The organism is Cryobacterium roopkundense (assembly GCF_014200405.1).
Lineage (GTDB): Bacteria > Actinomycetota > Actinomycetes > Actinomycetales > Microbacteriaceae > Cryobacterium > Cryobacterium roopkundense.
On the sequence record NZ_JACHBQ010000001.1, the window covers coordinates 568,496 to 625,988 of the forward strand.

At 66.6% G+C, this 57,493-nt stretch carries 46 protein-coding genes and 4 pseudogenes (2 of these 50 cut by a window edge); 24 read left to right on the forward strand and 26 right to left on the reverse strand.

Annotated features, from left to right (window positions below; all coding sequences use genetic code 11):
* Positions 1-273, forward strand: partial view of a P-II family nitrogen regulator gene (locus tag BJ997_RS02710; RefSeq protein WP_052542089.1) — the 3' portion only. The gene continues 60 nt to the left of window position 1, outside the view; 273 of the gene's 333 nt are visible here — the last part of the coding sequence; its start codon lies beyond the left edge, outside the window; it ends in the stop codon at positions 271-273.
* Positions 274-285: 12 nt separating this feature from the next.
* Here the strand turns inward: BJ997_RS02710 and BJ997_RS02715 are convergent, their stop codons facing one another.
* Both BJ997_RS02715 and BJ997_RS02720 read right to left on the reverse strand, forming a co-directional pair.
* On the reverse strand, positions 286-2,601 hold the full coding sequence (locus BJ997_RS02715; RefSeq protein WP_084141130.1) for a putative bifunctional diguanylate cyclase/phosphodiesterase: 2,316 nt from the start codon (positions 2,599-2,601) through the stop codon (positions 286-288).
* A gap of 104 nt (positions 2,602-2,705) precedes the next feature.
* Positions 2,706-3,155 carry a MarR family winged helix-turn-helix transcriptional regulator gene (locus tag BJ997_RS02720; RefSeq protein ID WP_035836025.1) on the reverse strand — a complete coding sequence of 150 codons (450 nt, stop codon included), beginning with the start codon at positions 3,153-3,155 and terminating at the stop codon, positions 2,706-2,708.
* 60 nt (positions 3,156-3,215) lie between these two features.
* Here BJ997_RS02720 and BJ997_RS02725 point away from each other — a divergent pair, with 60 nt between their 5' ends.
* The 3 genes from BJ997_RS02725 to BJ997_RS21315 are packed head-to-tail and all read left to right on the forward strand — an operon-like array spanning position 3,216 to position 5,646.
* Positions 3,216-4,010, forward strand: coding sequence for a tryptophan-rich sensory protein (locus BJ997_RS02725; protein ID WP_035836024.1), 795 nt, complete (start codon positions 3,216-3,218; stop codon positions 4,008-4,010).
* Positions 4,007-4,627 carry an MFS transporter gene (locus BJ997_RS21310; RefSeq protein WP_236628875.1) on the forward strand — a complete coding sequence of 207 codons (621 nt, stop codon included), beginning with the start codon at positions 4,007-4,009 and terminating at the stop codon, positions 4,625-4,627. Before BJ997_RS02725 ends, BJ997_RS21310 begins: the two co-directional genes overlap by 4 nt.
* Positions 4,606-5,646, forward strand: a complete 1,041-nt coding sequence (locus BJ997_RS21315) for an MFS transporter (protein ID WP_236628873.1) — start codon at positions 4,606-4,608, stop codon at positions 5,644-5,646. Before BJ997_RS21310 ends, BJ997_RS21315 begins: the two co-directional genes overlap by 22 nt.
* Here BJ997_RS21315 and BJ997_RS02735 read toward each other — a convergent pair.
* Positions 5,643-6,536 (reverse strand): FHA domain-containing protein, encoded by an 894-nt coding sequence (locus BJ997_RS02735; protein ID WP_035836023.1) that lies wholly within the window; start codon positions 6,534-6,536, stop codon positions 5,643-5,645. The two genes, BJ997_RS21315 and BJ997_RS02735, sit on opposite strands and share 4 nt — an antisense overlap.
* Before the next feature lie 2 nt (positions 6,537-6,538).
* Positions 6,539-6,823, reverse strand: a complete 285-nt coding sequence (locus BJ997_RS02740; protein ID WP_236628871.1) for a hypothetical protein — start codon at positions 6,821-6,823, stop codon at positions 6,539-6,541.
* A gap of 181 nt (positions 6,824-7,004) precedes the next feature.
* Here BJ997_RS02740 and BJ997_RS02745 point away from each other — a divergent pair, with 181 nt between their 5' ends.
* Entirely contained in the window at positions 7,005-10,484 is a 3,480-nt protein-coding gene (locus tag BJ997_RS02745) for a TM0106 family RecB-like putative nuclease (RefSeq protein WP_035836022.1), read from the forward strand.
* Here BJ997_RS02745 and BJ997_RS02750 read toward each other — a convergent pair.
* The 6 genes from BJ997_RS02750 to BJ997_RS02775 form a co-directional block, all read right to left on the reverse strand.
* The gene (locus BJ997_RS02750) at positions 10,471-11,097 is read right to left on the reverse strand and encodes a potassium channel family protein (protein ID WP_152602124.1); all 627 of its coding nucleotides are present in this window, start codon (positions 11,095-11,097) and stop codon (positions 10,471-10,473) included. The genes BJ997_RS02745 and BJ997_RS02750 overlap by 14 nt on opposite strands.
* 106 nt (positions 11,098-11,203) lie before the next feature.
* On the reverse strand, positions 11,204-11,482 hold the full coding sequence (locus BJ997_RS02755) for an HPr family phosphocarrier protein (protein ID WP_035836021.1): 279 nt from the start codon (positions 11,480-11,482) through the stop codon (positions 11,204-11,206).
* 46 nt (positions 11,483-11,528) lie between these two features.
* Positions 11,529-13,229 (reverse strand): phosphoenolpyruvate--protein phosphotransferase, encoded by a 1,701-nt coding sequence (ptsP, locus tag BJ997_RS02760; protein WP_268871357.1) that lies wholly within the window; start codon positions 13,227-13,229, stop codon positions 11,529-11,531.
* Positions 13,230-13,280: 51 nt separating this feature from the next.
* On the reverse strand, positions 13,281-15,305 hold the full coding sequence (locus tag BJ997_RS02765; RefSeq protein WP_035836020.1) for a PTS fructose transporter subunit IIABC: 2,025 nt from the start codon (positions 15,303-15,305) through the stop codon (positions 13,281-13,283).
* The gene (locus tag BJ997_RS02770; protein WP_035836019.1) at positions 15,302-16,288 is read right to left on the reverse strand and encodes a 1-phosphofructokinase family hexose kinase; all 987 of its coding nucleotides are present in this window, start codon (positions 16,286-16,288) and stop codon (positions 15,302-15,304) included. The genes BJ997_RS02765 and BJ997_RS02770 overlap by 4 nt, the downstream gene beginning before the upstream one ends.
* Positions 16,285-17,073, reverse strand: a complete 789-nt coding sequence (locus BJ997_RS02775; RefSeq protein WP_035836039.1) for a DeoR/GlpR family DNA-binding transcription regulator — start codon at positions 17,071-17,073, stop codon at positions 16,285-16,287. The genes BJ997_RS02770 and BJ997_RS02775 overlap by 4 nt, the downstream gene beginning before the upstream one ends.
* Before the next feature lie 168 nt (positions 17,074-17,241).
* Here BJ997_RS02775 and BJ997_RS02780 point away from each other — a divergent pair, with 168 nt between their 5' ends.
* The gene (locus BJ997_RS02780) at positions 17,242-18,408 is read left to right on the forward strand and encodes an exonuclease SbcCD subunit D (RefSeq protein ID WP_035836018.1); all 1,167 of its coding nucleotides are present in this window, start codon (positions 17,242-17,244) and stop codon (positions 18,406-18,408) included.
* Entirely contained in the window at positions 18,405-21,341 is a 2,937-nt protein-coding gene (locus BJ997_RS02785) for an AAA family ATPase (protein WP_035836017.1), read from the forward strand. Before BJ997_RS02780 ends, BJ997_RS02785 begins: the two co-directional genes overlap by 4 nt.
* A gap of 178 nt (positions 21,342-21,519) precedes the next feature.
* Here the strand turns inward: BJ997_RS02785 and BJ997_RS02790 are convergent, their stop codons facing one another.
* The 5 genes and pseudogenes from BJ997_RS02790 to BJ997_RS02810 form a co-directional block, all read right to left on the reverse strand.
* Positions 21,520-22,227: a Pr6Pr family membrane protein gene (locus tag BJ997_RS02790; protein WP_152602123.1), complete on the reverse strand. Its 708-nt coding sequence runs from the start codon at positions 22,225-22,227 to the stop codon at positions 21,520-21,522.
* Between the two features lie 49 nt (positions 22,228-22,276).
* Entirely contained in the window at positions 22,277-23,077 is an 801-nt protein-coding gene (locus tag BJ997_RS02795; protein ID WP_035836016.1) for an amino acid ABC transporter ATP-binding protein, read from the reverse strand.
* Complete coding sequence (locus BJ997_RS02800) at positions 23,064-23,732, reverse strand: amino acid ABC transporter permease (RefSeq protein ID WP_035836015.1); 669 nt, start codon at positions 23,730-23,732, stop codon at positions 23,064-23,066. The genes BJ997_RS02795 and BJ997_RS02800 overlap by 14 nt, the downstream gene beginning before the upstream one ends.
* A gap of 9 nt (positions 23,733-23,741) precedes the next feature.
* A complete protein-coding gene (locus BJ997_RS02805) occupies positions 23,742-24,554 on the reverse strand; it encodes an amino acid ABC transporter substrate-binding protein (RefSeq protein ID WP_035836014.1) in 813 nt (270 codons plus the stop codon).
* A gap of 108 nt (positions 24,555-24,662) precedes the next feature.
* Positions 24,663-26,165, reverse strand: a pseudogene (locus tag BJ997_RS02810) (helicase-related protein); the annotation flags it as partial.
* Between the two features lie 249 nt (positions 26,166-26,414).
* On the opposite strand from BJ997_RS02810, the gene BJ997_RS02815 reads away from it, so the two are divergent.
* The gene (locus tag BJ997_RS02815; protein ID WP_183323240.1) at positions 26,415-27,482 is read left to right on the forward strand and encodes an IS110 family RNA-guided transposase; all 1,068 of its coding nucleotides are present in this window, start codon (positions 26,415-26,417) and stop codon (positions 27,480-27,482) included.
* Between the two features lie 24 nt (positions 27,483-27,506).
* Here BJ997_RS02815 and BJ997_RS02820 read toward each other — a convergent pair.
* Positions 27,507-28,118: pseudogene (locus tag BJ997_RS02820) on the reverse strand (DEAD/DEAH box helicase); the annotation flags it as partial.
* Positions 28,119-28,333: 215 nt separating this feature from the next.
* Here BJ997_RS02820 and BJ997_RS02825 point away from each other — a divergent pair.
* A complete protein-coding gene (locus tag BJ997_RS02825) occupies positions 28,334-29,077 on the forward strand; it encodes a hypothetical protein (RefSeq protein ID WP_052542238.1) in 744 nt (247 codons plus the stop codon).
* A 22-nt stretch (positions 29,078-29,099) separates the two neighbouring features.
* Here BJ997_RS02825 and BJ997_RS02830 read toward each other — a convergent pair whose 3' ends face one another.
* Positions 29,100-29,759 (reverse strand): DUF2510 domain-containing protein, encoded by a 660-nt coding sequence (locus BJ997_RS02830; protein ID WP_152602181.1) that lies wholly within the window; start codon positions 29,757-29,759, stop codon positions 29,100-29,102.
* Between the two features lie 61 nt (positions 29,760-29,820).
* Between BJ997_RS02830 and BJ997_RS02835 the strand changes: the two genes are divergently transcribed.
* A complete protein-coding gene (locus BJ997_RS02835; protein ID WP_035836631.1) occupies positions 29,821-31,107 on the forward strand; it encodes a M18 family aminopeptidase in 1,287 nt (428 codons plus the stop codon).
* Here BJ997_RS02835 and BJ997_RS02840 read toward each other — a convergent pair.
* Positions 31,091-32,050: an oxygenase MpaB family protein gene (locus BJ997_RS02840; protein ID WP_035836632.1), complete on the reverse strand. Its 960-nt coding sequence runs from the start codon at positions 32,048-32,050 to the stop codon at positions 31,091-31,093. The genes BJ997_RS02835 and BJ997_RS02840 overlap by 17 nt on opposite strands.
* 218 nt (positions 32,051-32,268) lie before the next feature.
* Here BJ997_RS02840 and BJ997_RS02845 point away from each other — a divergent pair, with 218 nt between their 5' ends.
* The gene (locus tag BJ997_RS02845; protein WP_152602183.1) at positions 32,269-33,744 is read left to right on the forward strand and encodes a sugar porter family MFS transporter; all 1,476 of its coding nucleotides are present in this window, start codon (positions 32,269-32,271) and stop codon (positions 33,742-33,744) included.
* Positions 33,745-33,850: 106 nt separating this feature from the next.
* A complete protein-coding gene (locus BJ997_RS02850; protein WP_035836634.1) occupies positions 33,851-35,080 on the forward strand; it encodes an exonuclease domain-containing protein in 1,230 nt (409 codons plus the stop codon).
* 17 nt (positions 35,081-35,097) lie between these two features.
* Here the strand turns inward: BJ997_RS02850 and BJ997_RS02855 are convergent, their stop codons facing one another.
* Complete coding sequence (locus BJ997_RS02855; RefSeq protein ID WP_052542240.1) at positions 35,098-35,484, reverse strand: TraR/DksA family transcriptional regulator; 387 nt, start codon at positions 35,482-35,484, stop codon at positions 35,098-35,100.
* A gap of 178 nt (positions 35,485-35,662) precedes the next feature.
* Positions 35,663-36,424 (reverse strand): RNase H family protein, encoded by a 762-nt coding sequence (locus tag BJ997_RS02860; protein WP_035836635.1) that lies wholly within the window; start codon positions 36,422-36,424, stop codon positions 35,663-35,665.
* Positions 36,425-36,611: 187 nt separating this feature from the next.
* On the opposite strand from BJ997_RS02860, the gene BJ997_RS02865 reads away from it, so the two are divergent.
* From BJ997_RS02865 to BJ997_RS02875, 3 genes are read left to right on the forward strand one after another with little or no spacing between them, the layout of a single operon-like run.
* Positions 36,612-38,048, forward strand: a complete 1,437-nt coding sequence (locus BJ997_RS02865; protein ID WP_420827171.1) for an MFS transporter — start codon at positions 36,612-36,614, stop codon at positions 38,046-38,048.
* A 43-nt stretch (positions 38,049-38,091) separates the two neighbouring features.
* Positions 38,092-40,257, forward strand: coding sequence for a molybdopterin oxidoreductase family protein (locus BJ997_RS02870; RefSeq protein WP_035836636.1), 2,166 nt, complete (start codon positions 38,092-38,094; stop codon positions 40,255-40,257).
* Positions 40,250-41,905, forward strand: coding sequence for an FAD-dependent oxidoreductase (locus BJ997_RS02875; RefSeq protein WP_052542242.1), 1,656 nt, complete (start codon positions 40,250-40,252; stop codon positions 41,903-41,905). The genes BJ997_RS02870 and BJ997_RS02875 overlap by 8 nt, the downstream gene beginning before the upstream one ends.
* A 374-nt stretch (positions 41,906-42,279) precedes the next feature.
* Here the strand turns inward: BJ997_RS02875 and BJ997_RS22030 are convergent.
* Positions 42,280-42,519: pseudogene (locus BJ997_RS22030) on the reverse strand (anthrone oxygenase family protein); the annotation flags it as partial.
* A gap of 689 nt (positions 42,520-43,208) precedes the next feature.
* Here BJ997_RS22030 and BJ997_RS02885 point away from each other — a divergent pair.
* Positions 43,209-43,478 (forward strand): helix-turn-helix transcriptional regulator, encoded by a 270-nt coding sequence (locus tag BJ997_RS02885; protein ID WP_201771713.1) that lies wholly within the window; start codon positions 43,209-43,211, stop codon positions 43,476-43,478.
* 9 nt (positions 43,479-43,487) lie between these two features.
* Entirely contained in the window at positions 43,488-43,718 is a 231-nt protein-coding gene (locus BJ997_RS02890; RefSeq protein ID WP_035836639.1) for a hypothetical protein, read from the forward strand.
* Here BJ997_RS02890 and BJ997_RS02895 read toward each other — a convergent pair.
* Positions 43,715-44,674: a hypothetical protein gene (locus BJ997_RS02895; protein ID WP_035836640.1), complete on the reverse strand. Its 960-nt coding sequence runs from the start codon at positions 44,672-44,674 to the stop codon at positions 43,715-43,717. The genes BJ997_RS02890 and BJ997_RS02895 overlap by 4 nt on opposite strands.
* A 44-nt stretch (positions 44,675-44,718) precedes the next feature.
* Here BJ997_RS02895 and BJ997_RS02900 point away from each other — a divergent pair, with 44 nt between their 5' ends.
* The gene (locus BJ997_RS02900; RefSeq protein ID WP_035836641.1) at positions 44,719-45,258 is read left to right on the forward strand and encodes a DUF5655 domain-containing protein; all 540 of its coding nucleotides are present in this window, start codon (positions 44,719-44,721) and stop codon (positions 45,256-45,258) included.
* Positions 45,259-45,320: 62 nt separating this feature from the next.
* On the opposite strand, the gene BJ997_RS02905 is transcribed toward BJ997_RS02900, so the two are convergent.
* Positions 45,321-45,707, reverse strand: a complete 387-nt coding sequence (locus BJ997_RS02905; protein WP_052542244.1) for a TraR/DksA family transcriptional regulator — start codon at positions 45,705-45,707, stop codon at positions 45,321-45,323.
* 228 nt (positions 45,708-45,935) lie between these two features.
* On the opposite strand from BJ997_RS02905, the pseudogene BJ997_RS22035 reads away from it, so the two are divergent.
* Positions 45,936-46,195, forward strand: a pseudogene (locus tag BJ997_RS22035) (nitroreductase/quinone reductase family protein); the annotation flags it as partial.
* 52 nt (positions 46,196-46,247) lie between these two features.
* On the opposite strand, the gene BJ997_RS02915 reads toward BJ997_RS22035, so the two are convergent.
* A complete protein-coding gene (locus BJ997_RS02915; protein WP_052542245.1) occupies positions 46,248-47,075 on the reverse strand; it encodes a putative protein N(5)-glutamine methyltransferase in 828 nt (275 codons plus the stop codon).
* Between the two features lie 44 nt (positions 47,076-47,119).
* Complete coding sequence (locus BJ997_RS02920; protein WP_084141209.1) at positions 47,120-48,691, reverse strand: molybdopterin-dependent oxidoreductase; 1,572 nt, start codon at positions 48,689-48,691, stop codon at positions 47,120-47,122.
* 242 nt (positions 48,692-48,933) lie between these two features.
* Here BJ997_RS02920 and BJ997_RS02925 point away from each other — a divergent pair, with 242 nt between their 5' ends.
* Positions 48,934-51,474 (forward strand): DEAD/DEAH box helicase, encoded by a 2,541-nt coding sequence (locus BJ997_RS02925; RefSeq protein ID WP_035836642.1) that lies wholly within the window; start codon positions 48,934-48,936, stop codon positions 51,472-51,474.
* A gap of 89 nt (positions 51,475-51,563) precedes the next feature.
* Here BJ997_RS02925 and BJ997_RS02930 read toward each other — a convergent pair whose 3' ends face one another.
* A complete protein-coding gene (locus BJ997_RS02930; protein ID WP_035836643.1) occupies positions 51,564-52,586 on the reverse strand; it encodes a LacI family DNA-binding transcriptional regulator in 1,023 nt (340 codons plus the stop codon).
* A gap of 127 nt (positions 52,587-52,713) precedes the next feature.
* On the opposite strand from BJ997_RS02930, the gene BJ997_RS02935 reads away from it, so the two are divergent.
* From BJ997_RS02935 to BJ997_RS02950, 4 genes are all read left to right on the forward strand, one after another.
* Entirely contained in the window at positions 52,714-54,783 is a 2,070-nt protein-coding gene (locus tag BJ997_RS02935) for a beta-galactosidase (protein ID WP_084141210.1), read from the forward strand.
* On the forward strand, positions 54,780-55,721 hold the full coding sequence (locus BJ997_RS02940) for a carbohydrate ABC transporter permease (protein ID WP_084141211.1): 942 nt from the start codon (positions 54,780-54,782) through the stop codon (positions 55,719-55,721). The genes BJ997_RS02935 and BJ997_RS02940 overlap by 4 nt, the downstream gene beginning before the upstream one ends.
* 98 nt (positions 55,722-55,819) lie before the next feature.
* The gene (locus tag BJ997_RS02945; RefSeq protein ID WP_035836644.1) at positions 55,820-56,626 is read left to right on the forward strand and encodes a carbohydrate ABC transporter permease; all 807 of its coding nucleotides are present in this window, start codon (positions 55,820-55,822) and stop codon (positions 56,624-56,626) included.
* A gap of 91 nt (positions 56,627-56,717) precedes the next feature.
* On the forward strand, positions 56,718-57,493 hold the 5' portion of the coding sequence (locus BJ997_RS02950; protein WP_035836645.1) for an ABC transporter substrate-binding protein. Its footprint extends 550 nt past the window's final position; the window shows 776 of its 1,326 coding nt (coding positions 1-776); it begins with the start codon at positions 56,718-56,720; the stop codon falls past the right edge of the window.

A 57,493-nucleotide genomic window follows, 5' to 3' on the forward strand; every position in this document is an offset into this window, starting at 1 on the left:
ATCAACGTGAAGGGCCTCACCGTGATGGGGGTGAGCGGTTACGGCGCGCAGAAGGGTCATTCGGAGATCTATCGCGGAGCCGAACACACCATCGCTTTTCGGCCCAAGGTGCGTATCGATGTCATTGTGCCGGACAAAGAGGCAGACCTGACTATTCACACGGTTGTCGACGCCGCCTGGACCGGCAAGATCGGCGATGGCAAGGTCTGGGCGACCGAAGTCAGCGACGTGGTGCGCGTGCGAACACGTGAGCGCGGAATCGCCGCAGTGTGACCGCCCGCGGGCTCACCAGCTGAAGTCGGTGAAGCCAGAGGGGTAAGCGACCGCCGCGAGGGCCCGTCTGCGACCCGTGAGCCAATTGTCGAGTTCCTCGGCGGCAACCGGGCGGGACATGAGGTAGCCCTGTGCCTGGTCGCAGCCGTACCGCGCCAGCGCTTCGTAGATCACACCGTCTTCGACGCCCTCGGCCACCATGCTGAGACCGAGGCTGTGTGCGAGGTCGATCGTGGAGCAGACCAGCGCCGCCGCCCGGGGGTCGTGGCGCATTGGTGCGATGAAGGATCGGTCAAGCTTGAGCTCGTCGATGGGAAGGTCGCGCAGATACGCGAGGGAGCTGTATCCGGTGCCGAAGTCGTCGACCGAGATGCGCACTCCGATTGTTCGCAGCCCGGTCAGCACGGCCCTGGCCCGGTCGCAGTCCTCCATGAGAAACTCCTCCGTGATTTCAACGATCAGGGCGGTGGACGGCAGGCCGCGTTCGGTGAGCATGGTGCCGATCCGCATGGGGAGCTGCGGATCGGCGAGGCAGCTGGCCGACAGGTTCACGGCAACTGATAGCGGATGCCCCTGCGCCCGCCATTCTGCGGCCTGATCCAGGGCAAGGCCGAGCACGACATCGTTCAGGGCGTGCATCAACCCGGCCTCCTCGGCAATGGCCAGGAACGCCTCCGGGTAGAGCAGGCCGCGGTCGGGATGATTCCAGCGCACGAGCGCCTCGACGCCCCGCACCTCGCCGGTCGCGAGGTTGACCTTGGGTTGATAGTGCAGAACGAACTCGCCCCCGAGCAACGCCAGTCGCAGCTCGTGCAGGGTTCTCAGCCGCCGTTCCCCATGAACGTTGTCGGCTTCGACGTACACGTGGTGACCAGAATGGGCGGACTTCGCCTTGTACATTGCTATGTCCGCCTTGCGAAGCAGGGTCTTCACGTCGGTGCCATGGTCGGGTGAGACCGATATCCCGATGCTGGCCGTGACCTGAATGGTCAGCCCCTCGAGAGTAAACGGTTTCGTGAGCGCTGCGCGAAGTCTGTTGGCTGCCGTTTTCGCCCGCTCGGCGTCGGCGCCGTGGAGCACGACCGCGAATTCGTCCCCACCGAGCCGGGCGAGCACGTCTTCGGGTCGCGTCGCGACGACGAGGCGGCTGCCGATCTGGCGGAGGAGGAGATCACCCGCATCGTGGCCGAGGCTGTCGTTGATGTCTTTGAAGCGGTCCAGGTCCAGCAGCAGCAGGGCGCAGGGCTGCGCGGCGTCCCCGGCCAGTTGCAGGGGAGCATCGGCGTAGAAGGCGCGCCGGTTGGGCAACCCGGTGAGGTCGTCGGTTCTGGCCAGTTTGCGAAGCTCTGACATCCTGACAAGTTGCCGAAAGGCCAGTTGGGTGCGCACCGCCGCGGCAGCCAGGGTCGCCCCGGCGAGCACCACGGCCGCCGCCGAGACGTTCACTCGGCTGGCCACGAGCAGCAGGCCAAGTGCGGTCGCGGTCGCGACGGTGGGCACAATCAGTGCCCAGGCTCCCTTGAGTGCACGATTAACTGAGGTGTCCGGTCTCGATCGAGCGTCGACCCAGACGGCGACCAGTGTCAGTCCCGCTGCCCAGCCGGCATCAAGTGGTGTGCCGCTCAGGTAGCTCCCGTCGAGCACGAGCAGGGCATAGGCGACATCCGTTGCGGCGAACATGAGGAGTCCGCCCGCCAGGAGTATCCAGCGTCGCCCCAGCTGCAGTTCCGGCGACGCGGCGATCCCGACCACCGCGGCCACGAGCAGAAGATCCAGAACGGGGTACGCGGCCGCCACCGCGGTCGGTGCGACGGAGCCTGTGAGCACCGCGGAATCCAGGAGAGAGGTGAGGATGACGGCGACCACGGCGGCCGCGCCGAGGGCACCCACCGTGCAGTCGAGCACGACAGACCACGGCAGGCCGCGCCTCTGACGGTGCACGAGCAGGGCCAGGCAGGCCAGGATCAGCGCGTAAAACAGCAGGAAGCCGACCATGGCCGGCGACGGGAACGGGCGCACCTCGTGCAGGGCCTGCGCCGCCGCCAGATAGGAGGCGCCGAGGGCGTAGCACGTGACCGCGGCTGCGGCGAAGGAGAGCTGGCCTCTGAATTGGCGGGTCCGAAGGGCGGCGAGCCAACATACGACGGCGGGAATCCACACCGGAAGCAGCGACAGCCACGTCTCCTTCTGCTCTCCGACGCCATAGCCGGGAAAATGCAGGTGCAGAACGTAGATGCCCAAGACCAGCCACATGGCGCCCATCAGCCAGGGCCGAGATCCCGCTCGGCTCCCTCGCAGGCCGGTTGTGATGCGCGTAGTCGACTGCATGGAGCCCCCGTTCCCTGCCTGTCAGGCTAGCGGAAAAGAGGTCTGTATACCCCCGTTCTGGCGTCCCCAGTCCGGGTGGCATGGCGCGGGTGAATCCGAGCCGGCTACCACCGGCGCGCGGACGACGTGCTGATAATCGCGAGCAGGGCCTCCCGGAGGGCCGAACCGTCGTTCAGTTGCGGAAAGACGTCGGTCTCGATGGTGCGGGCCTGTTTCCACGCCGCTGTGCCGGCATCCGTTCGAGTCACCGAATGGCGGCGCTGGTCGCGCTCGTCCCGTACGCGGGCCACGTAGCCCTCCCGTTCCAGGCGTTCGAGGGTGCGCGACATGGTCTGGGTTTGTACTCGGGCCTCCCGAGCCAGCTCGGCCTGGCTGAGCGGGCCCGACCCGAGCAGGTGCAGCACGATCAAACCGGCGTGAGTCAGTCCGAGCCTGTCGAGGGCCTCGACCCACGCGTGCTCCACGAGGCGCGCTGCCGTGGAAAGCAGGCGCCCGGTGGGCCACTCGTTCATCGCATCCGGGGTCGCCGGCGGCCCCGGAGTAGGCGTAGTCATGACTCCAATATAGTGCTAGCTTGGATATTCGTCAGCTAGCTGACGGTTAGGAGAATTGTCATGGAACATCGTGATGCTCGTCGTCAGGGCTCCGTCCTGGCCAGCGCCGTGTTGGGCATTATTGGCGCGTTTATTGGGTCGGGTGCGGCGGGTGGTACCCCCATGCCGGAGGTGTCCGGTGGCGCCCTCGCGGCCGACGCCACGCTCATCGCGCCGGGTGGCCCGGCGTTCGCCATCTGGACACCGATCTATGCCGGACTGCTCGCCTACGCCGTCTGGCAGTTGCTGCCGGCCCAGAAAACGGATGCCCGCCAGCGGCGTCTCGGCTACCCGATCGCACTGTCGCTGCTGCTGAACGCCGCCTGGATCCTGAGTGTGCAGTTCGACCTGCTCGGCCTGAGCGTGCCGATCATCGTGGTTCTACTGATGGTGCTCGTTTGGACGTTGCGCATCATGTTGGACCTGCCTCCGAAGAACCGGGTCGAGCTCGTGCTCGTGGACGGCACCATGGGCCTGTACCTCGGCTGGGTCTGCGTGGCGACCGCCGCCAACGTCGCGGCTGTACTCGTGGCGGCCGGGTTCACCGGCTTTGGCGTGTCCGCCGATCTGTGGGCTGTCGTCGTGATTGCCGTGGCCGGGCTCGTCGGAGTGCTGCTGGCCCTGTACGACCGTGGACGCTGGGCGCCCACGATTTCGCTCTGCTGGGGACTCGCCTGGGTGGCCGTCGCCCGGCTGAGCGGCGAACCCCTTTCCGTTGCCGCCGGGATCACCGCTCTCGCGTGCGTTGTGCTTGTCGTCGCCGCGACTTTCATCGCCCGACTCGGTGCACGCTCGCGCCAGGTGGTCAACGCGTGACCGAAGCGCGCCGCCGCTGGTTCGGTCTCGTCTTCATCAGCATCGCAGTGGCTCTGATCATCGTCGACTCGACCATCGTCAACGTGGCCATCCCCTCCATCGTCGACGACCTGGGCATCACCTCGACCCAGGTTCAGTGGGTTCAGGAAAGTTACACACTCGTTTTCGCGGCGCTCCTTCTCGTGTTCGGCACCCTGGCGGACCGCTACGGTCGACGTCGAATCCTGTTGCTGGGCATCGTCATTTTCGCCGGTTCGTCGGTGCTCGCCGCACTGGCGCAGACCGGTGATCTGCTGATCGCCTCGCGAATTCTGCAGGGAGTCGGTGGCGCGATGGTGCTCCCGACCACCCTCTCGATCATCAATGCCACCTTCCGCGGCCGCGAACGAGGCATCGCCTTCGCAATCTGGGGATCCACGATCGGCGGTATGGTTGCCGTCGGACCGCTCCTCGGTGGGTTCCTCACGACGTACTACTCGTGGCGCTGGGCTTTCGGAATCAACGTTCCCCTCGGCCTGATCATCATTGTCGGCCTGCTGTTCTTCGTGAGCGAGTCGCGAGAAACGGCCGACCCGACCCGCGCCGAGTCGACGTTGTGGGTGCGGTGCTCTCGGTGATCACGAGCGCCACCCTGGTCTTCGGCTTGATCGAAGGCCGAAGCTACGGCTGGTGGCTCGCCCGCCGACCGTTCTCGATCGGCGACGTCACGTGGCCCTTCGAGATTTCCGTGATTCCGGTCACGTTCCTCATTACTGTGCTCTCGGGCATCGCCTTCGTGTGGTGGGGGGTGCGACGGCAGCGGGCAGGCAAGACCACCCTGCTCGCGTTCTCGCTGTTTCGAATTTCCTCGTTCCGAAACGGCAACATCGCCGCCCTCATCGTGTCGCTCGGTGAATTCGGCATCATCCTGTCCCTGCCGCCCTGGTTGCAGAACGTGCTGGGCTACGACGCCCTGCAGACCGGTTTTGTGCTCCTGGCGCTCGCGATGGGAGCTTTCGTGGCCAGTGGGGTGGCCGGCGCGTTAGGAAATCGGGTGAGCCCCGTGACGATAGTGCGAGCGGGCCTGTTGCTCGAGATCGTGGGTGTGACGGGCCTCGGAGTCGTGATTTCGGCCCAGGCCAGCTGGCTCTCCGTGGTGCCGTTCCTGTTCGTCTACGGCCTCGGCGTCGGTCTGGCCACCGCACAGCTCACCGGTGTGGTGTTGAAAGACGTGCCCGTCGACAAGAGCGGGCAGGGCTCTGGCACGTCGAGTACGGCCCGCCAGATCGGCTCGGCTCTGGGAATCGCGGTTCTCGGCACAATCCTCTTCACCTCGGCCGGTGCCTCCCTCGACACCAGACTCGTGGACCTGCTCGACGTTCCTCCCGCGGTGCGCGCTCAAATAGTGGACGCCGTCGTCGACAGCGCCGGATCGGCGATTCCTGCGCTCGAGCAGCGCAGCCCCACCGTGGCCGACGCCGCACGCCAGGCCTTCAGCGACGGCACCCGATATTCGGCGTTCGCCGCGGCAGGATTTCTCGCCCTCGGGTTTCTCGCCACCCTTCGCCTCTCCGGCCGGGTACCGGAGGAACAGCAAACGGATGCCGCCGGCCGGGCGGCCGCTGCGGCATCCGCTTCTCCAGTGTCGGAGGCTTAGCTGGTCGTGCGTCGGCGCGGCGGCTGCGGTTTCTGCACCGCGAACTCGCCGCCCACCCGGCCGCCGAACGGGCGACCGTGGTCGGCGAACTCCTCGCGGAAGAATGCCATGCGCCACTTGCCCATCTCCACGCGCGACCCGGTTCGCAGGATGATTCCACCACCGCGGGTGGACGTGTCCGCGTCAACCGAGCGAGCGCTGCCACTCACCTCTCCGATCGGGTATAGCACGTATTCATCGTTCTCGTCATGGCGGATCTCGGCATGGAACGTCCTCAACTCCGCCAGCACCAGATCGGACTCCGGCGCGGAGCCGATGGTCGTCGTGGTGGGAAGCAGATCGAACTCCCGCGGCATCTGGCCGTTCCAGTTCTTCGAACCGACCACGAAGATCAGCCGGGGCCGACCCCCGCCCGGCGCGTAGTGCGTAGTCGTGACTCGTCGTCGGAGTTTGCGATCGAGAGTCGGCACGAGCGGAAAGAGCGTCGCCGGCGGCAACGGAACCGCCGACGGAGCCGAACTGAGCGCGTTCTTGGCGCCGCTGCGGATGAGCGGCGCCAGCGCCGCTCGGCTGCCGAGCGTGATGTTCGGTGACTTGGTCAGCAGCCGCTGTACCAGGGGCGCGTCTACAGCGCCGATGCGCGCGATCAGCCCCTCCGGCCCGTTCAGGGAAACCGTGAGACCCCGTGCGGCCAACTGCGCCGCAAGGTCACGAATTATCGTGAGGTTCATGGTTTGCCCCTGAACGAGCACAGACGGGTTGCTCGCGAACACTGAGACATCGGTGCCATCGGCCGTGACCGTTCCCTGCAGTCGCTCCGTGGATGCGCCGTTGCTCGGCTCGGAGAGGGAGAAGGTGAGATCGATGTGCAGCTGCACCGGGGAATTCATGGCTAGTTGCGGTGCGGGTCGGAGCCGGGCGTGAGCGCATCGCTCGTGGTGACGCGAAGCGTCCCGTCGATCTTCCAGGTGGCGCGTGGGGCGTCGGGCCCGATATCGCGGGGAACCTCGACCGACATATCGATGAAGGTGTAGTTGATCGCGGCGCCCTTGCCCGTGAGATACGACCACATCTCTTCGCCGAGATCGGTCCAGTCGGTGATCGTGTGCTCACGCGGTTCATCGACGTTTTCGACATTTCCGAGGTAGTTCTGGCGTTCAGTCACAATGATTCCCATTTCATTAACTGGAGGAGGTGCATGGAATTTTTCGGTGTTGATGTTGAGAATACTAGAGAGGCCACCGGAGCGGTAGCAATCCCAGAAAGGGGGTGCGGCCGGGGCCCGGCAGGCCGTTGTCGGTGGCGTTGGGTAGCCTCGAGCCATGAGGGTTTCCGCCTCCCCTCATCAAGGAGTTTGCGTGTACGTGCTCGATTCCAGCACCGTGATCTACTCGGCCAGCGACCTGAGCGCCGCCGCGCACTGCGAGTGGGCGCTGATGCGGGCGTTGGACCGCAAGTTGGGGCGAATCGGCGCGACGCCGGTCACCGAAGACGCCATGTTGCAGCGCACGGCGGAACTCGGCGACGCGCACGAACATCACATGCTGGAGCGGTTGAGAGCCACGCACTCGGTTGTCGAAATCGAGCGTCCCCGGCTGGACAGCATCGATACGGCCGTGGCAGCGACGGAGGCTGCCCTGCGCGGCGGGGCAGACGTGGTGTACCAGGCTGCATTCTTCGACGGGCGTTTTCTCGGGTACGCCGACTTCATCATCCGGTCGCCCGTCGATTCTCAGCGCATCGGTGCCGGCGAACCCAGCTATGAAATCTACGACACGAAGCTCGCCCGAACCGCGAAGGTGACGGCGCTGCTGCAGCTCGCGGCCTACAGTGACCAGCTGATGCGGGAGGGCCTCCGGGTGGGCGATCGGGTGCACGTGCTGCTCGGCGATGGCCGAACCAGCTCGCACCGACTAGACGACATCCTGCCCGTTTACCGCCGTCGCCGTGCGCGGCTCGAGGCCCTGATCGACGGACGGGTCGCCGATGCGGACCCCACCGAGTGGAACGATGCCCGCTACACGGCCTGCGGACGCTGTGACGAATGCGAGCGACAGGTGCAGGCCCACCGTGACGTGCTGCTCGTGGCCAACCTGCGGTCGGGGCAACGAGTACGGTTGCGCGCGGGCGGTGTAACGACGATCGACGAACTCGCGGTCGCCCGCGGGCCGGTCGAGGGAATGACCGATTCCACACTCGCGACGCTGCGCGAGCAGGCACGGTTGCAGGTTGAGCCGCCGAGCGCCGGGCGGCCGATCAACTGGACCGTCGTCAACCCGGCGGCCCTCGCGTCCCTTCCGGCGCCCGATGAGGGTGACGTGTTCTTCGACTTCGAGGGCGACCCGCTGTACTCCGAGAGCGGCTCCGGCGCCGAATCGGGCGGCGCGGACCGAATCGAGTGGGGCCTCGATTACCTCTTCGGGCTGGTCGAGCCCGACGACACCTTCCACGCGTTCTGGGCGCACACCTACGCCGAGGAGAGGGTGGCCCTCGTGGCCTTCCTCGACTGGGTGCAGGCCCGGCGGGCCAGGCACCCCGCCATGCACATCTACCACTACGCGCCATACGAGCGCACACACCTGCTCAGCCTGGCTGCCCGGCACGGCGTAGGAGAGCAGATTGTCGACGACCTGCTGCGTAACCGGGTGTTGATCGACCTGTACCCCGTCGTACGCCAGGGCCTGCGCATCGGCAGTCGCAGCTATTCCCTCAAGAAACTCGAACCGCTCTACATGGGCGACGATGAACGCGAGGGCGTGGCGAACGCTGCCGACTCGATCACCGAATACGTGCGGTCTCGGGAGCTGCTCGCCGCGGGAGACACGGATGCCGCGGCATCCGTTCTCGACGACATCGCACGTTACAACGCCTACGACTGCCGCTCCACCCTGCGCCTGCGAGACTGGCTGCTCGCCCGCGCCGCCGAGAACGAGGTTGCCTTCGCGAGCGCGCTCGACCTGCAACTCGACGTGCCGATGCGGGAACCGGACCCGGTCTACCTCGAGCTCGCCGCCCTGCTCACCGACGTGCCTCCAGCGGAGCGCACACCCGACCAGACGGCCCTCGCGCTCGCGTCCGCGGCGATCGACTACCACCGCCGGGAACAGAAGTCCTTCTGGTGGGACCACTTCGCGCGACTGAGCACCCCCGTCGACGACTGGGCCGACACCCGCGGAGTGCTCGTGATCGACGTGGCGTTCGTCGACACCGGTTGGCACCGGGAAGCACGCCAACGCCTCGATCGTCGGCTGATCCGGGTCTCGGGACAGCTCGCGCCCGGCAGCTCGATCAAGGTGGGCGACCAGCCTTTCCTCGTTTACGGTCCGCCGTATCCTCCGCTTCACCGCGGCACCGATCCGGGAGCGCGCACCGCCCACAACAAGGCGACGATCGTGGAGGTGACCGACGACGGCGACTACCTGATCGACGAGATCCTGCAGCGCGACGCCCCGCACCATGACGAGCTCCCGCTCGCGCTGACCCCGGGAACGCCGCCGCCCGCCGGCACACAGGTCGAGGCGATCTCGGAGTGGGGGAGGGCCGTGCTCGAGGGGTACCCGGAGCCGCTGCCCGATGCGGCCTTCGACATACTGCGTAGGGCTAAGCCGCGCAGCTCCTCGCGGCCGGAAGCGTCTGAGTTGGCGCCCGTGGTCGACGGCGACGTGCAGGCAGCCATCCTGGCGAGCCTGCTAAGCCTCGACCGTTCGTATCTCGCCGTGCAGGGGCCGCCGGGAACCGGCAAGACGTACGTGGGCTCCCGCGTGGTGACCGACCTCGTGCTCAATCACGGGTGGCGGGTGGGCGTCGTCGCCCAGTCTCACGCGACGGTCGAAAACATGCTGCGGGCCGTGCTCGCCGCCGGCCTCGACCCGGAGCGGGTCGGAAAGAAAGCGCGAAAGGGAGAGGAGAAGGTTCCCGCGCCGTGGACGGTGCTCGACGGCACCTCCTTCACCCGATTCACCGGCCAGGGCGGCGGCTTCGTCGTGGGCGGCACAGCATGGGACTTCAGTAACGCCGGGCGCATCCCGCGAGCTTCCCTCGACCTGCTGGTCATCGACGAGGCAGGCCAGTACTCGCTCGCGAGCACCATCGCCGCGGCCGTGTCGGCGAAGCGGATGCTGCTGCTCGGCGACCCGCAGCAGCTTCCTCAGGTGAGCCAGGGCACGCACCCTGAACCGGTGGATACCTCCGCCCTCGGCTGGCTGTGCGACGGGCACAACGTGCTGCCGAGCGAGTTCGGCTATTTCCTCGCTACGAGCTGGCGTATGCACCCGGCGGTGTGCTCACCCGTCTCCGTGCTGTCCTATGAGGGCAAGTTGCGTTCGCACCCGTCAGACCGCAGCCTCGAGGGGGTCGCTCCCGGCCTGCATCCGGTTGCGCTCGTGCACCGCAACAACTCGACCTGCTCCGTCGAAGAAGCGGCCCAGGTCGTCGCGCTCGTGCAGGACGTGGTGGGACGGGCCTGGACGGCCGCCGGACGAACGGCCGCCCTCGAACCGGACAACGTGATCGTGGTGGCGCCCTACAACGCCCAGGTCGAACTGCTGCGCGGTGCTTTGGCGAAGGCCGGGCTCGGAGACGTGCCAGTCGGTACCGTCGACAAGTTTCAGGGCAGGGAAGCCGCCGTGGCCATCGTGTCCCTCGCCGCGTCGTCGGCGGACGACGTGCCCCGCGGGCTCGAGTTCCTGCTGCTCGCGAACCGGCTCAATGTGGCGATCTCGCGCGCGCAGTGGGCGGCCTACCTCGTGTATTCGCCGGCACTCACGGACTCCCTGCCGAGGAATGCTGAGGCACTCGCACAGCTCAGCGCCTTCATCACGCTGGTCACCGCAGAGTGATCGCCGAGACCCTCTCCACAATCCAGGATGACAGCGTGGCCGTGATGACTCCGACGAGGGCGACTCCACCGGCCATGAGCGCCACGGCGACGAGCCGACCGGCGCCCGTCACGGGATAGTAGTCGCCGTAGCCCACGGTGCCGAGGGTCACAACAGACCACCACACGGCGTCGCCGAAGGTTCGGATATTGGCCCCGGGAGCGAACCTCTCGCTCTGCAGCACGGCGAGCGAGGCGAGGTAGAGCAGGAGCGAGATCGAACCGGCCAGGTAGATGCTCACCCGAGACCGCAGCGCGTCCCCTGTGTTGCGTCGAAAGACGGGAAACAGGGTGATCAGCCGGAGGGCGCGCAGCGGGCGCACCGCCGGTAGCACCACCGCGAGCAGGTCAAAAATATGGGTGCGAAACCAGTGCCCCCGATCGCGTGCGAGAGCGAAACGCACCACGTAGTCCACGAGGAACAAGAGCCACGCCGCGACGATGATCGTCCAGGCGACGGCCGATAGGTCACCCTGATAGTCGAGGAGCACGCGCACGCTGTAGGTGATCAGGAACAGCACTCCGGCGGCCGTGAGCGGCCACTGCATGATTCTCTGCCAACGCTCGTCATTCATGAGCACACCTTAGGTCCGCGCAAAACCGGAAAAGATCGCGACAAGCCTGGCCGGGTAGCCATCGGAGGCGACGTGTCGCCATCCTCTCCGGTTTTAGTGCGGGCGGCTACTCCGCGTCGAGGTCGGTTTCCAGAATCTTGACGAGCGAATCGAGGGCCTCATCGGCGCCCTCACCCTCGGCACGCAGCACGACGGTGTCGCCGTTGCTCGCACCGAGGCTCATGATCGAGAGGATGCTCGCGGCATCCATGGCGTCGTCGGCAGGTTCGCCCTGCATCGAGATGGTTACTTCGATGGGCAGTGCGCTCACGGCGGCGACGAAGATCCCGGCGGGACGGGCGTGCAGGCCCACGCGGCTGGCGATGACGGCGGTGCGTTCAGACATTTTTTCCTCCTGGAAAGGTCGTACGGGTTACAGCGGGCAGACCGGACTAAAGACCGAGCTCCTCGAGAATGGGCAGGTGTGCGCGCACGGAGGCGCGCGCTTCGTTCGCGTTGGGTGCGGCGAGGGCGACGGCGGCGAGTTTTTGGGCCTCGGCCAGGGTGACGCTCGCGAGCACGGTGCCCACGGCGGAGAGGGCGCGAGCGGTCATCGACAGTGTCGCGACGCCGAGGCCCACGAGTACCACCGCGAGGGCAGGGTCTGCCGCCGCTTCGCCGCAGACGCCGACCGGCTTGCCGTGTCCCTCGGCGAGGGCGCCGGCGACCGTGAGCCGCACGAGCTGCAGAACGGCGGGCTGCCACGGGGTGTTGAGGGCGGCGAGCGGGCCCAGCTGCCGGTCCGCGGCCATCGCGTACTGGGTGAGGTCGTTCGTGCCGAGACTTACGAAATCGACGCGTTTCAGGATCGCCTCGCTCGTGAGCGCGGCCGAGGGAACCTCGACCATCACGCCGGGGGTCTTCAGTCCGGCTGCGGCACAGAGGGCGGCGAAATCCCCTGCCTCGTCGGCTGTCGAAATCATCGGGGCCATCACCCAGACGTCGGCGTCCGATCCTTCGGCCGCTTGCGCCACGGCCTGCAGCTGACGTTCGAGCACGCCGGGAGACGTGAAGTCGGTGCGGTACCCGCGCACGCCGAGCGCGGGGTTGGGCTCCGAGGCATCCGTGAGGAAGGGGAGCGGCTTGTCGGCGCCGGCGTCGAGGGTGCGCAGCACCACCTTCATGCCAGGGAAGGCATCGAACACGCCCCGGTAGGCCGCGACCTGCTCGTCGATGGTCGGCTCGGTGTCGCGGTCGAGAAAACAGAACTCGGTGCGCAGCAGCCCAACGCCCTGGGCTCCGGCGGCGGCGGCCTTCACTGCATCCGCTGCGCCGCCGACGTTGGAGAGCAGGGGAACGAGATGACCGTCGCTCGTGCGGCCGTTTCCGTCGAAGACCGTGAGCGCCGCCGCAGTGGCGGCCCAGGCCTTCGCGGCTGCGACCTCGTCAGCGCCGGGACCGACGGCGATGGTTCCGGCGGCCCCGTCGACGTAGACCAGGGTGCCGTCGGTCACGGCCGTCACTCCGACGGCAGCGACGACGGCCGGAAGGCCGAGCGCACGGGCGATAATCGCCGTGTGTGACTGTGGCCCGCCGCTCGAGGTGACGAGGGCGATCACGTTGGCCGGATCGAGTGTGGCCGTGTCCGCCGGAGCCAGGTCTTCTGCGACCAGAATAAACGGGGTGTCACTGAGCGGAATGCCGGGGGCCGGCACTCCGCGCAACTCGGCCACGATGCGGGAACGCACGTCGAGAACATCCGTTGCCCGCTCGGCCATGTAGCCGCCGAGGTTGTGGAGCATCTCGGCAACGGATGCCGCGGCGTCCCAGATAGCGCGTTCCGGCGAGGAGCCGGCGGTGATGAGCTTGACTGCGGCCTTGATGAGCATCGGATCCGAGGCCATCAGGGCGGTGGCCTCCAGCACCTCCCGGCCGGCACCCTGGGCGCCGACCGAGCGGGCGGTGAGAGAGGCCTGAACGGCCTTGGACGCCGTTCGCAGGGCGGCCGACGCGTCCTCGGCAGTCACGTCCGCGGCCAGGCGTTCGCCCACGGGGGGCTCTGACACCGGGTGCGGCATCTGCCGCACGGATCCGATGATCCGTCCGGGGCTGACCCCAACTCCGGTGTACTCGATGCCTGTAAACGTCTGCACGGGACTCCCTCTTTTCTTGTGACGGCCGATCGATGCTGAGTGCTGTCTAAACTACGCGGTCTGCAGAACGGCCTCGTTGGCGTCGACCTTGGGCTTGCGAACAACGTAGCGCTTCAGACCGACCACCGTGAAGGCGGCGACCACGGTACCGATAACGATGGCCAGCGCGAAGAGCAGGAAGTTGTCGATCGCGAAGAAGACGAACATGCCGCCGTGCGGCGCTTTGCTCGTGACTCCCCAGGCCATGGAGAGTGCGCCGGTGATTCCCGCGCCGAGCATGCAGGCAGGGATCACGCGGAACACGTCTGCTGCGGCGAACGGGATGGCACCCTCGGAGATGAAGGAGGCGCCCAGCAACCAAGCCGCTTTGCCGTTCTCCCGCTCGGCGAAGCTGAACTGCTTGCGGTCGATCACGGTGGCCAGCGCCATGGCGAGCGGCGGAACCATACCGGCGGCCATCACCGCGGCCATGATCTGCCACGGCGCCTGGTTGGCGAGGCTCGCCGCACCCAGGCCGGCGACGGCGAAGGCGTAGGCGACCTTGTTGACGGGTCCGCCGAGGTCGAAGGCCATCATGAGGCCGAGGATCAGGCCGAGGATGACCGCGGACGCGCCGGTCATGCCGTTGAGCCAGGAGTTGAGGGTCTCGGTCAGCGACGCGATGGGAGCTCCGAGCACGATGAACATCAGGCCGGACGCGACGATAGAGGCCACGAGCGGGATGATGACAACAGGCATCAGGCTGCGCAGCCAGCGCGGCACGTTGAGCTTGCCGAAGCTTGCGGACACGACACCGGCGAGGAGGCCTCCGACGATACCGCCGAGGAAGCCCGCTCCCATGAAGCCCGCCACGGCGCCGGCGACGAAGCCGGGCGCGATGCCGGGTCGGTCGGCGATGGCGTAGGAGATGTAGCCGGCGAGTGCCGGAACGAGGAAGCCCATTGAGATGGCGCCGATCTTGAAGAAGACCGCGCCGAGGTAGACGCCGAACCCGCCGAGGAGGTTCGCCCCGCCGTCAGGCAGGTTGAGGAGGCTGTTGTTCAGTACGACGTCATCGGCGATGTCCGTGATCTGGTAGCCGCCGAGCAGGAACCCGAGGGCGATCAGCAGGCCTCCGCCGGCCACGAAAGGAATCATGTAGCTGACGCCGGTGAGGAGCGCGCGCTTGAGCTTCTGCCCGAAGTGCTCGGACGCCTCCGTGGACTCGCCAGTGTCGAGCATGCCCCCGACAAGTCGGGCATTGGGGTTTTTGGCGGCCGCGAGGGCCTCCTGGATGAGCTTGGCGGGTTCGTCGATCCCGCGCTTGACCGGTGCGTTGATCACGGGCTTTCCCGCGAATCGCTCGCGGCCGCGCACGTCCACGTCCACAGCGAAGATGACGGCGCCGGCAGCGGCGATCACCGCAGGGTCGAGCGGCGTGAGGCCGGCCGATCCCTGGGTCTCCACCTGCAGGTCGATTCCGGCTTCCTTGGCCGCTGCCACAAGGGCGTCCGCCGCCATGTAGGTGTGCGCGATTCCGGTGGGGCAGGCTGTGACAGCCACAAGGGTTGTGGTGCCGACGGCGGATGCCGCGGTTCCGGCGTTCGCATCGGGCGCGGCGTGCGCCGCGCCCACCGAAACCGGCACGGGGGCCACGACGGCGGTGACGAGGGCGACGATTTCCGCCGAGGACGATGCCGCGCGCAGGGCCGCGGTGAAGTCCTTCTTCATGAGAGACCGGGCCAGCTTCGCCAGGATCTTCAGGTGCTCCTGGTCGGCGCCCTCAGGGGCGGCGATGAAGAACACCAGGTCGGCGGGGCCGTCCGCGGAACCGAAGTCCACCGGCGTCGACAGCCGCGCGAGCGCGAGGGTCGGCTCGAGGACTGCCGTCGACCGGCAGTGCGGGATGGCGAGGCCGCCCGGGATGCCCGTGCTGGTCTTGGCTTCGCGGGCGAGAGCGTCGGCGTACAGGCCGTCGATCTCGGTTGCGCGGCCGGCTCCGACGATGAGGCCGGCCAGGTGCCGAATGACGGTCGCCGGCTCGGTGCCGAGGTTGGTGTCCAGAGCAACGAGCTCCGGGGTAATCAGTGCACTCACTGGTCATCCTCCTTTGGATGTGTGGATATTTTCGGTTTGTCCAGCGCCGTCACGGTAACGACGCTGGGGTCTGTCTGGCTGAGGGCGGGCACTGTGGAACCCGGAAGTGAAGCTGCGGCGGCGCCGTGGGCCGCCGCCTGGCGCAGGCAGTCGACGGGGCTTGCGCCGGCGTTGGTGCTGAGCAGATACCCGGCCAGGGCGGAGTCCCCGGCGCCGACGGTACTCACGGCGATCATCGGGGGAGTCTGGGCGAGCCAGGCTCCTTCGGCTGTTACGAGCACTGCCCCCCGGGAGCCGAGCGTCGCGAGCACGGCGACGACGCCGCCGGCCACCAGGGTGCGCGCGGCCTCCACGGTGAGTTCAGGATCTGACTCCAAGGTTTCGGCGTCGGCAAAGCCGGTGAGTTCGGCGAGCTCTTCAGCGTTGGGCTTGAGGAGGTCGGGCGCAGCGAGGGCCGCCGCGGCGAGGGGAGCGCCAGAGGAATCGACGGCCACCCGGGGCGCGGCTGAACCGTAACGGGCGCGCAGAGCGCTGATGATGTCGGAGTAGAAGTCCACGGGGACTCCTGGTGGAAGAGAGCCGGCCAGCACGAGCCAGCTGGCCCCCTGGGCCTTCTCAAGCACGAGTTCGATGAGATCGGCCTGTTGGCGGGGGGACAGTGCCGGTCCAGGCTCGTTCACCTTGGTGGTGGTGCCGTCCGGTTCGGTGATGGCGACGTTGCTGCGCAGTGCCTGTCCGATCGGAAGGCCCAGGTGCGGCACCTTCTGGCTGCGAAGCGCGACGAGAACCGGGTCGTCGCTGTCGCCGGGGAGGATGGCGAGGCACTTCACATCGGAGGCCTCGAGGGCGCGGCAGATGTTGACACCCTTGCCGCCGGGTTCGTGGTGGGCGCCGACGGCACGCTGCACCTCGCCCCTGGTGAGCGGCTCGGCGAGCTCGATCGTGCGGTCCAGGCTCGGGTTCGGAGTCAGGGTGACAATCATGCGATCACAACCTCTACGTCGGCTGCGGCCAGGGCGGCCGCGAGTTCAGCGGATGGCGCGGCATCCGTGATCAGGGTGTCGATGTCGGCGAGGGCCGCGAAACAGACCAGAGTCTCTTCATCGAGTTTGGAGGAATCGGCGAGTGCCACGACTCGGCGGGCGGCCCGCACAATGGCGGATTTGACGGCCGCCTCGACGGAATCCGGCGTGCTCAGCCCGAATTGTGCATTGATGCCGTTCGCTCCGATGAACGCGATATCAGGGCGCAGGGCGCTGAGTTGTTCGATGGTGCTGCTGCCGACGATCGCGCTCGTGAGGCCCCGCACCCGGCCGCCGAGTACGTGCAGGTGGATGGCGGTGTTGTTGGAGAGTTTCCACGCAATAGGCAGGGCGTTGGTGATCACGAGCAGCTGGTCCCCGGGAGCGGGGGGTGTCCAGGTGGCCAGCAGATCGCCGAGACGCTCCGTCGTGGTGCCGGCGTCGAGGATGATTGATCCGGTGCGGCTCGTGGGAATCATAGCCAGTGCGGCCTCGGCGATGCGGGTTTTCTGGTCGAGGCGCTGGGACTGCCGCTCCTGGATGCTCGGTTCCGACATGCTCATGCGGTCGATGGCAACGGCGCCGCCGTGCACTCGGCGCAGCTGGCGTGCGGTCTCGAGAGTGTCGAGATCGCGACGCACGGTTTCGGAGGTGATATTGAACCGGCTGGCGAGGTCACTCACGGTTACCCTGCCGCGGTCCGACACGAGTGTGGCAATCAATAGTTGGCGTTCTTCGGCGAACACGATGCCTCCTCGACGGTGAGTGACTGTTGCCACTAGAAGTTGTTTTCACTGACTTTAGCTGTGTTTGTTTTTGAATGTCAAGATAAACACAGAGAAATAAAGAAATACTTTCTCGGGTGTGAAAGCGGGATCCCGGAAGTGTCAGGGGGCGACGGTAGCGTGAGAAACATGAAGATCCTGCACACGTCCGATTGGCACATCGGTCGCACGTTTCATACCCACCCCACGCTCGACAACCTCGGCACGGTGTTGGCGGCCCTCGTGGAGACCGTGCGTGATCGCGCCATCGATGTTGTGCTGGTTGCCGGTGACGTCTTCGATCACGCGATGCCCTCCAAGGAGAGCTATGCGGTGCTCACGACAGTGCTGCGCGACCTGAAGGAGGCCGGGGCGGCCGTTGTCATGACGAGCGGAAACCATGACTCGGCCGCCCGACTCGGATTTCAGTCCGAATGGGCGAGCCTGGCCGGCATTCATGTCGTGACGGGTCATGACCAGTACCTGCACCCGATCACCCTCACCGACGAACACGGTCCGGTGCACTTCTACGGCATTCCGTACCTCGAGCCGGTGCTCGTGCGACACTTTCACCCCGGCGTTCGCCTGAAGACCCACGAGCAGGTGCTCGGGTTCGCGATGCACCAGATCCAACAGGACATCGCGGCTCGCCCGGGCCGCAGCGTGGTGCTGTCTCACTGCTTCGCGGCCGGCGGCGTTGCACTCTCCGAGGCGAGCGAGGTGGAACGGGATATCACGGTGGGCGGCCTCGACGTGGTGCCCCTCGGCGTCTTCGACGGCCCCGATTACGTGGCACTCGGTCACATCCACGGTCGCGCCCGACTCAGTGAACGGGTGCGATACTCGGGTGCCCCGCTCCACTACTCCTTCTCCGAGGCCGGCAAACCGCGCGGCGGATGGCTGGCCACCCTCGATGCTGGGGGCCTGGGATCCGTCGACTGGGTCGACCTGCCGGTGCCGCGGCGCCTGAGCGTTCTGGAGGGTGCGATCGACGACCTCTTGCACGACGAGCGCTACGAAGACCATGAAGACGACTGGGTGAAGGCAATCCTCACCGACCAGGTGCGACCCCTCGACGCAATGCGTACCCTTCACACGCGGTTTCCGCACTGCGTCGCGCTCGAACACCGGCCGGCTATCACGCTCGAAGCGGATGGCGCGACGTATGCCGAGCGAATTCGTGAAGCAACGGGCGACCCGGAGATCGTGGCGGGGTTTCTCTCGTTCGTGCGCAACGGCGTGGGGCCGAGCGAGTTTGAAACCGCCCTCGTCGCGGAGCTGCTCGCCCAGCAGGGCGTCGCGGAGGCCAACTCATGAAGATCACACGATTGCGGCTGGCCGGGTTCGGCCCGTTCAAGAATGAACAGGTCGTCGACTTCGAGCGGTTCGACGACGACGGCATCTTCCTGATCACGGGCAAGACAGGGGCGGGGAAGTCGAGCATCCTGGATGCCATCTGCTTCGCGCTGTACGGTCATGTTCCTCGGTTCATCGGTGCGGAACAGCAGCTTCGCAGTGACCATTGCGCGCCTGAGGATCCGTCCTTCGTTGAACTTGAGTTCAGAGTTCACGAGCAGGACTATCGCGTCTATCGAAGCCCCGAATACGAGCGGTCCAAGAAGACAGGCTCCGGAGTGACGACCGCGGCACCGACCGCATTCCTCCACATTCGTGACGGTGAAGGCGGCTGGCGGGGCATCGCTGCCAAGCCTCAGGCGGTCGGCCTGCAATTGAGCGCAATCCTGCCGCTGAAGGAGGGCCAATTTCTCCAGGTCATCCTGCTGGCCCAAAACCGATTCCAGGACTTTCTGCTCGCCAAGACAGAGGACCGGCGTACCGTGTTGCGCACCCTCTTCGGAACCATGCGCTTCGAGCAACTGGAATCGGCCCTGGACGAACGCCGCAAGAACCTCGGCGACAGGTTGGCCGGCGTGCAGCGCATCGTCGCGGAGCATGCCGCCGCCGCGGCACAGCAACTCCGCCTGGCCGAGCCGCCGGACGAACCGGGCCTGGCCTGGTTCGTGGCCGCTCGTGACGACCTCAATCGGGATCGGGACTCCGCCGCTGAACGAGCCACCGGGGCGGCGCAGGCGTTCGACGGCGCGGCGGACAGCCGCCGGGCGGCCGAGGAAACCGAGCGCCGGCAGGCACGCCGGGCATTGGCGGCCAACAACCTCGATGCCCTCGAAGACCAGCGGTCTCACATGGAGGCCCAGCGCGGCGCGCTGCGCCTGGCCGGCCGTGCCGCCCGCGTCTGGCCGCATGTGCGTTCCCACCGGGCCGCAGCGGCCGAATGGCAACAGGCCGTCGATGCCGAGACCTCGGCCAGGGCCGCCTGGTATGCGGAGGGCCACGCTTCGCACGACCCGCTCGCACCCGCCATGGACGCCCTCATCGGCCGACTGGGAGCACTCGTCGGCGTGCTCTCCGACGAGGAAGCGCTGCCCGAACTCGACAGAGAGCTGTCCGGTTTGTCTGAGGAGCTCAGCCGCTGCGCGGGCGACCTGAGGTCGGCCCAGGAGCGCGTCGACGCCCTGCCGCAGCAGATTGACTACGTGACGACGCAGCTCGCGGCGGCGACGGTCGCTGCCGCCGGGCACGATGACGCCGAGAAAGCCCTGAATAGAGCCTTGGATTCGCTCGCGGCCGCACACGACAGCGCCCGCTGTGAGGCCGAGCTTGCGGTGGCGGGCGCCATGCTGAGCGAACGCAGCCGACGTACTGCCACTGCCGCAGTGGAGTACGACGAACTCGTGACTCGCCGGTTCGCCGGACATGCCTCTGAGCTGGCCACCCAATTGGTGGATGGCGAGGCGTGCGCGGTCTGCGGTTCCCTCATCCACCCGGCCCCCGCCGCCGCCGAGGGCGAGCTCGTGGGCGCTGTCGACCTCGAGCAGGCCAGGGAGGCGATGGCGAAGGCTCAGACGCACCTGACCGAGTCTGAGGAAATCGTGCGGGGGATCTCGCATCGCCTCGCCCAGGCGCAGGCAGTGGCCGGGGCGAGCGGCATCGACGAGCTCACCCTGCACGCGTCTGCGGCGCGCACGAAGCTCGCGGCGGCCGCCGCCGCCGCTGCGCTCCTCACCGACCTGGCCGAGGAACTGTCCGCCCTGCGTTCGGACTTCGACGGAGCGCAGGCCCGGGTGGTCGCCCTTCGAGACGCGCGGGACATCGCCGCAGGAACCCAGCGCGAACGCGCCGGCCGACGCGTCGGGCTCTTGGAGCGGGTGAAAGCCCACCGGGGCACGTATGACACCGTGACCGAACACGTGAGTGAGCTGCAGCGCGAACTCGATTGTGCGCGCACCCTGGAAAACGCGCTCACCCTGAGCCGGCAACGCGGCGATGCCGAGGACGCGGCCCTCGTCGCTCTCACCGCCCAACTCGCGGAGGAATCCTTCGACGACGAATCGGCAGCGGTGTCGGCGCGGCTGGATTCCTCGGCGGTCGACGCGCTCGAGACCGACGTGCGTGGGTATGACGCCGACATGGCGGCAGCGCGAGGAGCGCTCGCCGACCCCGACCTCCGCGACCTCCCACTAAAGCCTGTCGACTGTGGCCCCTCCCTGACGGCATTCACCGCCGCGAGAGCCGCACTGGACGACTCGCTGGCCCTGCAGGGTTCGCTGGCTGAACGTGCCGGGCAGCTGTCGGCGCTGGTTCTCGAGGTGACCCGGCACATCACGGCGACAGAGGGTTTGCTGGCCGAACACGCCCAGGTGCGTCAGCTCGCCGATGTCGTGCAGGGCCGCGAGCCCAACACGAAGCGGATGCGGCTGGAGACCTATGTGCTGGCCGCCCAGCTGGAAGAGATCGTGGTTGCCGCCAATGTTCGGCTGCGCACGATGACCAGCGGGCGCTACACGCTCGAGCACGACGACTCCAGGGTGAAGGGTGGGGCCCGATCCGGGCTCGGCCTGGCGATCCGGGACGAATTCACCGGGCAGGCGAGGGCCACGCATTCGCTCTCCGGCGGCGAGACCTTTCTCGCGTCGCTCGCTCTCGCGCTGGGGCTCGCCGAGGCCGTCGCGGCCCAGGCCGGGGGTATCACTCTGGACACGCTCTTCGTTGATGAGGGGTTCGGATCGCTCGACAGCGAAACCCTCGAGACGGCCATGGGCACCCTCGACAAGCTGCGCGCCGGCGGCCGCACCATCGGGTTGATCAGCCACGTGGAATCGATGAAAGAACAGATTCCGGCTCGGCTCAGCATCGATGTGACCGACGCCGGCCACAGTGAGGTTCGCTAGTCTGCCGGCTGGTTTGCTTCGACTCGGAAATTAATGAGTATTTTTCAGAAAAAGCTTGATTCTCAAAAGATGTAGAAGTATATTTTTCTTGTTTAGATCAGTGAAATCGCCCTACAGACCTAGCTGAACTACTTTTAGATCAGTCTGACTGCCCTACCAGTCAGGCTGATCTAATTCGTTAAGCCCTCCTGTTTAGGCGGAGGCTGCGTATGCGGCTCGTTCCGATGCCGACCGCGGCAACCAGCGCGATGAAGACGGCGATCGCGAGTATGTGCAACAGCACTCCTGTCCAGCCGGCCGGCGACGCTGGATCGAGAAACGGGTACGGGTACCAGCCGGTAATCGCACCGCGAGCGAGGGTGAAGGCGAGCCACGCCACGGGAAAGATCAGGGCGGACCAGAGCCGGGTCCACGCCAGTCGGGATCGTCCTGGGGCGACCAACCAGTCGACCGCGACGAAGAGGGGCGCCCACACGTGCAGGGCTTCGTTGGGCCAAGGCACACCGGCATAACCGTCGGTCGGAACACCCCGCAGCAGCGCCGCGTAGACCACGCCCGTGACCACGGCGTAGCAGAGAGCGGCCAGACGCACGTTCGTCAGGAGCGCGGAATCCCTCCGCTTGCGCAAGCTGAGCACGCCGGCGAAGCCCAGGACGACGGCCACCACCAGCGCGGACTGAATCGTGAAATAGCTGAAGTACTCGGCCGGAACGAACGACTGGTGCACTGACTCGTCGATGATCTGCGTCGCCACGGCGGTGACGAGAATAATCGTCATCGCGAGGCGAAGCACACCCACGATGCGCCGCGCCGGAGTACTTCCCGCACCGACCGCTCCGGGGTGCGCTCGAGGCTGGACCGGATCCGATGATGTCTGCAGGGGCACCGATCAAGAGTATCCCGTGGGGAGGAGAGTCAGCGCGGAAAAGTCGGTGCTAGAAGGGGAACAGCAGGCGGTGCAGAAACTGCCGCGTGCGTTCGTTCTGCGGGTTTCTGAGCAGTTGCTTTGGCTCGCCGCGCTCCACGATGCGACCGTCGTCGACGAAGGCCACCTCGTGGGCCACCTCCCGGGCGAATTCGAGTTCGTGGGTCACGATGACCATAGTCCAGCCTTCGGAAGCGAGCTCCTTGATGAGACGCAGCACGTCACCGACCAACTCGGGATCGAGCGCGGAGGTCGGCTCGTCGAAGAGCAGGAGTTGCGGTCGCAAAGCGAGGGCGCGCACAATGCCGACGCGCTGCTGCTGCCCGCCCGACAGCTCGAAGGGGTAGCTGTCCTTCTTCTCCGTGAGGCCGACCCTGTCGAGCAGTGCCAGTGCCTCCGCGCGCGCCTCCGCAACCGGGCGTTTCTGCACGATCACCGGCCCCTCGATCACGTTCTCGAGCACTGTCTTATGGGGAAACAGGTTGTAGTGCTGAAAGACCATAGCCGAGCGGTCTCGCAGCGCCGTGAGGGACTTCTTTGACGGCACCGTGTCGAACGCGATCGACAGCTCTCCCGCCACGTCGATCGTGCCGCCATCAGCAAGCTCCAGCCCGTTCAGGCAGCGCAGAATGGTGGTCTTACCCGATCCGGACGGCCCGATCAGCGCGAGCACGCCGCCGCGGGAAACATCGAGGTCGATGGACTGCAGCACCTGGTTGTTGTCGAAGCTTTTCTGCAGGCCGCGCACGGCCAGCAGAACCGGCGCCGCGGCATCCTTCGTCGGAGGAACGGGAGGGTCAGCGGGCGACATAGCGGTCCAATCGCTTTTCGAGGAAACCCTGCCCGGTCGACAGCACGAGGCAGATAACCCAGTAGATGAGGGCGGCTTCCAGGTAGATCAGCATGAATTCATTGCTGAAGGAGGCCACCTGTTGGGCCTCCCTGAATAATTCTGTCACCAGGATGAGCGAGGCGAGCGAGGTGTCTTTCACGAGGCTGATGAACGTGTTCGAGAGCGGCGGCACCGACACCCGGGCCGCCTGGGGCAGGATGATGCGCGTGAGGGCCCGCGAGCGCGACATGCCGATCATGTACGCGGCCTCCCACTGCCCCTTCGGCACCGAGAGAATGGCCGCGCGGATGACCTCGGCCGCGTAACCGCCCACATTGATCGAGAAGGCGACGACGGCGCTCGGCCACGGGTCGATGAGCACTCCGATGGAGGGCAGCCCATAGAAGATCACGAACAACTGCACCAGGAGGGGCGTGCCGCGCACGATGGAGATGTAGACCCGCGCGATGTTCGACAGCCACCGACGCGATGACAGTCGCATCAGGGCGAGCCCGAGCGCGAGCACGAGGCCGATCGCGAATGACATGAGAGCCAGCGGGATGGTGCCACGAATTGCCCCGTCGAGAAGCGGCAGCAGCGAGCTGAAGAACAACTCCCAATCGGGCTGGATCATGAGGGTGGGCTACTTGCTGACGTCGGCGCCGAAGTACTTGTCGGAGATCTCGGCGAGCGTTCCATTAGCGCTGAGGGTAGCGAGGGCCTCGTCGACGGCTGCGGCGAGGGCCGTGCCGCCTTTGGCGAAGGCGAAGGCGCTTTCCGACTGCTCATCGGTCTCGGCGGCGACCTTGAGGCCCTCGGCCCCATTCTGCTTCTGGTAGTCGAGGAAGGTGAGCTTGTCGTTGACCGTGGCGTCGACGCGGCCCTGCTCGACGAGGGCGACAGACTGTGCCCATCCTTCGACGCCCTCAACGGTGGCGCCGCTCTCGGTGGCCAGCTTGTTCCAGTTGCTCGTCAGTGACTGGGCGGTGGTCTTGCCTGACAGGCTCGCGAAGGAGGTGATGTCGGTGTTGTCGCTCGGCACCACGATCACGCCGTTCGAGTAGGTGTACGGCGCAGAGAATTCGTAGGCCTCGATACGCTCGGGGGTGATGGACACCTGGTTGGCGATCACGTCGAACCGGCCAGCGGTGAGTCCGGCGAAGATGGCATCCCACTGGGTCTCTTCAAATGTGACCTCGACGCCTAACTCTTCGGCGACGGCCGTGACAACTTCGACGTCGTAGCCCGTGAGGTCTCCGGAGCCGTCTTCGTGGAACGAGAACGGGCGGTAGGTGCCTTCGGTGCCCACTGTCAGCGTGCCCGACTCCTGCACGGAGCTCAGCGAGGTGTCGGTTCCTGCACTCGACGAGCCGGCGGTCGTTGCCGAGCAGCCCGTGAGGGTGAGGGCGACTGCGGTGAAAAGCGCTGCCGAGGTGAGCGTGAACTTGAGCGTCATGGGTGGGGGCCTTTATGTTTATGAAGTCTTCGCCGCGGGTGGCGGCATCCGTAGCGTAACAAGCCACGGGAGGCGCCGAATATTCCGGTTACGTCACATGGCATTCGGCTAGGAACGCAGGGCGAGCGTGAAGGGCAGCACGGCCGAGGCGCCGCTTCGGCGCAGCAACCGGCCCGCCACTGTGAGCGTCCACCTGCTGTCGGCCACGTCGTCGATGAGAAGCAGCGGTTTGCCGGCGAACGGTTGGAGTGCTGCGTCGAGTTCCGGTCCCACCTCGAACCGGTCCCACACGTTCGACAGCCGGTAGGCGCTGTTGCCGCCCGCAGTTCCGGTAGGGCCGCCGTTGGCGGGGGAGAGCTCGCCGAGCCAGGGCAGGCGGCCTACCTCCGAGAGGGCCCTGGCCACTGAGTTGATGAGCAACGGATGCTGCCGCGACGGCATCGTGACGACGGCCGCTGGGCGCTCGTGCCACTTCCATTCCGCGAGCACGCGAACGCAGGCGGCCGTCATTGCCTGGCTGGCCGGGGCATCCGCTGCCTGAGACTCGAACACCTCGCGCAGCGCGCCTCCCCAGCCGAGGTCGGTCAGCCGGGCGAGCGCGCGACCCTCCGACAATCGGTCGCCAGGGGCGATCTTGCCGGTTGCGTTTACGCCGAGGTTCGCCACGCCGGTGGGCCACTGGGCCCGCGCGTCGAGGATGACGCCCACCCGGTCGAGTGAGGCGGCGGCGGCCGAGGCGGCCTCTTCCCGCACGTCGAGGGGGTACCACGGGGTGGTGCAGTTGTCGCAGCGACCGCAGGGAACCGCGGTCTCGTCGTCGAGGGCGCGTTGCAGAAACTCCATGCGGCAGCCCGTGGTGGTCTCAAACTCGATCATGGCGCGCTGCTCGTGCAGCCGGGCAGCGGCAATGCGCTCGTAGCGGTCGCGGTCGTAGGTCCACGGGTCGCCCGTCGAGACCCAGCCGCCCTTCACCCGGCGCACGGCGCCGTCCACATCAAGCACCTTGAGCAGCAACTCAAGCGGGGTGCGGCGCAGGTCGACTCGCGCCTCGAGGGCTTGGGTGGAGAGGGGGGCTCCGCCGTTCTCCGTGAGTGCGCGAAGCACAGACTCGGCTTTGACCTGGTTCGGCATCGAAGCGGTGGCGAAGTAGTGCCAGATGGCCTCGTCTTCGGTGCCGGGTAGCAGCAGCACGTCGGCGTTTTCGGTGGCGCGGCCGGCGCGGCCCACCTGCTGGTAGTAGGCCACGGGCGAGGAGGGCGCCCCGAGGTGAAGCACGAAGCCCAGGTCGGGTTTGTCAAAGCCCATGCCGAGGGCGCTCGTGGCCACGAGGGCCTTGACCTCGTTGTTCTTGAGCAGCCCCTCCGATTGTTCCCGCTCGCTCGTGTCGGTCTGGCCGGTGTAGGCGCGCACGGCGTGGCCGGCGTCGCGCAGCAACCGGGCGGTGTCTTCGGCCGCTGACACGGTGAGGGTGTAAATGATGCCGCTGCCGGGAAGTTCGCCGAGGTGGCTCAGCAGCCACGCCAGCCGGGCGCGGGAATCGGGCAGCCTGAGCACCCCGAGGCGCAGCGAGGTGCGGGCGAGCGGCCCTCGGATGGTCACAACAGCAGAGCCTTCAGACCCCCCGGTTGTCGAGCCTGTCAGTGATGATGGTTACAGGGGGTTGGCCCGGTCTGACTCAGAGCCTGTCTGACGCTTTGGTTGTCTTGGTCTCGATGCGTCGACCGGTGTCCAGCCCCCGAACGCATTGTCGCGTTCGGGAGCACCACCATGACTTAATAGGAGCTTGACTCCAGCCTCTTCACTGACTTGTCTGACGGTGCCCCTGAACACTGACCCTCAAACAGAAGGGCTGTATTCAGCATGACCTATTCCCGCAAGGATCTGATCCTCGGCGTCGATACGCACAAAGATTTTCATCACGCGGCGGTGATCAACCACGTCGGAAAATCGATCGCCGACCGGAAGTTCGACGCCACCTCCGCCGGCTACTCCGACCTCATCGCCTGGGCGACCGGCGTCGGCCGGATCGGCCGCGCCGGCGTCGAGGGGACCGGGTCCTACGGCGCCGGCCTCACCCGCGAACTCACCCGCCGTGGCATCCCCGTCATCGACGTCATCGCGCCGGATAAGCAGCTGCGGCGCCTGCGCGGCAAGACCGACCAGATCGACGCTTACAACGCGGCCCGCGCCGTCCTCAACGAGCTCGCCACCGCCGTCCCGAAGACCCAGGACGGCTTCGTGGAGGCCCTGCGCGTGCTCCGCACCTCCCGCCGCTTGCTAGTCAAACAGCGCACCGAGAGCATGAACCAGCTGCAAGGCCTGATCGTCAGCGCCCCCGCAGACCTGCGCGTGAGCCTCGCGAAGCTCAAGGCGAAGAACCTGGCTCTGCGCTGCTCAAAACTCCCCGTGCGCAAGGCCGACGACCTCGTCATGACCGAAACGAAGAATGTCCTCCGCTCCCTCGGCAAACGCTATTTGGAGTTGCTCACAGAAGCCGACCGGCTGATGAAACGCCTCGGCGCCATCGTAAAAGAACACGCCCCGGAACTGCTCGCCGTGCACGGCGTTGGACCGGACGTCGCCGCGACAATGCTGATCGTCGCCGGCGAAAACGTCGACCGCCTCAACAACGAATCCGCCTTCGCACACCTCATCGGCACCGCCCCAATCCAAGCCTCATCCGGCAAGACCAACCGACACCGATTGAACCGCGGCGGCCACCGCCAAGGCAACTCAGCGGCCTACCGAATCGTCATGGTCAGGATGAAATCCCACGAGAAAACCCGCGACTACGTAGTCAAAGCCCTCGCCCGCGGAAAGACCAAACGCGAGGCCATGCGCCTCCTCAAACGCTACGTCGCACGAGAGATATTCCAAATCCTCATCACCATCAGAGAACGCCACCAACAAGCCGCAATCTCAGCTTGACATCTATAGGAGCATCGAGACACCGCCGGTCGCGATCTGCTCCGCCACATCGGTCACCACCCGGCTGTTCGCCGTGGCTGTCGTGGCGAGCACGGGTACACCCGCGGGCATCTCGGCGATCAGGTCGCGCAACCGCCGGTAGTCCGGGCGAAAGTCGTGGCCCCAGTCGGAAATGCAGTGCGCCTCGTCGACCACGAGCAACCCCACGCGGGCGATGAGCGCCGGCAGCTGCTCGTCGCGAAAGGCTGGATTGTTCAGGCGCTCCGGTGACACGAGCAGCACGTCCACCTCGTCGTTCTGCAGTTGTTGCAGCACGTTGCTCCACTCGTGGGCGTTCGAGGAGTTGATGGAGACCGCGCGCACTCCCGCCCGGGCGGCGGCGGCCACCTGGTCGCGCATCAGCGCGAGCAGCGGAGACACCAGGATCGTAGGCCCTGCACCCTGCCGGCGTAGCAACAGCGTGGCGACGAAATACACGGCCGACTTGCCCCAGCCGGTGCGCTGCACCACGAGGGCCCGTCGCCGCTGGTCGACGAGGGTCTCGATCGCCTCGTACTGGCCGTCGTGAAAGTCGGCGTCGGGTCGTCCCACGAGGGTGCGCAGGATCTCGAGAGCGGATGCGCGGGTGTCGGTCATGCTTCAAGGGTGCCAGATGCCCCTGACAGCTCAGCGGTGTCAGGATCAGTGGTGTCAGGACCGGCTCTGTCGGACCGGCTCTGTCGGACGGGCTCTGTCAGGGGCTCCACCGCGTGGGCGCGACGCTATCGGTGACATGTCTCGCAGACCTCACGTGACTGCGACTCGCGGTGATGTGAGCCGACGCGGTCGGTGCCCGTCGTTAGGCTCGGCACATGAACGTCATCCAATCCTTCGAGCCACGCATGCACCCCGACTCCGTGCCGGGGTTTAGGCGTCTCGTTGCCCAGGCCCGGGTGGGCGACCCGATCCTGCTGAACGAACGGGCCATGACGCGCATGGTGGGACATGCGCAGTGGCTGCTGCGGCGGGTGGGGGTCGACGGCATCCGCTTGACGAAGGCGGGCATGTTGCCACCGGCCGTTGTGGTGGAGGCCACGACCGAGCTGGACTGGGGCTGGCCGGTGCCCGTCAACCGGGAAAGCCATATCAGCCCGCTGCGGGAAATGCGGGCGCACCTGCGCGACGTCGGCCTGTTGCGGGTGGGTAAGGGGCACCTCGTGCTCACCGTGAAAGGGCGCTCGCTCGCAGAGTCGCCGCGCGAGCTCTGGTGGCACCTCGCACGCACCGTGCACAAGAGCCGTACCCCGGTGATCACCGATGCCACCCGACTGCTCCTGCTGTTCATCGCCACACGCACGCTCGAGCAGGAAGAAGAATACCTCCAGGCCGTGGCACGCGGGCTCGAGACGATGGGTTGGGCCGAGCAGGACGGCGGCCCGGTGACATCGACACGGGCGCATCGGCTGATCCTGGAAAAATGGCGGTTGCTGACCCGGCTCGGGGTTTTCACGCCCAGCGAGCTCTGGTACGGCAATTCGTGGACGCCCTCCGTGGGCGGGGCGGCGTTCGCCCGCGCCGCCCTTCAGACCGAGGTGCCGGTTCCTCGGCCGGAATAGCCGGATCAGACCGGGCGATCGCTTAGCTCGGAATGCTGTCCATGACCGCCGGAAGGTAGCTGGTCATCGCGTCGGACATCTTGGCCACGGCCACGACGAGACCCGCAACGACGATAGCCACCCAGGCCCACACCGCCGTGAGCGTGCCGCCGACCCGGCGGCGCACGATAACCGAGCGACCGATCACGTACACACCCGCGGACAGGAACGTCCAGGCCCAGTGGAACGGCCGAGCGATTCCGTGGCGGCTCAGCCGGCGGTAGTCGAAGAACGCCAGCAGGATCGTCGCCACATAGATTGCAAAGCTCAATACCTGGAGGAGCACATACGCCGGATCGATCGTCGGGACCGTGGTCGACAGCGTCTTCATGAGGTACGTCGCCATGTCGAACTGGCTCAGGGCGAGCAGCGACAGCACCGGAAGTAGCACAATCGTCCACAGCAGGGCGTCGTTGACCCGGGTGCCTGGGCCGGCCACGAGCGGGGGAGTGGCCCCATAGACCTCGAGAGACGGGTCGTGACGCTGGCCGGTCCACCGCGCGCCGTCCCACCAGCTGAGCCCCGGCGCTCCGGACGGATCCGGGTACCAGCCCGGCGCGTACGTCTTATGCTGTGCTGGATCCTGGTGCTGTGCTGGATCGTGGTTTGGTATTGAGTCCTGGTTCCGTGGTAATTCCGTCATTGCGCCCCCATCGTGTTCGGCCCAGTCTAGGTGCGGGCGCCATCGGTGGTTGGATGGACAGATGGACGCCGCACCCGCCTATATCGACGATTTCGCCCGTTTCATCTCCGCTTCGCCGTCGTCGTATCACGCGGCCGCAGAAGTGGCCCGACGTCTGGAGGCGCACGGGTTTACGCGATTGAGCGAGTCGGAACCGTGGACCGCCGAGCCCGGTGGGCGTTTCGTTGTGCGTGACGGCGCCGTGGTGGCGTGGCTGCAGCCGGTCGGTGCCGGGCCCACCACACCCTTCCGCGTTCTCGGTGCCCACACCGACTCGCCAGGGTTCAAGCTCGCCCCCAAGCCCACCATCGGCTCTCACGGCTGGCTGCAGGCCGGCGTCGAGGTGTATGGCGGTCCGCTGCTGAACTCCTGGCTCGATCGCGAGCTCGAACTCGCCGGTCGCCTGGTCACGCGGGACGGCACGGAGCACCTGGTGCGCACCGGCCCGTTCCTGCGCATTCCCCAACTCGCCGTGCACCTGGACCGCGAGGTGAACAACGGGCTCGTTCTCGACCGTCAGCGGCACCTCAACCCGGTCTTCGGAGTGGGTGATGTGGCGCAGGCCGACCTTGTGGCGCACCTCGCCGGCCTCGCCGGTGTCGCGGCAGCGGATGTGGCCGGTTACGACATCCTGACCGCCGACACGGCCCCGCCCGCCCGGTTCGGCCTCGACAACGCGCTGTTCGCGGCGGGACGCATGGACAACCTCTCGGCCGTGCACGCGGGCCTGTGCGCGCTCATCGCGGCGGCCTCAGCGCCCGACATCGTGGACTCAAACATCAGCGTGCTCGCCGCGTTCGACCACGAGGAACTCGGCTCCCAATCGCGCTCAGGGGCGAGCGGTCCGCTACTCGACGATATCCTCACCCGAATCGCGGCCGGCCTCGGGGCATCCGTTGCCCAGCGCTTGCAGGCCTACGCCGAGTCCTGGTGCCTCTCGGCCGACGCCGGCCACGCCGTGCACCCGAACTACCCGGAGCGCCACGACCCGGCGAACATGCCCATCCTCGGTGGCGGTCCGCTGCTGAAGATCAACGCCAACCAGCGTTATGCCACGGATGCCGTGGGGGCGGCGCTGTGGGCCCGCACCTGCCAGCAGGCCGGAGTCGACTACCAGGAATTTGTATCGAACAACACTGTGCCGTGCGGCTCGACCATCGGGCCGCTGACCGCGACACGGCTCGGCATTCGCACGGTGGACGTGGGCGTAGCGCTCTTATCGATGCATTCCGCCCGGGAGCTCTGCCACGTGAACGACCCGGCCGCGCTCTCGAGCGCGATCAGGGCCTTCTTCAGTCCAGCTGCTTAGCGTCCTGCTCCACGCTCCCGTCCCGTGATGTCGGCGGGGCAGACGCGCGCTCCGCAGCCTCGATGCGAGCGATTCGAACGCGGGCGGCGTTCTCCGACGAGGAGGACGGGCCGAGCAGCGTGCGCACGAGCCCGAGAACCGCGCCGGTGGCCCACACGACCGGTAGTCGGGAGCGGCCCAGACCCAGCAGGTCGCGGTATTCTCGCGGGATCGACGCGACGGCGCCGGCGAACATGATGCGGTAGAACGGCAGCATGGAGGGCCGGAGCGGGGGATTGCGGATGAACCGCACCGCTTCCGCCACGCGGTCGTCGCTCTTGAGCGTGCCCGAGGTGCGAAAGGCCTCGAGCTGGGAGTGGAGTTGTGCGGCGCTGCGCGGAGGGGTTTGCACCCCCACGAGTTCGCCGGCCTTCGCCCACTCGCGCACGTAGCCGTCTGGGCCGCCGGGGAGCGGGCCGCCCCACAGTTTGTGGGACTCCAGGAAGGCATCCGTGAAGACCACGTGCACCCAGGACAGCAACTCGGGGTCGCCCGCCGCGTACGGCCGTTCGCGTTCCCGGGCGTCGAGGTACGTGCCGGCCACGCGGTCGTGGAAGTGAGCCACGCGTCCCGACTCGCGGACGGCCAGGTCGGTGTCGGCGAACGTCACGGTGACGAGCCATTGGATGGTTCCGGAGAGGCGGCCGAGGGGATCCTCGTGGTAGCGGGACCAGTCGTGCACGCCGGCCATGGCGCCCGGGTGCAGGGTTTGCATGAGCAGGGCGCGAATGCCCGCGACCATGGTGGCCATGCCGCCGTGCACGGCCCAGGACGCCGATCCCGGGCCGAAGAAACCGCGGTCGGTGCCTTCTTCCATCTGGTTGACCCAGGAGGGGCGGCCGTCCCCAGAGCCCGACAGCGTCGTCAAGAGATGCGATCGCCAGCTGTCTGCAAACCTGCTCATATCGTGAGCGTAGCCGCGCGAGCGGCGAACGGGCTGTGCACCTGCTGGGTGCTTCCTCGATGTGTGCTTTGGTGGGGGGTTCCTGCGCTTGTCGTCTGCGGCACGTCGAATCACCCTGACGATAGCGAGTCGCACCGGGACAGGCTGGTACTGACCTGATAGCCGTTCGCGGCACAACCAGGCGTAGGCTCTGCGGGTTGCATAAAACCACAGGGAGCCTGACTTTGACCGATATCACCACGCCGAGCACCAACCGTAAGGTCATCATTCTGGCGATCGCGGGAGCCCTCGGTGGGTTTCTGTTCGGGTTCGATTCGTCCGTCATCAACGGCGCGGTCAATGCCGTGCAGGAGGAATTCGCGCTCAGCGGGGCCCTCACAGGTTTCGCCGTCGCGTGCGCCCTGCTCGGAGCCGCGGCCGGAGCCTTCTTCGGCGGACGATTCGCTGATCGATATGGTCGCATCCCCATGATGATCGTCGGCGGCGTGGTCTTCCTGGCCAGCTCCATCGGGTCGGGCTTCGCGTTCGGAGTCGTCGACCTGATCGTGTGGCGTGTGATCGGCGGACTGGGCATCGGTCTCGCATCCGTTGTGGCGCCGGCGTACATCGCCGAAATTTCGCCGAGGCACATGCGCGGTCGCCTGGGATCCCTGCAGCAGCTGGCGATCACCCTGGGCATTTTCACCGCCCTGCTCTCAGACGCCATGTTCGCCAGCGCCGCCGACGGTGCCAGCGAGCCGCTGTGGTTCGGGCTCGAGGCGTGGCGCTGGATGTTCCTCGCCGGAGCCGTGCCCGCAGTCGTCTATGGCGCTGTCGCGTTCCTGCTGCCGGAATCGCCGCGTTTCCTCGTACTCAAGGATCGCGAAGCGGATGCCCGTGCCGTGTTCGTGAGGCTGTGGCCCACCGGTGACGTCGACCGTGAGATTCGCGACATGAGAAACTCGATCACCGATGATGCGCGTTCCCAGAAGTCGGGTTCCCTGCGCGGCACGACGTTCGGTCTGAAACCGATTGTGTGGGTGGGCATCATCCTCTCGGTCTTCCAGCAGTTCGTCGGCATCAACGTGATCTTCTACTACTCGACCACGCTATGGCAGGCGGTCGGGTTCGAAGAAGAGAACTCGCTGACCATTTCCGTGATCACCTCCGTGACCAACATCCTGGTCACCCTCGTGGCCATCGCACTCGTGGACCGCGTCGGTCGGCGCCCCATCCTGCTGGCCGGATCGATCGGCATGACGGTGTCGCTGGCCACGATGGCTGTGGCGTTCAGCCAGTCCCTCACGGTGGCCGGCGAGCTGAGCCTGCCGGGCGCGTGGGCGCCGATCGCTCTCGTGGCGGCGAACCTGTTTGTGATCTCTTTTGGCGCTTCGTGGGGCCCCGTCGTGTGGGTGCTGCTCGGCGAGATCTTCCCCAACTCCATCCGGGCCAAGGCGCTCGGCCTCGCGGCGGCGGCGCAGTGGATCGCCAACTTCTTGATCACGGTGAGCTTTCCGCCGATGGCCGAGCTGTCGCTCACCATCACCTACGGCATGTACGCGCTCTTCGCCGGTCTGTCGTTCTGGTTCGTGCTCGCCAAGGTGCCTGAGACCAACGGAATGTCTCTCGAGCAGGCCGACACCCTCCTACCACCGAAGAACGCAGCCAGAAACGCGACGCGCGACGCCGGGAAGCCCGAGAAAATTCAGGTGTGACCGGTCCCCGCACGGCCTAGCCCCCAAACGAATGCCACCCGAATTGGAGCTCGCGGACAGGGGGTTCGCGCCGATAACTTCGCCTGAGAACAGGTGAAGGAAGAGCATGCCGGAACGTGGATTTGCCGTACTCGAGTTCCAGACGACGGGGCTGTTTCCCTACCGGCTCGACAGGGTGGTCGAGGTGGCCGTCGTGCACCTCGATGCCCGAGCTCGCATCACGGGACGCTGGCACACTGTCGTCAATCCTCTTCGGGAGTTGGCGGGCGATCGCAGCCACGGGCTCGGCGCGGCCGAGGCACGCGCGGCGCCAACCTTCGACCTGATCGCACCCCGGCTGGTCGAGTTGCTGTCCGGCCGCGTGCTCGTGGCTCACAACGCCCAGTTCGATACCGGTTTTCTGATGGGCGAATTCGCTCGAATGGGGTATCGTCCACGCCTCGGTATGGATGCCATCTGCACCATGCAGCTCGCACGGGATTTTCTTCCCGGGGCGGGGCGGTCCCTCTCCGATTGCTGTGCCGCCTTCGACATCGAGGTCGGGGACCTGCGGCAGGCGCTTGGGCACGCGGTAGCAACCGCTGAACTCCTGTCGGCGTACGTGCAGAGCGCACCCGCCCTGTCGTCCTGGCAGGACGCGCTTGACCGAGCGGCGTCGATGCCTTGGAAGCACCTGTCCGGGCCGACTGCGCAGTGGGTGCCGCGGCGCCTCACCGGGGCACCGCACACCCCGACCTTCCTCGAACGGATGACGGCACGGCTGCCCGACCACTCGGGCCCCGACGGCCACCTCGATTATCTGGCGCTCCTCGACCGATCCATGCTCACCAGGGAGCTGTCAGTGAGCGACCTGGGGGCGCTCGTGCAACTCGCCGCGCTGCGGGGGATCGACCGTGACACCTGCCGGAGTCTCAACGTGGAGTACTGTGACGACCTCGCGCGGGTCGCGGCGGCGACGGGCGGTCTGACGGCGGGCGACCGCGCGGACCTTCGTGCGGTGGCCCGGATGCTCGATGTGTCCCATGTTTCCGCGGCGTCCGCTGCCGATCGTGCCGAGGCGCGGTCGCCGTCGTCGGGCACGACCTCCTGCGAGGGCGTGAAGCTGACTCGCGGCGACATCGTCGTGCTCACGGGGGACCTGGCCCGGTCACGCGATGATTGGCACCGGGAATTGAGCGCTCGCGGATTCAGGGTGGCGCCCGCGATCACCATGCGCACGAGACTGCTCGTGGCGGCGAACCCGAGTTCGCCCACCGGTAAGACGGGCAAGGCTCAGGACTACGGCATTCCGATCGTGTCCGAATTCGGCCTTCGTTCCCTCATCGGCGTGCACTAGCCCCGAGTCGACTCCGATCAGCGGCGTCTCTCCGCCTCAAGCTCCCGGGCGCAAGCTATGCAGTACTCCGTTGCGGGCTGCGCCTCGAGTCGGTCGCGGCCGATCGCTTCTCCCCGCCGGGTGCAGAAACCGTAGGTGTCATTCGCTACCCGCTCCAGGGCCCGATCGATACGGGCCAGCTTCTCGGCGAACTCGTGGTGAACACCGGACAGCCGTGACCACTCCATGGTGAGCGTCGGACCCTCCGGGTCGTGCTCGTCGTCCTGCGTTCCGTCGCGGGCCTCCCGCACATCATCGAGTGATCCCGACAACCGGTCCAGTTCGGCGACGAGTTCGACCCGCATCCGCTGCAGGTTCTTTTCAAAGTGCCTCACGTCGGCAGTGGTGAGGGCTGTCATGACCATGATTGCTCCTGTTGTTTCTGGAGACGCCCCTCAGAGCTGTCGGAGGACCGTCATCGCGCTGAACCGTGCTACACCGGGTGGCGGCTCGGAGAATAGCGGAATTATACGCCCAGGTTGAGGAGGGCAACAGGAGCGGCGGGAGCGCGCAGCTCAGACCGGTCAGAACACAGGACCCGGATCAAGAGCTTCCGATAAGGCCGCGCAGGCAGTCCTCGATACTCACGCCGCGCACCCTGGCGCGCTGGGAGAGGCGAGAGTAGTCCTCGGCGCTGAGGGTGAGCGTCACGCTGCGGCGCTCACTCACGCTGCGCAGCGCGCCGCCGACGGTGGACTCACTCCCGAGCTGCTGGTCTCCGATGGTTTCGTGTGCGTCGCCGAGCTCGGCGTCATCGAGGGAGAACAGTCCGTCCTGAGTGAAGGTGTGGGCATCCTTGTGAGGCGCCGGGGGAATCGTTGGGCGAGTCGTTGCGGGGCCGGTGCCGGTATAGCCGGGTCCGCTTCGAACAGGGGCCCCGCGCTGGAACGACTCCGCGGCGCCGCGGGCGCGCACATCGGCTGCCTCGTTGAGCGGATGATTGGCGTGGCCTTTCACCCACTCGAAGCGGTACGTGCGGCCCACGATTTCGACGTCGATCTCCTTCAAGATCTCCACGTTCATCACCGGCTTGCCGTCGGCCTTGCGCCAGCCCTTGGCTTTCCAGCCGCGCATCCACTTCGTCACGCAGTTGATCACGTACTGGCTGTCGCAGAGCACGAGCAGGTCGTCGTCGATGTGCTTCGTTGCCCTGAAGAGTTCGAGCACGGCCTGAAGCTCACCCTGGTTGTTCGTGGCGTGCTTCCAACCGCCGGCAGCCCAACTGTTGTCGTCGACGTACCAGGCCCAGCCTGCGGGACCCGGATTGCCGAGCGCGGAACCGTCGGCGGCAGCTGTAATCGTCATTGGTCTATTCAACCACCGGCGCTATGTGTCCAACGTGTAAACGGGGACCCTCATGCCGTTGCCGCGGGTGTGATCATCTGGTGATCGAACGTTAACGGCGCCCACGGTTCGCGGAAACACGCCGCGAATATCGTCAAATCAGACACCAACCCCTTGTTTGCCCCCCCATCGATCCCAGGGAGCCCTCTTGACACCCACGTCTGTTGCGTCAGAAGCACTGACCAGCCCGCCCGTTGACCAGCATTCGTCCGCTGCCGTTCTGGTGCACCGGCCCGGTCGCTGGATCGACAACTGGAACCCCGAGAACAAGGAGCAGTGGGAAAACGGCGGCAAGCTCATCGCCGCCCGCAACCTCAAGTGGTCGATTTTCGCCGAATTCCTCGGCTTCGTGGTCTGGCAGCTGTGGAGCATCGTGGTGGTGTCCCTGCCGGCCGCCGGCTTCACGTTCTCCACCGCCGAGATCTTCTGGCTCATCTCAATGCCGAGCCTCGTGGGCGCCACGCTGCGCTTTCCGTACACCTTCCTGGTTCCCAAGTTCGGTGGCCGCAACTGGACCATCATCTCGGCCGGTCTGCTGCTCATCCCCTCAATCGCCCTCGCCATCTGCGTGGGTAACCCCGACACCCCGTTCGGCGTGATGCTGTTCGTGGCCGCGCTCGCCGGCTTCGGCGGCGGAAACTTCGCCAGCTCGATGTCAAACATCACCTACTTCTACCCGCAGGCACAGAAGGGCTACGCTCTCGGCCTCAACGCCGCCGGCGGCAACCTCGGCGCCTCGATGGCCCAGCTCATCGTGCCGATAGTAATCACCCTCGGCGCCGTCGGCACTCTTGGTGTTGGTGGACTGAATATCACCCTTGCCGGCTGGTTCTGGGTGCCGTTCATCCTGGTGGCCATGTGGGGCGCCTGGAAGTACATGGACAACCTATCGAGTGCTAAGGCCGACTTCGCCGGTTCCGTCGCAGCGCTGAAGGAGCCGCACCTGTGGATCCTCGCCGTGCTGTACATCGGCACCTTCGGCTCGTTCATCGGCTTCGCGAGTGTGTTCCCCAAGCTCATCGCGGACCAGTTCCCCGACTATTCCACGTTCCAGGTGGCATCCGCTTCGCTCTCGCTCGCCTTCATCGGGGCGCTCGTCGGCTCGTTGGCCCGCCCGGCCGGCGGGCGGCTCGCGGACCGCTTCGGCGGGGCATCCGTCACCGTCGTCGCGTTCGGCGTGATGGCCGTCGGTGCCCTGATCGTTACGCTGGTGCTGCCGCTCGGCAACTTCTGGGCTTTCCTGGCCAGCTTCGTGCTGATCTTCGTGGCCACGGGGATCGGCAACGGCTCGACGTATCGCATGATTCCGAGCGTGTTCTCAGCTCGAAGCGGTGTGGCGGACGCCCATGTGAACTCCGGCGACGTGAACACGCAACGCAAGACGGCGGCGGCCCTCGGCCTCATCTCGGCCATCGGAGCCTACGGCGGATTCATCATTCCGCAGGTGCTGGGCTTCTCGAAGACCACAACGGGCGACTACACCAGCGCGATCTACGGTTTCGCCGTGGCCTACGTTGTGCTGATGGCCGTCACGGCCTTCGTCTACATGCGCCGCGGCTCCTCGGTCGCAGGCCAGCGCATCTAGACTGTCGCCCGCAGCTCCCCACCCCCACCGAAAGAGGAAATCCGTGACCGGAGCATCCGTTCTGACGCACTGCCCATACTGCGCGCTGCAGTGCGCGATGGCACTCACGCCGGACGCTGGGTCGACGGAGGCTCCGGGAACGGATGCTCCGGCGACGGATGCCCCGGGCCGCGTCACCGTGTCCGGTCGCGACTTCCCCACGAACCGAGGCGGCTTGTGCAAGAAGGGCTGGACCTCGGCGGAGCTGCTATCCTCGCCCGATCGCATCCTCGAGCCCATGCTCCGCCAGGCGGACGGCACCTTTGCCCCCGCCTCGTGGGACGAGGCCCTCGACTTGGTGGCCGGCACGCTGCGCTCCACCCGGGCCGAGCACGGCGCCGACGCTGTGGGTGTGTTCGGCGGCGGGGGGCTCACCAACGAGAAGGCGTATCAGCTCGGCAAATTCACCAGGCTCGCGCTCGGGTCCAGCCGCATCGACTACAACGGCAGGTTCTGCATGTCGAGCGCGGCTGCCGCCGGAAACCGGGCGTTTGGCCTCGACCGCGGTCTACCGTTCCGGGTGGAAGATCTCGACAGGGCCGGCACCATCCTCATCCTCGGCTCCAATGTGGCGCAGACCATGCCACCGTTCATCATTCATCTCGAGGGCGCTCGCGCGGCGGGCGGGCTCGTGGTGGTCGACCCGCGGCGCACGGCGACAGCGCGGCTCACCGACGACGGCGCCGGCATGCACGTGCAGCCCACGCCCGGCAGCGACCTCGTATTGCTGCTGGGCCTCACGCACATCGTGATTGCCGAGAAGCTCGTCGACACCGCTTACGTGGCCGCGCGCACGACGGGCTTCGACGCCCTGCGGCGCAGTGTGAGCCAGTGGTGGCCGGAGCGCGTGCAGCAGCAGACGGGGGTTCCGGTCTGGCAGCTGCGGGAGCTCGCCCGCCGCCTCGCCGGTGGCAGCACGGCCGACAGGGTGCAGGGCCGCGGCACGTACATTCTCACCGGACGCGGCGTGGAGCAGCACGCCGACGGCACCGACACCGCCACGGCCGCGATCAACCTCAGTCTTGTGCTCGGGCTCGTGGGTACCTCGCACTCCGGCTACGGTACCCTCACCGGACAGGGCAACGGCCAGGGCGGGCGCGAGCACGGCCAGAAGTGCGACCAGCTGCCCGGATACCGCAAGATCGACGACCCCGCCGCGCGTGCCCACGTCGCCGGCGTGTGGGGTGTCGAGCCCGATTCCCTGCCAGGGGTGGGCATCCCTGCCGTGGAACTGCTCACCACGCTCGGCAAGCCCGGCGGCGTGCGCTGCCTGCTGGTGCACGGCTCCAACGTGGTCGTCTCGGCGCCCAACGCCGACAGGGTGCGGGCCGGGCTGAAGGCCCTCGACTTTCTCGTGGTCGCGGACTTCTTCTTCTCCGAAACCGCGGTGCTCGCGGACGTAGTGCTGCCGGTCACGCAGTGGGCGGAGGAAGAGGGCACGATGACCTCGCTCGAGGGACGCGTCATTCGCCGCCGGATCGCTGCAGCGGCGCCGACCGGTGTGCGCAGCGAGCTATGGATCTTCCACGAGCTCGCCCGCCGACTCAACGCGCCGTCCACGTTCAGCGCCGAACCCTCAGAGGTCTTCGATGAGCTGTGCCGAGCCTCCGCGGGCGGCCTCGCCGACTACTCGGGCCTCAGCTACGCTCTGCTCGACACCGAAACGCCGGCCTTCTGGCCGTATCCGCAGGGTTCGACGGGCACGCCGCGACTGTTTCTGGAGCGTTTCGCGCACGCCGACGAACGCGCGCACCTCGTCGCGGTGCGGGCGCGATCGCTGCCAGAGGTTGCCCAGCGCGGGGGAGAGCTCACGCTCATCACCGGGAGGCTGCTCGAGCACTACCAGTCGGGCACCCAGACCCGGCGGGTGTCCGAACTCAATGCTGCCCGTCCCGACGCGCGCCTGCAGGTACACCCGGCCACGGCGGCGCAGCTTGGTATCGTCGACGACGGCTGGGTCGAGCTCACCAGCCCCCGCGGAACGGTACGCTGCCAGGCCACGGTTACAGTGGACATCCGCTTCGACACGGTGTTTCTTCCCTTCCACTTCGCGGGCGACCAGCGGGCCAACCTGCTGACCGACGACGCGACCGACCCGATCTCCGGAATGCCCGAGTTCAAGAAAACGGCCGTGCACGTGCGCGCGCTCGTGGAGGCGCGCCATGTTTGAGTCCGACAACGCCATCGAACGCATCGTGCTCGTGGGCTACGGCCCGGTGGGAGCGCGGTTCGTGGAGGAAATGCTGCCGCTCGTGCGCAGTGGTCGCGCCGCTCTCACAGTGGTGGGGGCGGAAGCCGCCGATGCCTACAACCGGGTCCTCATCGCCGAATATGCCGTGGGGCACGCCGACCGCGAGTCGCTCGAGGTCACCGATGCGAACGCGGCGCGTGACGCCGGTGTGCATATTCGCACGGGGGTGAGTGTCACGGCCATCAACCGCAACCGGCACTCGGTTTCCCTGAGTGACGGGACCCAGCTGCCATACGACCGTCTTGTACTCGCCACCGGCGCGCGGGCGAACGTACCCACCCTCGACGGCGTCAAACGGGTACGACGGGACATGCTGATGCCCACAGCGGATGCGTCGACGCTCGACTCGGCGCACGCGCCGCTTCCGCGTGGGGTCACCGTGCTGCGCGACGTCGCCGACGCCGAGCGCGTGCTCGCGGCCGTGCAGGCGGGGGCCAGGATCGTAGTGCTCGGAGCGGGCGTGCTGGGCATGGAGATCGCGCTCGCCGCGGCCCGAGCCGGCAGCCAAACCTGCGTGGTCTACCACGGCGAGATTCCGATGGCCCGCAATCTCGATCGCGGCGGCGGCACGGTGTTGGCGCGCAGCGCCAGGCGCGCGGGGGTCACCATGGTCAATCACTCGCGGGCCGAGAGTGTGCTCTTTCACGTGGACGATGACGGCGTCGAACGCTTTGACGCGCTGATCTGCGCCGACGGCAAGCAGATCCACGGCGATCTGCTGCTGCTTTCCTGCGGCGTCGGGGCGCGCACCGAGCTGGCCGGTCTCGCCGGACTGCCGGTGTCGACCGGAATCCTGGTGGATGGGTCTCTGCAGAGCTGGGCGGATCCGGCCGTCTACGCGATCGGGGATTGCGCGCACCTCGCGCCGAAGCCAGCGGTCGGCGCGTCGAAGAAGCTGCCGTCCGGGGGACCGTCCGGTCTCATCGGCCCGGGATGGCGGCAGGCCGACTGGCTCGCGGCTCGTTTCGCGGCCGAGATCACCGATGCTGCCGTGGGGGCCGCGCTCGCCGCGTCCGCGTCCGCCGTGGTCATGCTCAAGGCCGAGGGCATCGATGTTGTTTCGGTGGGGAACACCGCCGCAGATCCGTGGGATGAGCAGCCGGGTGATCACGTGGGCGGGTGCGCATCCGCTCGCCTGAGCGTGTCGCACTGGGCCGATCCCGAACACGGCCGCTACGTGAAAATGGTCACTCGTGGTGGCATTCTCGAGGGGTTCGTGTGCGTGGGCATGCCGCGCACGGCGGCCGAGCTCACCCTGCTCTTCGAGCGCGGCAGCGAGCTGCCCGCAGACCGCTCTGTGCTGTTGCGCTACGACGGGCCCGATTACGAGCCGGCCGAGGGCAACGCGTTCGCAGCCGATGCCACCGTGTGCTGGTGCAATGGCGTCACAGTCGGTGCGATCACCAAGGCGGCGGTCGCGGGGGAGCCCACGGTGTCGTGTGTCGGCGCGGCGACCCGGGCCGGAACCGGGTGCGGCGGCTGCAAGGGGCGCATCACCGAGGTGCTCGAACACCTGGCGCAGGCGGGCGGCTCGACCGGAATCGGCTCGCAGGAAATCACGGTCTGACTCCCAGCCGATTCCAACGAGATCGAGGGTTACCGCCGAGGCGACTCGGTGGCACAGTGTCGGTCTTGGTCCGCACCGCCCGGTAGACGACCGGGCGCTCACCGCGACCAGCTCGATGGGGCGAAGCCCCGGAATTGGAGTCTGACTCATGGCAACAGGAGAAACCCCGGTGATGGACGCTATCACTGACATCAATGCTGTATCGCTTGCTCGCACGGACCTGGACGCCCGCTCGCTGCTGCTCGTGCGGATCGCCGCGCTCGTTGCCGTAGACGCGCCGATCGCGTCGTACCTGCTGCACGTGGGGCCGGCTTCCGACGTGGGCCTCACGGTCGACGACGTGGAAGATGTTCTCGTGGCGGTGCCGCCCTGCGCTACGGGGACGCTCCACCCAACGAAATCATCAGCGCTACGGACGAGGCAATCGCGAAAGCCGCTCGCGCATGGTTGGCCACGCTCCACCTCTGGTCGAGTGCGTTCCAGGCAGCGGATGATCCGACCGACGCCACCGAAACACGTGAGAGTGCCGTGTTCAATGGAACGTTGCGAACGATGGTGATGCCCACGGCGACAACGGCCAGGGACGCGCCAACGGTTCGCAAGGGGGCTTTCCTGGACGATCGCGCCCGAGGCGAGTTCCGATCCGATCACGGCAACGGATGCCGCTGCGCCGCCGAAGAAGATGGTCATGAAGGGCAGGCGCGCGGCGCTCCTGTTGATGCCCTGCATCGCGTTGACGGCCTGGCCGGCAGGGAGTCTGCGGAAAGCGGGCATGACGATGGCCGCAAAGGCCAGGTGCACCCCGCTGGCGAGCCTGGCGCCCACGGCTGCAGCACTGGTCACGGCGGTGCCGAGGTCTGCTGTCATGAGGCCGCCTCGGATGGTTGTCGCCAGGTGCCGGCTTCTGCTGTACGGCGGGCGTAGTCGGTGAAATCGGTGGCCGGTCGGCCAAGGACCGTCTCCAGGTCCGCCGTCACCGAGGCGTTTCGTCCGTCGAGTATTGCCTCGAAGAGCTGAGACAGCGGCTCTGCGCACTCAGGTGGGAGACCATCGATGGCCACGTCATCGACAAACTCCTCCGGAGTGCTGGCTTCGTGAAGGCGCCGCTTACTGTGATGGCCGTGCTTGTCGGGGGCCGTGGATAGTCATGGAAAGTGAAACGGTCGAGCTGCCGTGCACGCGATTCGCGCCTGGGCGACTCTCCACCCGGAGGTGGCGCGCGGCTGGCTCAGAGGCAGATCCGATCGTGTGGCATCCGAGACTCTGCGACTATTCCATGAATCGCCGGCCGACCCGTGGACGCTTGACTCCCTTGCAGAGCGAGGTGTCCCGCGCGACCTTTGCTCAGCGGTTTCACGCCAGGGTCGGTGAACCTCCCATGACCTACCTCACGCACTGGAGAATGCTTCTTGCCAGCGAAAAGCTGGCCGACCTCCAACTGACCATCGCGGGGATCGCCGCGGACGTGGGGTACGGCAGCCCCTTCGCCCTGAGCGCGGCCTTCAAGAGGCGATATGGACTGAGTCCCGCCGCGTACAGGCAACGTCACTGTCGTTTCGGCGGCGGCGCATAGGCTGGACCCATGGCAAATGATAGCGCCCAGAAGCCGTCCGCCCCGTCCAAGGGGCCCGCGATCATGTTTTTCGCGGGAGCCTTCGCGGTGTTGATGTTCGCGATTCTGACTGTCGTTAACGCATCCGCCTGGTTCAACTACGTGTCCGCAGCCGTCTTCCTCGCCCTTGCGATCACGCTTGCCTATCGCGGGGTCTGGCTGCTGCTGCATTCGAGGGTGGCGAACCGCGCGAAGCGCTAGAGCCGGTGAGAAGGGTCCGGGTGCAACGGCACGGGTGGTGGGGTCGGTTGCCTGGCTCGCAGGCGATCGACGAGCACCTTCACCTCGATCGACGGCAGTGAGCGCTGCTCGTCCGCCTCCGGAAAAAGCACGGTGACCTGTGACCCCACCGCCTCGTGAACCTCGGCCGCGAGGGTGTGCCCGTCCACGAGGTATCGGAGGTCACGGGGAGCCTCGGGCCACCAGCGCGCGCTCCAATTCCTCAGCCGTCGCACCAGCGCCTCGGGCAGGCCGAGCACAGCGGCATCCACTCGGTCGCTCGGGCGTTCGAGAAGCGGCGTACGGTCCAGGAGGGGCATGCCGTGCTCCTGCGCTTCAAGCAGGATGCGCGTCGGCAACTGGCCTAGCTTCCAGACGTGCCGGGATATGTCGGCGCCCCGGGTCAGCGCGTCGAACTCGCTGTCGGGCATCCGCTGCATCTGCTCCGCAATGGACGGCCGGGGCACGAAGCGCGAGCCCGGCCCGAGCGGCCCCATGACGCCCTGCACGCCGGTGACTGTCGTCACATCGTGTGGCGCACGGGCGCGATCCAGTGCCGGGCCGTGGCACAGCACGACATTCGAATTCGGCACAGGAGCTGCTCCGGCCGGCACGCGCGAGAGGGCCGCGTCGTCTTCCGGATACAGAACGAGCACTGAAATCCCCAACTCGGCCTGGACCTCCCCGGCCAGCAGATGCCCCTGCACCAGGAACGCGAGCTGCTCCTCGGGCGATGGCCACTCGAACGTCGAGCCCATGTGCTGCTCGAAGAGCCCGTTCCACGCGGTGAGCCGCGCCTCGAGTGCAGCGGACAGGCCCAGATTACCGGGATCGAACGGCCCGACACGCCTATCGGGGGAGGGCGACCGATCCCAGAGCGGGAAACAGCCATACTCCTGCATCAGGAGCACGCGGGTGGGGAACGCGTCAAGAGCCATGCCCCGACCCTAGCGATCCCGGCCAGCGGGTGCAGACTGGGACTATGGATGCCGGAACACAGTCGATGATTGCCAACCTGTCCACGAACACGGGCAAGACCCTCGAGGAATGGTTCGTCGTTCTTGACTCGACGGGCCTCGAGAAGCACACCGACCTCATAAACTATCTCAAGAACGAGCACGGCGTCAGCCACGGTTTCGCCAATGGAATCGTGCTGCAGTTCCGCAATCGCGGCTTCGAACAGGGCGACGACGCCCTCGTTGACGCGCAATACACCGGGCCGAAAACCTCGCTACGCCCGCTCTACGGCAAGCTTATCGAGGCCGTTTCTGCCTTCGGAGCGGATGTCGAAATCGCCCCCAAGAAGAGCAGTGTGTCCCTCCGGCGCCACAAGCAATTCGCCCTCATCGAAGCCCCGAGCGCCACTCGCCTGCAGCTCGGCATCAACCTCGGTGACACGGTGCCGACGGGGCGGCTGCTCGCCGCGAAGGGAATGTGCACGCACAAGGTTTCGGTAGCGAGCGCGACGGAGATCGATGCCGAGCTCCTCGGCTGGCTCCGCGGGGCCTACGATCGCGCGTAGTCGAGGCCGCTCTGCCCAGGGGCGGTGGGTCTGCTGGCCCGGTGACGTGGCCAAGTCCCGAGTTAGTGGCGTCTCGGGGCGGCCTTCTCCGCGCACGCGATGCAGAGGTCTGCGGCCGGCTTGATCTCGAGTCGCCCCTCCGGAATTTGTTCGCCGCCGCGCGCGCAGAGACCGTAACTGCCGTCGGCGATGCGCAGTAGGGCCCGGTCTATCGCCGCCAGCTCTTCGGCGGCCTCGGCCTGAAACTTCGACATGCGCGACCATTCAGTGCGCAGCGACGACGCCTCGGCGTCGTGGGCGCCATCGGCAGAACGGTCGGTTCGCGCGGATTGCACACCCGCGAAGGTATCCGAGAGCCGCTGCGTCTCCTCGGACAGTTCACGACGTCGTGCGCCGAGGGCGGTCTCGAAGGTGTGCAGGCGTGCCGGGTGGAGGGGAGAAACGGTCATGATCCATGGTCCCACGCGACCGAGGCGGCACTGGGCCGAGGCGGTAAGGCACCGAGCAGTTCGGCTTGTCTTGACCGTGCCGCGGCCGGGTGCCAGGATCGGTGCTGACGGAGGGGGCCACGCATGAACACCCTGATGAAGAACCTGCAACGCGCGAGCATGCGCCTGGCCGTGTAGCTGTACCGGCGCACCAACGGGCGTCTCGGCGGCTCCATTGGCCCCGTTAAGGTGCTCCTCCTGTCTGTCGCGGGCCGAAAAACCGGCATTGACCACACTGTGCCGGTGGGATTTTTCGAGTACAATGGCGGCTACGTCGTGGTCGGATCGGCAGGTGGCGCCCCGCGCGACCCGCAGTGGTTCCTCAACTGCGGCACGCGGCCTGGGCGCATATCCAGATCCGTTCCCGGCACACCAACGTGAGCGTTCGCATCGCGGATGCTGCCGAGCGCGACACCCTGTGGCGCCACGTGGTGATCGCCCGAGCGCCCAGCTTCGGGACCTACGAGAAGAAGACCTCGCGCACGATCCCCATCGCGGTGCTCACCCCGGCAGTGAAGATTCCGGCAGAGAAGATTCCGGCAGAGACGACTCCGGCGACGTGCCGACCACTACGGTGGCATTCCTCCTGTGAGAGTGGGCCACCTGGCACGTCAGGCCGCTCTCGATGAGCAGTTCGGCGGTGTGCGGTGCCTGCTCTGTGCTGGTCTCGATCAACAGGTGTCCGCCGGGGGCCAGCCACAGGGGCGACTCGGCGACGACCCGACGCTGCACGTCGAGCCCGTCTGCGCCGCCGTCGAGCGCGACCCGCGCTTCGTGCAGGCGCGCCTCGGGCGGCATCAGCTCGATTCTCGCCGTGGGTACGTACGGCGCGTTCACCACGAGAACGTCGACATGACCCCGCAGGGTGGTGGGAAGCGCTTCGAAGAGATCGCCCTCGAAGACCTTCACGGGGTCGAGATTGCGTCGGGCGCATCGCACAGCAGCGGGATCGATGTCCGCAGCGAACACGTCGGCCAGGGGGACTGCCGCGGCGACTGCGGCTCCGACGGCCCCGGAACCGCAGCAGAGGTCGACGACGACGGTGCCGGAGTGGCAGCGGGTGAGCGCCTGCCGCACGAGAAACTCGGTGCGGCGGCGAGGCACGAAGATGCCCGGGTCCACGCGCACGTGGAGGCCGCGGAATTCTGCCCAGCCCAGGATGTGTTCGAGCGGCCGTCCGGCCTCGCGGGCCTCGACCATGACCTCGAGTTCGGTGATTGTGCGGGCTGTCGTCACGAGCAGACGCACCTCGTCGACGGCAAAGACGCAGCCGGCCTTCTGGAGACGGTCCACCAGGAGGCTGCGCTCCACCCGGGACACGAGCTTCATCAACGCGGCGCCACGATTAGGTCGTCATCCCCAGGCCAGCACCATCAGGTGACCGTCACCGAGATCTGGTGCAGCCCGGTGGCGCCGTCGGGGGCCACATCCCGGGTGGCCGACGTCTGCACGCGGCCCTCGGCATCCGTTGCCCGAACGCGCACGGTGTGGCTGCCGGGGGTCGCCGGCCAGGTGTACATCCACTGCCGCCAGGTGTCGATCGAGATGGCGTCGGCGAGGGTGGCGTCGTTCCAGTCGCCGTCGTCGATTTGCACCTGAACGGCACTCACCCCCACGTGCTGCGACCACGCGACGCCGGCCACGACCACGGGCCCCGCCGGCACTCCAGAGCGGGGAACGTCGATGCGCGACGACAGCTTCACCGGGCCGAGCGCGGACCAGCCGCGCGGGGTCCAGTAACCCTGCTCCTGGTCGAAGCGGGTGAGTTTGAGCTCCACGACCCACTTCGTGGCCGACACGTAGCCGTAGAGCCCCGGCACGACCATGCGCACTGGGTAACCGTGCTCGAGCGGCAGGGGCACGCCGTTCATGCCCACGGCCAGGATGGCGTTTCGCTCGTCGGTGAGCGCCTCGAGCGGCGTTCCCGCGGTAAAGCCGTCGGAGCTCGTGGAGAGCACCATGTCGGCGTCGCCGGTGGGTTTCGCCCGCTCAAGCAGCTTGCGTATCGGGTAGCCGAGCCACACGGCGTTGCCGATCAGGTCACCGCCCACGTAATTGGACACGCAAGCGAGCGTCGTCGTGCTCTCCTCGAGCGGCAGGGCGAGCAGCTCGGCGAAGGAGATCTCCACCTCGTTCTCCACCATGCCCGTGATGCGCAGGCGCCACGTGCTCGGATCGATACGCGGCACCTGCAGGGCGGTGTCGATGCGGTAGAAGTCACGGTTTGCCGTCACGATCGGCGTGATACCAGCCACGTCCAACGAGGCTCCGGCAGCGATGGGAGCGCCGGGAACGGATGCCGGCGGCAGCGTGAAGAGAGCGCGCGCGGCATCCGCTGTCCGGGTACCGGCGAGCAGGAGTTGCCCGCCGATGAGGGCGAGGATACCGACGCCGGCACTCGCGCCTGTGAACGCGAGGAAGCCTCGACGGTCCATGGCGCCCTCGCCGGCCGGACGGTTGCTCAGGCGCCGCACGAGCACTGTGAGCACGATCGTGCCCACGCCGGCCGCCACGAGCGAGGGCAGGGCATCGAAGGCGGCAGAGCCGGAGCGTGTGAACGCCGCGAACAGCGCGAGAGCGGATGCGGCGACCACGAGCACGCGCCCCCACGGCGCCCGCCGGTACTCGAGAATTCCGGCGAGTGCGGCGAGAACGAGCACGACGAGCCCGATCGAGATGATGAGCACGAGCTTGTCGGCGGTGCCGAAAAAGCCGATCACGAGGTCTTTCACCCACGCGGGAACGAGGTCGATGATGAGGGCGCCCACGGCGAGCACTGGGCTTGCGGTGGGTGCGAGCAGAGCCGCCACGAGCTCGGCGAGCCCGAGTGCCGCGATGGCCGCGGCCACGCCGGCCAGCGCCGGGCGCCAGAGCCGCTCAACCGTGAGGGCGCGCTGCCGCGCCGGGGTGCTCGCGGTGTCGCCCGTGGCGTTGCTGGTGGCCATGCCGCCAGCCTAGAACCACCGCCTGTGATTACCACCCCACACGGCCGCCACACCATTTTCGTCAGACATCCGTCACATCTCAGGCTCCGACCTTGGCATAACTCCTGCAAATCGCCGGTGACAGGATTGTCTGCCGCGTCTTTCCAAGGCAGATGCCCAGACCGGCTGCAAATTGCAGGAGTTATGTGTCGTGGAGGCCCGAGGGAGCGACGGGCGCCGAAGTAGGGCAGTCTTAAGGGACCATGTCACTGCTCAAGAGTCTCCCCAACGTCACCGATCCCGATGTGCTCTTCGAGGCCTTCGAAACCTGGGCGACCGAGCAAGGCCTCAGCCTGTACCCTGCGCAGGAGGAAGCGGTGATCGAGATCGTCTCCGGTGCGAACCTCATCCTCAGCACGCCCACCGGAACCGGCAAGTCCCTCGTGGCCGTCGGCGCGCACTTCGCGGCCCTCTCCGCAGGCAAGCGAACCTTCTACACGGCGCCGATCAAGGCCCTCGTGAGCGAGAAATTCTTCTCACTCGTGGAGACGTTCGGCGCCGAAAACGTAGGCATGATGACGGGGGACTCCTCGGTGAACGCCGACGCCCGCATCATCTGCTGCACCGCCGAGATCCTCGCGAACCTGGCCCTGCGCCACGGCGAAGACACCGAGGTCGATCAGGTCGTGATGGACGAGTTCCACTTCTACGCGGACCCCGACCGTGGTTGGGCCTGGCAGGTGCCGCTACTGCTCCTGCCGCGCGTGCAGTTCATCCTGATGTCGGCGACCCTCGGCGACGTGAAGTTCATCGCCGAAGACCTCTCGAAGCGCACCGGACGTGACACGGCGATCGTCACGGGCGTGGAGCGCCCGGTGCCGCTCAACTACTACTACGAGACCACGCCAGTGCACGAGACCGTCGAAGACCTGCTGCACACGCAGAAGTCTCCTGTCTATATCGTGCACTTTTCGCAGGCGGCGGCGCTCGAGCGCGCGCAGGCCCTCGCGAGCGCGAAGGTCGCCACCCGCGAACAGCGCGACGAGATCGCCGAGCTGATCGGTGAGTTCAGGTTCACGACAAGCTTCGGCAAGACCCTCTCGCGGCTCATCCGCATGGGGATCGGCGTGCACCACGCCGGTATGCTGCCCAAGTACCGCCGCCTCGTGGAGCAGCTCGCCCAGCGCGGCATGCTCCGGGTGATCTGTGGCACCGACACCCTCGGCGTGGGCATCAACGTGCCCATCCGCACGGTTCTGTTCACCGCCCTCACGAAGTACGACGGCGTGAAGATGCGCCAGGTGCATGTGCGAGAGTTCCACCAGATCGCCGGGCGCGCCGGGCGGGCCGGCTACGACACCGCCGGAACCGTGGTGATCCAGGCGCCCGACCACGAGTCCGAGAACCTCAAAGCCATCGAGAAAGCCGGCGACGACCCGAAGAAGAAGCGCAAGATCGTGCGCAAGAAGGCGCCGGACGGATTCGTGTCGTGGGGCGAGCCCTCCTTCCGCCGCCTCGTCGACGCCGAGCCCGAGACCCTCAGCTCGAGCATGCAGATGACCGCTGCGATGCTCATCAACGTGATCGGGCGCGGCGGCGACGCCTTCGCCCATGTGCACTCGCTCGTGTTCGACAACCACGAGCCGTGGAAACGCCAGCTCGTGCTCGCCCGCCGTGCGCTCGGCATCTACAAGACCCTGCGCGAAGCCGGCGTCGTGGAGCAGTCCGCACGCGGTATCGACGGGCGCGAACCGAGCATCCGTCTCACCGTCGACCTGCAGGCCAACTTCGCGCTCAACCAGCCGCTGTCTCCGTTCGCCCTCGCGGCCTTTGAGTTGCTCGACCCCGACCCTGAGACGGGTCCCGGCCCGGGCACCGGCCATTACGCGCTCGACATGATCTCCATTCTCGAGGCCACGCTCGACAACCCGCGGCCCGTGCTGATGGGCCAGCAGTTCGCGGCGCGCGGCGAGGCCGTGAACGCGATGAAGCGGGAGGGCATCGAATACGACGAGCGGATGGCCCTCCTCGAAGAGGTCACGTGGCCGAAGCCCCTCGAAGAGCTGCTGAACTATACGTTCGAGACCTACAAGGCCTCGCAGCCCTGGATCGCGGACTTCGAGCTGAGCCCCAAGTCAGTCGTGCGGGACATGTACGAGCGGGCCATGTCGTTCGGCGAATTCATCGCGTTCTACAAGCTCGCCCGCAGCGAGGGTGTTGTGCTGCGCTACCTCTCGGACGCGTATCGGGCGGCCCGCCAGACGATCCCCGACGAGGCCAAGAACGAAGACCTCCTCGACCTGATCGAGTGGCTTGGCGAGCTCGTGCGGCAGGTGGACTCGAGCCTGCTCGACGAGTGGGAGGAGATGCTGCACCCGGATGCGGCCGAGCACGCCACCGAGGCGCACGCGATTCTGCCGCCCGCGCCGAAGCGCCTCACCACCAACGTGCGGGCGTTCCGCATCCTGGTGCGCAACGAACTGTTCCGCAGGGTGCAGCTCGCGGCCCTCGAGCACTACGACGAGCTGGGCGATCTCGACAAGGAACATGGCTTCACAGCGGATGTCTGGGGCGACAGTCTCGACGACTACTTCGCGGAACACGACGAGATCCTTACCGGGGCGAACGCCCGCAGCTCCGACCTGCTGCTCATCGAAGTGACACCCACACTGTGGAAGGTCCGGCAGATCCTCGACGACCCGGCCGGCGACCACGACTGGGGCATCAGCGCAGAGGTCGACCTCGAAGCCTCTGACGAAGCCGGCGAGGCCGTCGTGCGCGTGACGGCGGTCAACCGGCTCTAGCCGCGGCATCCGCTCCCGCTGCGCCCGCCCGGCACCGCGTCCTGGTACGGGAAGGGGCCGGTGCCGGATGCCAAACCAGGAACTGCCGATCAGGCGGAGTTGCGCCACACTATTTCGGTGTCGAGAAGAATGCCGCCAAGCTCGGCTGCCTCGCCGCGCAGCTGGCTGAGTACGGATTCCGCGGCGCGTTCGCCCAACCCGTTGGCGGGTTGGCGCACGGTCGAGAGCGGCGGCTGGCACCGTAACGCCCACGCGCTGTCGTCGAAGCCGACAATCCCCACGTCGCCGGGCACGCTGCGGCCGGCCTCCCTCAAGGCGTTCAGTGCGCCGGCGGCGATGGCGTCGGAAGCCGCAAACACCCCGTCGATGAGCGGATCCCGCGCGAGCAGGGCGCGCATTCCGTCACGCCCATCCGCGAAGGTATAGAGAGGGACGGCGGCCACCATGGACGGGTCGAAGCGGTCACCCAGGGCTTCCGTGAAGCCCGCCAGACGGTCGGTTCCGGAGTCGCGGTCGAGAGCAGCGACGATCATGCCGATTCGGCGTCGCCCGGTGCTCATGAGACGCTCGGTGATCGCACGCGCGGCCCCGTGGTTGTTGATACCGACGTAGGGTAGGTCGCGTAGATCTTGGGGGTGTCCGACAAAGGCCGACGGCAGGTCCAGACGTTCGATAACCGCCGTTATCGGGTCTTTTTCTCTGGCGGACACCACAATGACACCGTCAACGAAACCGCCACTGAGATACCGGGCCACGCGTTCGGTGTCGCGGTCTGATTCGATCACCAGGCTCACTAACTGGTAGTCCGCGCGCGAGAGCGCCGTATTGGCACCGAGCAGGATCTCGCCGATGTTCGGGTCCTCAAGGAATAGAGAGTGCGGCTCGTGCACGATAAGGCCGACGGCCTTCGAACGTTGCATGACGAGGTTGCGGGCGGCAGTGTTGGGCACGTAGCCGACCTTCTCGATTGCCGCCTCGATGGCGCTGCGTGCTTCTGCGGACACGTACGGTTCGTTGTTCACGACCCGACTGACTGTTCCGCGGGAAACGCCCGCTTCGGCGGCAACATCATGGATCGTCGCGCGCTTGCGCCGCCTCGGAGTGGTCACCATTTGATAACTGTACCGGGTGTCCAGCTTGACACCGGAGCGTGGGCCTACTTACTCTGTGTACGTTCACAGAAACTCATCGGGGAGTTATTAGCTCCGAAGCTGTGCACGTTCACAGAAGACGGAGCCGATGACTACCCCATCCATCACCCAGGTCGAGAGCGACCGTGCGACCCGGGCCACCCCGTTCGTACAATCCGGCATTTCCTACGGCTGTGATTACAACCCTGAGCAGTGGGGACCCGAAGTCTGGGCGGACGACGTGTTGCTGATGCAGCAGGCCGGGGTCGACCTCGTGGCCATCAACATCTTCGGGTGGTCGTCGTTGGAACCTCGTCAGGGGGAGTACGACTTTACCCTGCTCGACACCGTTATCGAACTGCTGCACGCTCATGGCATCCGGGTAAACCTCGGCACTGGCACATCATCCCCGCCACCGTGGCTCACCACCGCCCACCCCGAGATCCTGCCGCAGGCCGAAGACGGCACGACTCGCTATTCCGGCGGGCGCCAGGCCTGGTGCCCGAGCTCACCGGTATTCCGGGAGCATGCCCTGCGCCTCGTCGAACAGGTGGCACGCCGGTACGGCGCACACCCGGCCGTGGCGCTCTGGCACGTGTCCAACGAACTCGGCTGCCACAACGCCCTGTGCTACGACGACGACACGGCCGCGGCCTTCCGGGTCTGGCTCGAAGCCCGATATGGCAGCATCGCCGCCCTCAACGATGCCTGGGGCACATCGTTCTGGAGCCAGCGTTACGGAGCCTGGGCCGAGGTGCACACGCCGCGCCTCACCCTGTCCAGCCGCAACCCCGGCCAGGTTCTTGATTTCCACCGATTCAGCTCCGACGAACTGCTCGATTACTACCGGGCAGAAGAGTCCGTCATCCGTCGGCACAGTCGAGTGCCTGTCACGACGAACTTTATGGTCACCGCCCACATTCGCAATCTGGACTACTGGTCCTGGGCGTCCAAGGTCGATATTGTCGCCAACGACCACTACCTCGATCACCGCCTCAACGACCCGACCACTGAGCTTGCCTTCGCCGCCGATCTCAGTCGAGGCCTCGCCGATGGTGGTGCCTGGCTGTTGATGGAACAGGCGACGAGCGCCGTCAATTGGCAGCCGCTCAACGTTGCGAAGAATCAGGGAGAGATGACCCGCAACTCGCTCTCCCATGTGGCTCGCGGCGCGGAAGCCGTCTGCTTCTTCCAGTGGCGAGCATCCCAGCAAGGTTCGGAGAAGTTCCACTCCGCGCTTGTGCCGCACGCCGGAACCGATTCCGCTCTCTGGCGCGAGGTGGTCCAGCTCGGAGCAACCCTCGACCGGTTGAACGAGGTGATCGGCACCCGGGTCGTGGCTGATACCGCGATCGTGTTCAGCTGGGAGGCGTGGTGGGCCGGCGACAACGAGTCCCGTCCGTCTGTGTCGGTAACGTACCTTGATCAGGTGCATGCCGCGTATACCGCGCTGCACCGGCTTGGTGTCACGGTCGACATTGTGTCACCGGATGCCGATCTCAGCGGGTACCGACTCGTTGTCGTGCCGGCGCTCTACCTCGTGACCGATAGCCAGGCGGACCGGATTGCCGCATTCGTGGCCATGGGCGGCCACGCCTTGGTGACCTTTTACAGCGGAATCGTCGACGAAGACGACCGCGTCAGGCTGGGCGGCTACCCCGGCGCATTCCGGACACTGCTCGGAATCACCGTGGAAGAGTTCGCACCGATCGCGCCCGAGCTCGCCGTTCGCCTCACCGCGACCGCCGGAACCACGCTGACGGAGCGGGCCACGGGCACGCTGTGGAGTGAACGACTTCACCTGGCCGGGGCAGAGGCCGTCGCCCGCTACGCAGAAGGACCGCTGACGGACGTGCCCGCCATCACGCGCAACATCCACGGCGATGGAGCGGCCTGGTACCTCGCCACCGCACCAGACCCGGCCACCTACCGCGACCTCATGCGCACCATCACCGCGACGGCTGGGGTCACCGCCGCTGGGCCGGAGAACGACGGTCTGCTGGAGGTCGTGCGGCGGATCGGAGACGAACGAAGTTACCGTTTCATCATCAACCACGGGAATACCGACCGGGAACTGGACGCCCACGGAGTCGAGTTGATCACTGGAACCGACATCTCCCGCAGCCTGTGCGTACCCGCCGGCGCCGTCCGCGTCATAAGAGAGGACATCGTTTCATGAGCGCACCAGCCAGCGTGAAAGCGGCTGCGGGGAGCACGCTGCCCGGGCGAGGCGCGCCGGGTCGCCGCAAGACTCGTGTCGCGCATCCTGCGGCGATCGCGATCTTTATCCTGCCGTTTGCCGTGCTGTTCACCCTGTTCTACGTGCTTCCCATCGGCTACGCCGTCTATCAGTCGCTGCTCGTCATCGAGCGCGACGGCACCTTCGGAAAGGCCACCGAGGTATTCGGCGGTCTAAGCCAGTACATTCTGGTTTTCCAGAATGGCCCGTTCTGGGCGTCAATCGGGCGGGTGCTGAGCTTCGGTGTAGTGCAGGTTCCGGTCATGCTGGGACTTGCGCTGATCTTCGCGCTGCTTCTCGATTCCCCCCTGGTGCGTGGAAAACGCTTCTTCCGGCTCGCCTTCTTCGTGCCCTACGCCGTGCCCGGCGTCATCGCCGCGATCATGTGGGGCTTCCTGTACTCGCCGAATCTGTCGCCGTTCACAGCTATCACGAGCAACGTAGGTTTTCTGTCCGCTGACTTGGTGCTCTGGGCGATCGCCAACGTGGTGACCTGGGTGTATGTGGGCTACAACATGCTCATCATCTACTCGGCATTGCTCGCCATTCCCACCGAGATCTATGAGGCGGCGCGCCTCGACGGCGCGGGGCAGCTGCGCATCGCATGGTCGATCAAAATTCCCCTGATCATGCCTGCAATCGTGCTGACCGGCATCTTCTCCATCATCGGTACCTTGCAGCTGCTCGCCGAGCCGCAGGTATTCCGATCGTTCAGCTCGGCCGTGACCAGTACCTTCACGCCGAACCTGATGGTCTACTCCACCTCCTCGATCCCCAATGTGAACCTCGCTGCGGCATTCAGCGTCGTGCTGGCACTGGCCACCTTCGCGCTGTCGTTCACGTTCCTCAAGTTCACCCAGCGGAAAGCCGGCAAATGAGCCCCGTCACTAAGTCTCCTGCCCCCGCCCGCCCGTCCAAACGCCAGGCGACGTCCTCCAGAAGAGCAAAGGAGAGTCCGCTCTCCAGGGTCAGCGCCATGACGGTGATGCTCGTCTTCACGCTGTACTTCCTCGTTCCGATCTGGTGGCTGTTCGTTGCGGGCACCAAATCCAGTAGTCAGTTCACCAGCACCAACCCGCTCTGGTTCGCCGACATCAACCTGATCCAGAACATCACAAACCTGGTGGCGTACCGGGACGGGGTCTTTCTCACGTGGATGCTCAACAGTGCACTCTATGCCGGCGCCGGGGCGCTGCTGGCCACGCTGTTCGCCGGAATGACCGGGTACGCCCTCGCGAAGTACCGCTTTCCCGGCCGTGAACTGTTGTTCAATATCGTGCTCGGCGGGGTGCTCGTGCCGGCCACCGCGCTGGCCCTGCCGTTGTTCCTCATTTTCAGCCAGGTGAGCCTGACCAACACCTTCTGGGCCGTGTTCCTGCCCAGTCTGGTCAGCCCCTTCGGTGTCTATCTCACACGTATCTTTGCTGCAGCAAGTGTGCCCGATGAACTGATTGAGGCGGCTCGCCTCGACGGTGCGGGCGAGGTGCGAACCTTCTTCACCGTCTCGGTGAGGCTGATGTTCCCCGCCCTCGTCACGGTGTTCCTTTTTCAGTTCGTCGCGATCTGGAATAACTTCTTCCTGCCGCTGATCATGTTGCGCGACGAGACCCTGTTCCCGGTCACCCTCGGCCTCTACGCCTGGAACTCCCAGGTCAACCAGATCCCCGAATTGCGCGGCTACGTGCTCATCGGTGCGCTCCTCTCGATCATCCCGCTGATCATTCTGTTCCTGCTGCTGCAGCGGTTCTGGCGTAGCGGTCTCGGGGCCGGCAGCGTCAAGTAGCCCCTCTTCTCAATTTTCCGACCGCTTCGCCCCGCACGATCCTCTTCACCCGCACCACGTTCAATCCGAGAAAACCCAACAAAGGGAAATAATGCGAATCACGAAACGAGCGGCCACCGTTGCCCTGCTCACCGCTGCGACGGTCGCCCTGTCCGGTTGCTCCACCACTGCATCCACGACCGACACTGCCGGAGACTGCGCTCCGGCCGACGGAACGGTCAACCTGACGTTCACCTCCTGGATCCCCGGCATCGAAGACGTCGTCGACGTCTGGAACGAGGCCAACCCCGGCATCCAGGTGGCCGTCCAGACCGGTCCGAACGGCAACGGCGGCACCTACGCCAACTTCTTCAACCAGCTTGAAGCCGGCAACGCGCCGGACCTCGGTCAGATCGAATATGACGCCCTCCCCAACTTCCGAGTGCAGGACGGTTTGGTCAACCTGGCCTCCTGCGACGGCGTTATGGATGCGCAGACCGATTTCGTCGACTGGACCTGGGGCCAGGTCAGCTTCAACGAGGACGACGCCGTCTACGCGATCCCGCAGGATGCCGGACCCATGGCCATGTTCTACCGGGCCGATCTCTTCGCCGCGAACAACATCGCAATCCCGACCACATGGGCGGAGTTCGCGACAGCGGCCGAGCAGGTGCGGGCCACGGGCTCCTACATCACCAATTTCTCGCAGAGTGATATCAACCAGTTCGCCGGACTCGTCTGGCAGGCCGGCGGAACCTGGTTCGGCAACGACGGAAACGACTGGTCCGTCAACCTGACCGACGACACGTCCATAAGGGTTGCGGACTACTGGCAGGACCTGATCGACCGTGACCTCGTGTCGACCCAGCCGCCGTGGACAACGGAGTG

Excerpts from the sequence above, each read along its gene's own strand:
- BJ997_RS02715 (WP_084141130.1), bottom strand. The coding sequence starts at position 2,601 with ATGCAGTCGACTACGCGCATCACAACCGGCCTGCGAGGGAGCCGAGCG.
- BJ997_RS02720 (WP_035836025.1), bottom strand. The coding sequence starts at position 3,155 with ATGACTACGCCTACTCCGGGGCCGCCGGCGACCCCGGATGCGATGAAC.
- BJ997_RS02725 (WP_035836024.1), top strand. The coding sequence starts at position 3,216 with ATGGAACATCGTGATGCTCGTCGTCAGGGCTCCGTCCTGGCCAGCGCC.
- BJ997_RS02735 (WP_035836023.1), bottom strand. The coding sequence starts at position 6,536 with ATGAATTCCCCGGTGCAGCTGCACATCGATCTCACCTTCTCCCTCTCC.
- BJ997_RS02740 (WP_236628871.1), bottom strand. The coding sequence starts at position 6,823 with ATGGGAATCATTGTGACTGAACGCCAGAACTACCTCGGAAATGTCGAA.
- BJ997_RS02750 (WP_152602124.1), bottom strand. The coding sequence starts at position 11,097 with ATGAATGACGAGCGTTGGCAGAGAATCATGCAGTGGCCGCTCACGGCC.
- BJ997_RS02755 (WP_035836021.1), bottom strand. The coding sequence starts at position 11,482 with ATGTCTGAACGCACCGCCGTCATCGCCAGCCGCGTGGGCCTGCACGCC.
- BJ997_RS02770 (WP_035836019.1), bottom strand. The coding sequence starts at position 16,288 with ATGATTGTCACCCTGACTCCGAACCCGAGCCTGGACCGCACGATCGAG.
- BJ997_RS02780 (WP_035836018.1), top strand. The coding sequence starts at position 17,242 with ATGAAGATCCTGCACACGTCCGATTGGCACATCGGTCGCACGTTTCAT.
- BJ997_RS02785 (WP_035836017.1), top strand. The coding sequence starts at position 18,405 with ATGAAGATCACACGATTGCGGCTGGCCGGGTTCGGCCCGTTCAAGAAT.
- BJ997_RS02795 (WP_035836016.1), bottom strand. The coding sequence starts at position 23,077 with ATGTCGCCCGCTGACCCTCCCGTTCCTCCGACGAAGGATGCCGCGGCG.
- BJ997_RS02800 (WP_035836015.1), bottom strand. The coding sequence starts at position 23,732 with ATGATCCAGCCCGATTGGGAGTTGTTCTTCAGCTCGCTGCTGCCGCTT.
- BJ997_RS02805 (WP_035836014.1), bottom strand. The coding sequence starts at position 24,554 with ATGACGCTCAAGTTCACGCTCACCTCGGCAGCGCTTTTCACCGCAGTC.
- BJ997_RS02815 (WP_183323240.1), top strand. The coding sequence starts at position 26,415 with ATGACCTATTCCCGCAAGGATCTGATCCTCGGCGTCGATACGCACAAA.
- BJ997_RS02825 (WP_052542238.1), top strand. The coding sequence starts at position 28,334 with ATGAACGTCATCCAATCCTTCGAGCCACGCATGCACCCCGACTCCGTG.
- BJ997_RS02830 (WP_152602181.1), bottom strand. The coding sequence starts at position 29,759 with ATGACGGAATTACCACGGAACCAGGACTCAATACCAAACCACGATCCA.
- BJ997_RS02835 (WP_035836631.1), top strand. The coding sequence starts at position 29,821 with ATGGACGCCGCACCCGCCTATATCGACGATTTCGCCCGTTTCATCTCC.
- BJ997_RS02840 (WP_035836632.1), bottom strand. The coding sequence starts at position 32,050 with ATGAGCAGGTTTGCAGACAGCTGGCGATCGCATCTCTTGACGACGCTG.
- BJ997_RS02850 (WP_035836634.1), top strand. The coding sequence starts at position 33,851 with ATGCCGGAACGTGGATTTGCCGTACTCGAGTTCCAGACGACGGGGCTG.
- BJ997_RS02855 (WP_052542240.1), bottom strand. The coding sequence starts at position 35,484 with ATGGTCATGACAGCCCTCACCACTGCCGACGTGAGGCACTTTGAAAAG.
- BJ997_RS02860 (WP_035836635.1), bottom strand. The coding sequence starts at position 36,424 with ATGACGATTACAGCTGCCGCCGACGGTTCCGCGCTCGGCAATCCGGGT.
- BJ997_RS02875 (WP_052542242.1), top strand. The coding sequence starts at position 40,250 with ATGTTTGAGTCCGACAACGCCATCGAACGCATCGTGCTCGTGGGCTAC.
- BJ997_RS02890 (WP_035836639.1), top strand. The coding sequence starts at position 43,488 with ATGGCAAATGATAGCGCCCAGAAGCCGTCCGCCCCGTCCAAGGGGCCC.
- BJ997_RS02895 (WP_035836640.1), bottom strand. The coding sequence starts at position 44,674 with ATGGCTCTTGACGCGTTCCCCACCCGCGTGCTCCTGATGCAGGAGTAT.
- BJ997_RS02900 (WP_035836641.1), top strand. The coding sequence starts at position 44,719 with ATGGATGCCGGAACACAGTCGATGATTGCCAACCTGTCCACGAACACG.
- BJ997_RS02905 (WP_052542244.1), bottom strand. The coding sequence starts at position 45,707 with ATGACCGTTTCTCCCCTCCACCCGGCACGCCTGCACACCTTCGAGACC.
- BJ997_RS02915 (WP_052542245.1), bottom strand. The coding sequence starts at position 47,075 with ATGAAGCTCGTGTCCCGGGTGGAGCGCAGCCTCCTGGTGGACCGTCTC.
- BJ997_RS02920 (WP_084141209.1), bottom strand. The coding sequence starts at position 48,691 with ATGGCCACCAGCAACGCCACGGGCGACACCGCGAGCACCCCGGCGCGG.
- BJ997_RS02925 (WP_035836642.1), top strand. The coding sequence starts at position 48,934 with ATGTCACTGCTCAAGAGTCTCCCCAACGTCACCGATCCCGATGTGCTC.
- BJ997_RS02930 (WP_035836643.1), bottom strand. The coding sequence starts at position 52,586 with ATGGTGACCACTCCGAGGCGGCGCAAGCGCGCGACGATCCATGATGTT.
- BJ997_RS02935 (WP_084141210.1), top strand. The coding sequence starts at position 52,714 with ATGACTACCCCATCCATCACCCAGGTCGAGAGCGACCGTGCGACCCGG.
- BJ997_RS02940 (WP_084141211.1), top strand. The coding sequence starts at position 54,780 with ATGAGCGCACCAGCCAGCGTGAAAGCGGCTGCGGGGAGCACGCTGCCC.
- BJ997_RS02945 (WP_035836644.1), top strand. The coding sequence starts at position 55,820 with ATGACGGTGATGCTCGTCTTCACGCTGTACTTCCTCGTTCCGATCTGG.